Origin of the sequence: Streptomyces sp. NPDC058683 (assembly GCF_042716195.1) — a bacterium.
In the GTDB taxonomy this organism is placed as follows: Bacteria; Actinomycetota; Actinomycetes; order Streptomycetales; family Streptomycetaceae; genus Streptomyces.
The window spans coordinates 1-55,893 of sequence record NZ_JBHXSK010000061.1 but is presented as its reverse complement, the minus strand read 5'-3'; the positions used below and the strand labels follow the sequence as shown (position 1 = coordinate 55,893).

Annotated in this window: 51 protein-coding genes and 10 pseudogenes (1 of these 61 only partly in view); 30 read left to right on the top strand and 31 right to left on the bottom strand. The window is 66.0% G+C overall.

From position 1 onward, the window contains the following. The 8 genes and pseudogenes from ACFWXC_RS44780 to ACFWXC_RS44745 form a co-directional block, all read right to left on the bottom strand. A protein-coding gene (locus ACFWXC_RS44780; RefSeq protein WP_384488574.1) for a hypothetical protein crosses the window boundary here: on the bottom strand, positions 1-40 show its 5' portion. It extends 206 nt beyond the left edge of the window; only the first 40 of its 246 coding nucleotides appear in the window; its start codon is at positions 38-40; the stop codon falls past the left edge of the window. Continuing rightward, positions 37-696, bottom strand: a complete 660-nt coding sequence (locus ACFWXC_RS44775) for a VOC family protein (RefSeq protein ID WP_384488572.1) — start codon at positions 694-696, stop codon at positions 37-39. Before ACFWXC_RS44775 ends, ACFWXC_RS44780 begins: the two co-directional genes overlap by 4 nt. A 45-nt stretch (positions 697-741) precedes the next feature. Next, positions 742-1,497: an Asp/Glu racemase gene (locus tag ACFWXC_RS44770; protein ID WP_384488570.1), complete on the bottom strand. Its 756-nt coding sequence runs from the start codon at positions 1,495-1,497 to the stop codon at positions 742-744. A gap of 286 nt (positions 1,498-1,783) precedes the next feature. After that, positions 1,784-1,984 (bottom strand): hypothetical protein, encoded by a 201-nt coding sequence (locus tag ACFWXC_RS44765; protein ID WP_384488568.1) that lies wholly within the window; start codon positions 1,982-1,984, stop codon positions 1,784-1,786. A gap of 85 nt (positions 1,985-2,069) precedes the next feature. Next, a pseudogene (locus tag ACFWXC_RS44760) lies at positions 2,070-3,197 on the bottom strand (transposase); the annotation flags it as partial. A gap of 9 nt (positions 3,198-3,206) precedes the next feature. Beyond that, positions 3,207-3,479, bottom strand: a complete 273-nt coding sequence (locus ACFWXC_RS44755) for a transposase (protein ID WP_384488566.1) — start codon at positions 3,477-3,479, stop codon at positions 3,207-3,209. Between the two features lie 161 nt (positions 3,480-3,640). After that, positions 3,641-4,411, bottom strand: a pseudogene (locus ACFWXC_RS44750) (transposase family protein). A 319-nt stretch (positions 4,412-4,730) separates the two neighbouring features. Beyond that, positions 4,731-5,021 (bottom strand): annotated as a pseudogene (locus ACFWXC_RS44745) (transposase family protein); the annotation flags it as partial. Between the two features lie 291 nt (positions 5,022-5,312). On the opposite strand from ACFWXC_RS44745, the gene ACFWXC_RS44740 reads away from it, so the two are divergent. The 3 genes and pseudogenes from ACFWXC_RS44740 to ACFWXC_RS44730 form a co-directional block, all read left to right on the top strand. Beyond that, positions 5,313-5,624: a hypothetical protein gene (locus tag ACFWXC_RS44740; RefSeq protein ID WP_384488564.1), complete on the top strand. Its 312-nt coding sequence runs from the start codon at positions 5,313-5,315 to the stop codon at positions 5,622-5,624. 213 nt (positions 5,625-5,837) lie between these two features. After that, complete coding sequence (locus tag ACFWXC_RS44735) at positions 5,838-6,587, top strand: transposase family protein (protein ID WP_384488562.1); 750 nt, start codon at positions 5,838-5,840, stop codon at positions 6,585-6,587. After that, a pseudogene (locus tag ACFWXC_RS44730) lies at positions 6,518-7,712 on the top strand (IS3 family transposase); the annotation flags it as partial. The gene ACFWXC_RS44735 and the pseudogene ACFWXC_RS44730, both read left to right, overlap by 70 nt. Positions 7,713-7,896: 184 nt before the next feature. Here ACFWXC_RS44730 and ACFWXC_RS44725 read toward each other — a convergent pair. The 4 genes from ACFWXC_RS44725 to ACFWXC_RS44710 form a co-directional block, all read right to left on the bottom strand. Then, positions 7,897-8,484 carry a hypothetical protein gene (locus tag ACFWXC_RS44725; RefSeq protein ID WP_384488560.1) on the bottom strand — a complete coding sequence of 196 codons (588 nt, stop codon included), beginning with the start codon at positions 8,482-8,484 and terminating at the stop codon, positions 7,897-7,899. Continuing rightward, the gene (locus ACFWXC_RS44720; RefSeq protein ID WP_384488558.1) at positions 8,484-8,735 is read right to left on the bottom strand and encodes a hypothetical protein; all 252 of its coding nucleotides are present in this window, start codon (positions 8,733-8,735) and stop codon (positions 8,484-8,486) included. Before ACFWXC_RS44720 ends, ACFWXC_RS44725 begins: the two co-directional genes overlap by 1 nt. A gap of 406 nt (positions 8,736-9,141) precedes the next feature. Further along, positions 9,142-10,491, bottom strand: coding sequence for a carotenoid oxygenase family protein (locus ACFWXC_RS44715; RefSeq protein WP_384488556.1), 1,350 nt, complete (start codon positions 10,489-10,491; stop codon positions 9,142-9,144). 23 nt (positions 10,492-10,514) lie between these two features. Beyond that, entirely contained in the window at positions 10,515-11,087 is a 573-nt protein-coding gene (locus ACFWXC_RS44710; RefSeq protein WP_384488554.1) for a hypothetical protein, read from the bottom strand. Between the two features lie 497 nt (positions 11,088-11,584). Here ACFWXC_RS44710 and ACFWXC_RS44705 point away from each other — a divergent pair, with 497 nt between their 5' ends. From ACFWXC_RS44705 to ACFWXC_RS44690, 4 genes and pseudogenes are all read left to right on the top strand, one after another. Beyond that, positions 11,585-11,857 carry a hypothetical protein gene (locus ACFWXC_RS44705; RefSeq protein WP_384488552.1) on the top strand — a complete coding sequence of 91 codons (273 nt, stop codon included), beginning with the start codon at positions 11,585-11,587 and terminating at the stop codon, positions 11,855-11,857. A gap of 256 nt (positions 11,858-12,113) precedes the next feature. Continuing rightward, positions 12,114-12,656, top strand: a complete 543-nt coding sequence (locus tag ACFWXC_RS44700; protein ID WP_384488550.1) for a PadR family transcriptional regulator — start codon at positions 12,114-12,116, stop codon at positions 12,654-12,656. A gap of 75 nt (positions 12,657-12,731) precedes the next feature. After that, positions 12,732-12,872: pseudogene (locus ACFWXC_RS44695) on the top strand (isoprenyl transferase); the annotation flags it as partial. A 191-nt stretch (positions 12,873-13,063) separates the two neighbouring features. Beyond that, positions 13,064-13,279: a hypothetical protein gene (locus ACFWXC_RS44690; protein WP_384488548.1), complete on the top strand. Its 216-nt coding sequence runs from the start codon at positions 13,064-13,066 to the stop codon at positions 13,277-13,279. An 18-nt stretch (positions 13,280-13,297) separates the two neighbouring features. Here the strand turns inward: ACFWXC_RS44690 and ACFWXC_RS44685 are convergent. From ACFWXC_RS44685 to ACFWXC_RS44660, 6 genes and pseudogenes are all read right to left on the bottom strand, one after another. Continuing rightward, positions 13,298-14,106: pseudogene (locus ACFWXC_RS44685) on the bottom strand (IS5 family transposase). 103 nt (positions 14,107-14,209) lie between these two features. Continuing rightward, positions 14,210-14,428: pseudogene (locus ACFWXC_RS44680) on the bottom strand (transposase); the annotation flags it as partial. Positions 14,429-14,628: 200 nt separating this feature from the next. After that, on the bottom strand, positions 14,629-15,222 hold the full coding sequence (locus tag ACFWXC_RS44675) for an FMN reductase (RefSeq protein ID WP_384488546.1): 594 nt from the start codon (positions 15,220-15,222) through the stop codon (positions 14,629-14,631). After that, positions 15,219-16,328 carry an LLM class flavin-dependent oxidoreductase gene (locus tag ACFWXC_RS44670; protein WP_384488544.1) on the bottom strand — a complete coding sequence of 370 codons (1,110 nt, stop codon included), beginning with the start codon at positions 16,326-16,328 and terminating at the stop codon, positions 15,219-15,221. The genes ACFWXC_RS44675 and ACFWXC_RS44670 overlap by 4 nt, the downstream gene beginning before the upstream one ends. A 320-nt stretch (positions 16,329-16,648) precedes the next feature. Next, the gene (locus ACFWXC_RS44665) at positions 16,649-17,089 is read right to left on the bottom strand and encodes a nuclear transport factor 2 family protein (RefSeq protein WP_384488542.1); all 441 of its coding nucleotides are present in this window, start codon (positions 17,087-17,089) and stop codon (positions 16,649-16,651) included. A 194-nt stretch (positions 17,090-17,283) separates the two neighbouring features. After that, entirely contained in the window at positions 17,284-18,087 is an 804-nt protein-coding gene (locus tag ACFWXC_RS44660) for an SDR family oxidoreductase (RefSeq protein WP_384488540.1), read from the bottom strand. 332 nt (positions 18,088-18,419) lie between these two features. On the opposite strand from ACFWXC_RS44660, the gene ACFWXC_RS44655 reads away from it, so the two are divergent. Beyond that, positions 18,420-18,707 carry a hypothetical protein gene (locus ACFWXC_RS44655; protein ID WP_384488538.1) on the top strand — a complete coding sequence of 96 codons (288 nt, stop codon included), beginning with the start codon at positions 18,420-18,422 and terminating at the stop codon, positions 18,705-18,707. A gap of 249 nt (positions 18,708-18,956) precedes the next feature. On the opposite strand, the pseudogene ACFWXC_RS44650 reads toward ACFWXC_RS44655, so the two are convergent. The 3 genes and pseudogenes from ACFWXC_RS44650 to ACFWXC_RS44640 all read right to left on the bottom strand — a co-directional run. Further along, positions 18,957-20,213: pseudogene (locus ACFWXC_RS44650) on the bottom strand (IS1380 family transposase); the annotation flags it as partial. Positions 20,214-20,500: 287 nt separating this feature from the next. After that, complete coding sequence (locus ACFWXC_RS44645; protein WP_384488536.1) at positions 20,501-20,995, bottom strand: MarR family winged helix-turn-helix transcriptional regulator; 495 nt, start codon at positions 20,993-20,995, stop codon at positions 20,501-20,503. 841 nt (positions 20,996-21,836) lie between these two features. Next, positions 21,837-23,294 (bottom strand): MFS transporter, encoded by a 1,458-nt coding sequence (locus ACFWXC_RS44640; protein WP_384488534.1) that lies wholly within the window; start codon positions 23,292-23,294, stop codon positions 21,837-21,839. Positions 23,295-23,695: 401 nt separating this feature from the next. Between ACFWXC_RS44640 and ACFWXC_RS44635 the strand changes: the two are divergent. After that, positions 23,696-23,944: pseudogene (locus tag ACFWXC_RS44635) on the top strand (DDE-type integrase/transposase/recombinase); the annotation flags it as partial. A gap of 88 nt (positions 23,945-24,032) precedes the next feature. Here ACFWXC_RS44635 and ACFWXC_RS44630 read toward each other — a convergent pair. The 5 genes from ACFWXC_RS44630 to ACFWXC_RS44610 all read right to left on the bottom strand — a co-directional run bounded on the left by ACFWXC_RS44630 (position 24,033) and on the right by ACFWXC_RS44610 (position 27,244). Beyond that, a complete protein-coding gene (locus tag ACFWXC_RS44630; RefSeq protein ID WP_384488532.1) occupies positions 24,033-24,449 on the bottom strand; it encodes a transposase in 417 nt (138 codons plus the stop codon). Positions 24,450-24,526: 77 nt separating this feature from the next. Next, complete coding sequence (locus ACFWXC_RS44625; RefSeq protein WP_384488530.1) at positions 24,527-24,844, bottom strand: hypothetical protein; 318 nt, start codon at positions 24,842-24,844, stop codon at positions 24,527-24,529. Beyond that, positions 24,841-25,095, bottom strand: a complete 255-nt coding sequence (locus ACFWXC_RS44620; protein WP_384488528.1) for a hypothetical protein — start codon at positions 25,093-25,095, stop codon at positions 24,841-24,843. The genes ACFWXC_RS44625 and ACFWXC_RS44620 overlap by 4 nt, the downstream gene beginning before the upstream one ends. Before the next feature lie 133 nt (positions 25,096-25,228). Continuing rightward, on the bottom strand, positions 25,229-25,546 hold the full coding sequence (locus ACFWXC_RS44615) for a transposase (protein ID WP_384488526.1): 318 nt from the start codon (positions 25,544-25,546) through the stop codon (positions 25,229-25,231). Between the two features lie 474 nt (positions 25,547-26,020). After that, a complete protein-coding gene (locus ACFWXC_RS44610) occupies positions 26,021-27,244 on the bottom strand; it encodes a Cmx/CmrA family chloramphenicol efflux MFS transporter (RefSeq protein WP_384488524.1) in 1,224 nt (407 codons plus the stop codon). 241 nt (positions 27,245-27,485) lie between these two features. Here ACFWXC_RS44610 and ACFWXC_RS44605 point away from each other — a divergent pair, with 241 nt between their 5' ends. Beyond that, the gene (locus ACFWXC_RS44605) at positions 27,486-28,391 is read left to right on the top strand and encodes a helix-turn-helix transcriptional regulator (RefSeq protein ID WP_384488522.1); all 906 of its coding nucleotides are present in this window, start codon (positions 27,486-27,488) and stop codon (positions 28,389-28,391) included. Between the two features lie 796 nt (positions 28,392-29,187). Here the strand turns inward: ACFWXC_RS44605 and ACFWXC_RS44600 are convergent. Next, positions 29,188-29,511: pseudogene (locus tag ACFWXC_RS44600) on the bottom strand (transposase); the annotation flags it as partial. Positions 29,512-29,727: 216 nt separating this feature from the next. On the opposite strand from ACFWXC_RS44600, the gene ACFWXC_RS44595 reads away from it, so the two are divergent. Next, a protein-coding gene (locus ACFWXC_RS44595; protein WP_384488520.1) for an IS5 family transposase occupies positions 29,728-30,536 on the top strand; the annotation gives its coding sequence in 2 pieces (ribosomal slippage) (positions 29,728-30,045 and positions 30,048-30,536; 807 coding nt in all). A gap of 3 nt (positions 30,537-30,539) precedes the next feature. On the opposite strand, the gene ACFWXC_RS44590 is transcribed toward ACFWXC_RS44595, so the two are convergent. Continuing rightward, positions 30,540-30,875 (bottom strand): cupin domain-containing protein, encoded by a 336-nt coding sequence (locus tag ACFWXC_RS44590; RefSeq protein WP_384488518.1) that lies wholly within the window; start codon positions 30,873-30,875, stop codon positions 30,540-30,542. A gap of 357 nt (positions 30,876-31,232) precedes the next feature. Here ACFWXC_RS44590 and ACFWXC_RS44585 point away from each other — a divergent pair, with 357 nt between their 5' ends. The 10 genes from ACFWXC_RS44585 to ACFWXC_RS44540 all read left to right on the top strand — a co-directional run bounded on the left by ACFWXC_RS44585 (position 31,233) and on the right by ACFWXC_RS44540 (position 40,276). After that, positions 31,233-32,702, top strand: coding sequence for a benzaldehyde dehydrogenase (locus ACFWXC_RS44585; protein WP_384488516.1), 1,470 nt, complete (start codon positions 31,233-31,235; stop codon positions 32,700-32,702). A gap of 315 nt (positions 32,703-33,017) precedes the next feature. Continuing rightward, positions 33,018-34,715 (top strand): FAD-dependent oxidoreductase, encoded by a 1,698-nt coding sequence (locus tag ACFWXC_RS44580; protein WP_384488514.1) that lies wholly within the window; start codon positions 33,018-33,020, stop codon positions 34,713-34,715. 146 nt (positions 34,716-34,861) lie between these two features. Next, positions 34,862-35,602: an SDR family NAD(P)-dependent oxidoreductase gene (locus ACFWXC_RS44575; protein WP_384488512.1), complete on the top strand. Its 741-nt coding sequence runs from the start codon at positions 34,862-34,864 to the stop codon at positions 35,600-35,602. Between the two features lie 336 nt (positions 35,603-35,938). After that, complete coding sequence (locus ACFWXC_RS44570) at positions 35,939-36,415, top strand: nuclear transport factor 2 family protein (protein ID WP_384488510.1); 477 nt, start codon at positions 35,939-35,941, stop codon at positions 36,413-36,415. Positions 36,416-36,577: 162 nt separating this feature from the next. Beyond that, complete coding sequence (locus ACFWXC_RS44565) at positions 36,578-37,102, top strand: gamma carbonic anhydrase family protein (protein ID WP_384488508.1); 525 nt, start codon at positions 36,578-36,580, stop codon at positions 37,100-37,102. Between the two features lie 295 nt (positions 37,103-37,397). Beyond that, positions 37,398-37,979 carry a response regulator gene (locus tag ACFWXC_RS44560; protein ID WP_384488506.1) on the top strand — a complete coding sequence of 194 codons (582 nt, stop codon included), beginning with the start codon at positions 37,398-37,400 and terminating at the stop codon, positions 37,977-37,979. 102 nt (positions 37,980-38,081) lie between these two features. Beyond that, the gene (locus ACFWXC_RS44555) at positions 38,082-38,723 is read left to right on the top strand and encodes a hypothetical protein (protein WP_384488504.1); all 642 of its coding nucleotides are present in this window, start codon (positions 38,082-38,084) and stop codon (positions 38,721-38,723) included. 124 nt (positions 38,724-38,847) lie between these two features. After that, positions 38,848-39,390: an AMP-binding protein gene (locus ACFWXC_RS44550; protein ID WP_384488502.1), complete on the top strand. Its 543-nt coding sequence runs from the start codon at positions 38,848-38,850 to the stop codon at positions 39,388-39,390. 52 nt (positions 39,391-39,442) lie between these two features. Further along, positions 39,443-39,631 (top strand): AMP-binding protein, encoded by a 189-nt coding sequence (locus ACFWXC_RS44545; RefSeq protein ID WP_384488500.1) that lies wholly within the window; start codon positions 39,443-39,445, stop codon positions 39,629-39,631. A 171-nt stretch (positions 39,632-39,802) separates the two neighbouring features. Continuing rightward, positions 39,803-40,276: a hypothetical protein gene (locus tag ACFWXC_RS44540; RefSeq protein ID WP_384488498.1), complete on the top strand. Its 474-nt coding sequence runs from the start codon at positions 39,803-39,805 to the stop codon at positions 40,274-40,276. 249 nt (positions 40,277-40,525) lie between these two features. Here ACFWXC_RS44540 and ACFWXC_RS44535 read toward each other — a convergent pair whose 3' ends face one another. Beyond that, a complete protein-coding gene (locus ACFWXC_RS44535) occupies positions 40,526-40,972 on the bottom strand; it encodes a nitroreductase family deazaflavin-dependent oxidoreductase (protein ID WP_384488497.1) in 447 nt (148 codons plus the stop codon). Positions 40,973-41,139: 167 nt separating this feature from the next. Between ACFWXC_RS44535 and ACFWXC_RS44530 the strand changes: the two genes are divergently transcribed. Beyond that, positions 41,140-41,628 carry an NAD(P)-binding protein gene (locus ACFWXC_RS44530; protein ID WP_384488495.1) on the top strand — a complete coding sequence of 163 codons (489 nt, stop codon included), beginning with the start codon at positions 41,140-41,142 and terminating at the stop codon, positions 41,626-41,628. Continuing rightward, entirely contained in the window at positions 41,561-41,986 is a 426-nt protein-coding gene (locus ACFWXC_RS44525; protein WP_384488594.1) for a hypothetical protein, read from the top strand. Before ACFWXC_RS44530 ends, ACFWXC_RS44525 begins: the two co-directional genes overlap by 68 nt. A gap of 151 nt (positions 41,987-42,137) precedes the next feature. Here the strand turns inward: ACFWXC_RS44525 and ACFWXC_RS44520 are convergent, their stop codons facing one another. Continuing rightward, positions 42,138-43,847: a (2,3-dihydroxybenzoyl)adenylate synthase gene (locus ACFWXC_RS44520; protein ID WP_384488493.1), complete on the bottom strand. Its 1,710-nt coding sequence runs from the start codon at positions 43,845-43,847 to the stop codon at positions 42,138-42,140. Between the two features lie 248 nt (positions 43,848-44,095). On the opposite strand from ACFWXC_RS44520, the gene ACFWXC_RS44515 reads away from it, so the two are divergent. From ACFWXC_RS44515 to ACFWXC_RS44500, 4 genes are all read left to right on the top strand, one after another. After that, positions 44,096-45,565, top strand: coding sequence for a benzaldehyde dehydrogenase (locus ACFWXC_RS44515; protein WP_384488492.1), 1,470 nt, complete (start codon positions 44,096-44,098; stop codon positions 45,563-45,565). Positions 45,566-45,926: 361 nt separating this feature from the next. Beyond that, positions 45,927-46,667: an SDR family NAD(P)-dependent oxidoreductase gene (locus tag ACFWXC_RS44510; RefSeq protein ID WP_384488490.1), complete on the top strand. Its 741-nt coding sequence runs from the start codon at positions 45,927-45,929 to the stop codon at positions 46,665-46,667. Positions 46,668-46,757: 90 nt separating this feature from the next. After that, positions 46,758-48,677: an FUSC family protein gene (locus tag ACFWXC_RS44505; RefSeq protein ID WP_384488488.1), complete on the top strand. Its 1,920-nt coding sequence runs from the start codon at positions 46,758-46,760 to the stop codon at positions 48,675-48,677. A 576-nt stretch (positions 48,678-49,253) separates the two neighbouring features. Next, on the top strand, positions 49,254-51,314 hold the full coding sequence (locus ACFWXC_RS44500) for a SpoIIE family protein phosphatase (RefSeq protein ID WP_384488486.1): 2,061 nt from the start codon (positions 49,254-49,256) through the stop codon (positions 51,312-51,314). A 452-nt stretch (positions 51,315-51,766) separates the two neighbouring features. On the opposite strand, the gene ACFWXC_RS44495 is transcribed toward ACFWXC_RS44500, so the two are convergent. Beyond that, positions 51,767-52,249, bottom strand: coding sequence for a MarR family winged helix-turn-helix transcriptional regulator (locus ACFWXC_RS44495; RefSeq protein WP_384488484.1), 483 nt, complete (start codon positions 52,247-52,249; stop codon positions 51,767-51,769). 70 nt (positions 52,250-52,319) lie between these two features. Here ACFWXC_RS44495 and ACFWXC_RS44490 point away from each other — a divergent pair, with 70 nt between their 5' ends. From ACFWXC_RS44490 to ACFWXC_RS44480, 3 genes are all read left to right on the top strand, one after another. Then, positions 52,320-53,264 (top strand): amidohydrolase family protein, encoded by a 945-nt coding sequence (locus tag ACFWXC_RS44490; RefSeq protein WP_384488482.1) that lies wholly within the window; start codon positions 52,320-52,322, stop codon positions 53,262-53,264. A 244-nt stretch (positions 53,265-53,508) separates the two neighbouring features. Then, positions 53,509-54,729 (top strand): MFS transporter, encoded by a 1,221-nt coding sequence (locus ACFWXC_RS44485; RefSeq protein ID WP_384488480.1) that lies wholly within the window; start codon positions 53,509-53,511, stop codon positions 54,727-54,729. A gap of 141 nt (positions 54,730-54,870) precedes the next feature. Beyond that, positions 54,871-55,695, top strand: coding sequence for an aldo/keto reductase (locus ACFWXC_RS44480; protein WP_384488478.1), 825 nt, complete (start codon positions 54,871-54,873; stop codon positions 55,693-55,695). Positions 55,696-55,893: the final 198 nt, after the last annotated feature.

Below are 55,893 nucleotides of genomic sequence, written 5' to 3'. Positions count from 1 at the left end.
TCGTGTTCTCCGGAACATCAAGAACGTAGAAAGTACTCATCGCCGGGTCAGCTCCTCCTCGGAACCTGCGCCCGCGCGGTTCTCCTCCCAGTGCGCAGCACGCTCCACGATCAGCTCCGCCTTGCGGGTGAGGAGCTTGTCCATGGTCGGCTCGGGCCCGGACGCAACATCGATCAACGCATCGACAGTGAGCTCGGCGTCGAGATCTTCCTGGACGGTGACAGGCCTCAGCGCGCGGGTGATCTCCACCATGTAGCCGTTGGGGTCGTGGGTATAGATCGACTCGATCGTCTCGTGCATGACCTGCATCTCCACCGGCCACTGCGAGTCATCGAGACGGCGCCGGTATTCGAGCAAGTCCTCCTCGTTCTCGACGTGAATGGCCAGATGGCGGGAGTTGATGAAGAACTGGGGAACATCGTCGGCGAACTTGGCGTAGACGTCTCCGGCGTCTCCGGCGCCCGCCGGGGGCTCGAACCCGAAGTAGTAGAAGAAGGCGATGCGGTCGTCGTTACCGATGTCGAAGAAGAAGTGAATGAAGTCCGGGTGGCGCTCCGGGCCCCAGCCGGCCGCACAGATCGAATGAACGACGGGGAACTTCAGCACATCACGGTAGAATCGGACGGTACCCACGGGATCGAACGTGGGAAATGCGGCGTGGTCGACGCCCATCACCCGGTGCTCGCGCCGTTCCATGTCAGGCCTCCTCATACAGTGACTGATCGGTCTCTCGGCAAGGGCTCATCCGGCAGCCTGTACAACTGCCTGGAGCAGGCTGCCCGCATCGGGGAGGTCGACGGGCAGGCTGAGCTTCCGCAGGAGCATGTAGGCCCCGGCGGTAGCAGCGGAAACCACGGGAATGCCGAACTCGTCCTCGGCAGGCTGCACAAGATCGAGGGAAGGCATCTGGACACACGCCGAGATCACAAGGGCATCGACGCCGGTCAGGTCAAGATCCCGGGCTGCGTCCATCACGCGCTCCGGCGCGATTCGACCGACCTGCTCGTTGTCCTCGACCTCAAGGGCTCGCCAGTCGGCGACTTCGAAGCCCTCCGATTCCATGTAGGCCACGACCTGCTTGGCCAAAGGAAGCGCATATGGGGTGACCAGAGCGATCCGGCGCGCTTCCAGAGCCCTGAGCGCCTCCGGCAGTGCACCAGCGCTGGACAACACCGCGGCGCTGGCGCCTCCGGTGGACAACTGCTCGGTGATGGCGGACTCGACGCGCTCGTGCTCGCCCGGTCCGCCGACCATAACGGCGACAAGACAGGCGTAGAGGAGGGCGTCGACACCGGCATCACCCAGTTCGAGAATGCAGCGTTCACGCTGGGCGTTCATGGCCCGGAGTTGCTCGGGCGACACCGTGTGCATGCGCATGCGGCTGGAGTGGAACGAGAAGCGCGCACTGGGGTGCCGGCCGAGCAGCCGCGGCATCTCCGTCTCTACCGTCACGTTCGAACTGGGGACGACGAGGCCGATCCGGGTTGGTCCAGACATGGGCTGCTCCTTAAATTGACTTCAATGACCATTTTTCGACGCGCACGTCAGATTGTCAAGAGTGCGACCACCGCTGACTTCCGCCGCACCGCAGGGAGCCGAAGATCTGGCAGCACCGGCAAGAGTCGGCCAAGGTCGACTTACATCGACGGGCATCGACTGGCGTCGTCCACTCGTCACTGCCGCCACTGCTGCACGGGATTTCGCCAGCCTGCGCGTGAGTGCCTTCCATGGCGAAGGGCGGTCGACTAGCTCGACTCTGTCGGGGATCTTGGAGTGATCGAGGTCAACTGCCCGGTATTCGCCAGGACTTCGACCGGGGGATGCCGTGCTGATCCAGGAAGGTCTGGAAGGCGGTGGGTGGCCGCGGTGAGGGGGTTTCCTCAGTCGGCGGCAGGCTGCTGAGGCGTTCGATGTTCACGGCGATGGCTGTGAGTATGTGTTGCAGATGGGTCTTCGGCTGTCCTTGGTAGCGGCAGTGGCGCATGTCGTGTCCGTGGGCGAACTCGTTTGATGGTGCCCTCGACTCCGGAGCGGACCGCGTAGCGGGCCTTCCAGCCGGGGGTCTGCTGCTCGGCGCGGACGCGGGCTTGCAGGTCGCGGAGTTCCCGTGGGGGAAATCCCACGGTCCGGGCGCTGTCGGCGGTGGTGGTGCACCGAGTGCGGACCGGGCAGGGGCGGCACTGGCTCTTGGTGAACCGGGCCACGATCAGGGGTGCTGCGGTGGGTGAGGAGGTCGGGTAAGGGCCGTGCCATCCCTTGCTGATCTGGCCCTGGGGGCAGGTGACCTGTCGGCGGTCGAAGTCGATGTGGAAGTCGTCCCGGTAGAAGCCTTCGTTCCTGCGGTGCTGGCGGGTGGGGTTGCCCGGCAGTGGGCCGCTGATGGTGACCTGGTGTTTGCTGGCGGCTCGTTCCAGGTGGACGAGGGAGGTGTAGCCGCCGTCGACCAGGTGCTCGGCTGGCAGCAGTCCGCGACGCGCCAGTCGGTGGATGCCGGGCAGGGCCTGGCCGTCGTTCGTGGCGGCCGAGGTGGTGGCCACGTCCGTGATCACGTTGACGCTGCCGGAGGCGCATGTCTCGGTGACATGCGCGGCGAACCCCTTCCAGCGGATGATGTGCCCGTGGCGGACATAGCGCGCCGTGGTGTCGTAAGGGGAGACGATCGCCGAGGAGGAGGGCGGTAGACGGCCGTCGTCGGCGGTGCGCCAGCGCAGGCGACCTGCCGCGTCGCGGTAGTAGTTCTGCACGACGATCTGCCGCAGGGCCTCGGCCTGCGGGCCCAGCCGGTAGCTCTGATCGTACCGGTGGAGGCGCTCGAGTAACCGGCAGGCGTCGTTGCCCGCGGCCAGGATTCTGGTCTTGGGCCGGGTGGGGTTCTTGCCCAGACGGACCGGACGGCCGTAACGGCGCCCCCGCTCCTCGTCAACCAGGCCGACCAGCAGATGCCCGGCCGTGCGGGCGGCTTCTTCGAGCGCGGCACGGATCGCCTCGGTGACCAGTTCCAGCCGGGTCAGGTCGCGCACCGCGGCCAGGACGTGAGTGGAGTCGGTGCGCTGCCTGGTGCGCTCGCGCACCAGTCCGGCCTCCTTCAGTCGGGCGAGTGCAATGTCGAGAAGGCGGTCGGCGCGGTCGTCCTGGGCGACGCGTTCGCGGAAGTCGGCCAGCACACTGTGGTGGAAGCCGGGATCGTCCAGCTCCATGGCCAGCGCTTATTTGAGATCGATGCGACAGCGGACCGCTTCCGCCGCCTGGCGGTCCGACAGACCGAGCAGGAACTGCAGCACGCACACGGTGGCCAACTGGGGGGGCGAAAGACCGGGACGGCCGTCGCGCGGGTACCAGCCGGAGAAGTCCTCGTCGTGCCACAGCCCGTCCAACTGGTCCCGCACCCATATCGCCGTCGTACCGTGCGGGTTGCTCGCCCGCGCGATCTGCGCGGTCAGAGGCGGGACTTGCTCACCGGAACGCGGACGGAGCGACAACGAACACCTCGACAACTGCATCGGCCTGCGGAACAGCCCCGAGCATGCCCGGTGATCACGCCGACGCACCGAGAAAATCCAAGATCCCCGACAGAGTCAAGCTAAGGGTGTTGCAGAAAGGCGTGTTTTTGCAGGCCAGAGGGCGATCATGGCTGTTCTGATCACGTGGCCAGGGCGAGGTTGTGCATGTGGGCGACAGCTTGGACTGCGTGGTGGAGGCCGTCGCCGTGCTGTCGGCAATCGCGGAGGATCTTGTAGTTCTTCAGCCGGCCGATCGCATGCTCGACCCGCGCACGGACCCGGCGATGCTCCGCGTTGTCGGCTTCCTCGCCGGCCAGGAGGGCCCGGCCGGGTCGTTTGCGGTGCGGGACGAGCAGGCCGGTGTTGATGTAGGCGCCGTCGCCGAGCACGGTGACGCCCTGGCACTGCTGCGGCAGACCGGAGTCGCGCCATACATGGGCGTCGGCCCTGTTGCCCGGAGCCGGGCGGGCGGTGGCTACGACCAGGCGAGTGTCCGCATCGATGATGACCTGCACGTTCGCGGAGAACCGGTAGTTGCGGCTCGAGGCGCCGACCTTGCGGTCACGGACCGGGACCAGCGTGCCGTCCACGATTCACAGCCGGTCCGCGGCATCGACGGGCCGTGTGGCCGACTCGAGTGCCAGGAGGGGCCGCAGCCGCTGGATGACCCTGCACACCGTGGCAGGCGAGACCCCGAAGAGCGGCGCGAGCTGCCGCATGGTGAGGTTCGTGCGGTAGTAGATAGCCACCAGCAGCACCCGGTCGGCAAGCGGCAGACACCACGGCCTCCCGATGCGCGGCCCGCCGCCACCTCGCTCCCGCACCACCTTCAACAACCGCTCGAACTGCTTCATTCGCAGCCCCGTGAACGTCTCCACCCACAACGGATCAGCCGTCAACACCCCACGCATACAAGGGAAATGGCCTGCTCACGGCCTTCTGCTGCATGCTTTAGGGTGCGTTTCATAAGCGGCCGTCCGCTGATGTCCGCAGCATGATCGGCCAGTACAGTCGCCCTCATGGCAACACCGGTATTGCGGGCGATTGAGTGGGACGGGACGTCATGGGATGACCCGTCTCACGAACATGACGTGCCCCAGCTCTCAAGTTCCAGTTCTGGTTGCTAACTGACGGCCTTCACGAAAGGCTGCCGGACATGCCCCGCGCCTACCCCGCTGAGTTCCGTGCCCGTGCCGTCGCACTGAGCTCTTTCAGCACTGCCTCTCCAGGGTGAGACAACGCCGAAAGAGCTCTGTGCGTGCGGCCGGGCATCGTCGGCGAGATCCTCAGCAGCAGCCCGGCCGGGTCGGTCACCACCTGCACGTTCACCCGGTGCCGGCGGCGCTTATGGGAGAAGTCGGACCGGTTGTCGCCGACCCGGTCGCACTCCGCGAGAGTGCCCGTCGAGCAGGACGTAGTCCGGATCCGCCTGTGCAGGGTGCGCAGCAGGCCGGGTGCGCGGTCGGCGAGCAGGTCGACGACGGCTGCCGTGTGGGGGTGGCTGGTGCCGACGGAGATGCCCTGGTGCAGTGGTGACCCGCTCGACTAGAGCGGGAGGCAGACCGAGTGCGGCAGAACACGGAGCCAACACAGCTCCTGTGCCTGTGGGTTGTGACTTCGAATGCCTCCCCCAACGACACGGGAGCCTCGTGCGTTGCGAGCATCGATCATGCCTGCTCTGGTGTTGGCGTGTGGCATGCTCCAGGAGTGGACACACTGGGGTGGATTTTGGTCGGACTGGTCGTCTTTCCCATACCTTTTATCTTTTGGTTCGGCTTGGTCCCATTGTGGGTCGAGCGACAGCTGAGACACGTGGGTAAGGAAGTCGTCGGCCGCTGTAGAAACGTTTCGGTCTCCGAGGGCAGCTACTCGACCAGCTTTGAATTCGTGACGGATTCAGGCCGGCAGGTGATGTACATATCGCCGCTCCGCAGAAGGATTCTGGGCACGCCCGGCGAGGAAACCCTTCTCGTGTACGACCCTGCCTCGCCGTGGCGACGGGTCCGTACTCGGGAGGAACTCGATTCGCGTTCTGAAGCGTGGCATCCTCTGTGGTGGCTGCTGGCCGTGGAAGCGATGATCGTGCCACTTCTTCTGCTGTATGTGCTGACGTACGTGATGTGATCGCTTCGGTTCAACCGTCGAAGTTGAGCGGTAGTGCCTGTGGACCTGGTCATGTCCATCGAAGGTGGGGCAGGTTTGCAGCCCCGCCATCCTCGTTGAGCTGTTTCAGCGTGGACATCGGGTGGGTGACGCAGGCGGGATGCGCAACGCACGAGGCTCCCGTGCCGTTGAGGGAGGTGTTCGACGTCTCAACTCAGCAACACAGGAGCCCTGTTGGTTCCGTATCCTGCCGCACTCGACCTGCCTCACGCCCTGGTCGAGTGGGTCACGATGCTCATCGTCACCCGTGAGGGTGACCGACGGTGCAAACTCCCGCCGCATCAGCGTGCCCTCGTCGCACTCGTGTACTTGCACCGCCACGACACCCTCGTAAGGATCGCGGCCTCCTTCGGCATATCTGTCGGCACTGCCCACGCCTACGTCACCGCGGTGACCGACCTGCTCGCCGGCAGCGCCCCGGGCCTGCTGAAGACGTTGCGCGAGCACGACCCGGACTTCGTGCTCCTGGACGGCACCCTCGCCGAGTGCGACCGCGTCGGCGACAGCCGCGCTGACTACTCCGCGAAGCACCGCCGGCACGGCGTGAACGTCCAGATCGTCACCGACCCCACCGGCGACGTGCTGTGGATCTCACCCGCCCTGCCAGGCCGTACCCATGACCTGACCGCCGCCCGCAGCCACAAGATTCTCCGGGTCTGCGAGCGACAAGGTGTCCCGATCCTGGCCGACCGGGCCTACACGGGCACCGGCCCCTGGGTCACCACCGGCCTCAGACGACCACCCGGCGGAGAACTCACCCCCACCCAGCGCACCGTCAACCGCGCTCTCGCCCAGGCCCGGGCGCCTGTCGAACGCGGCATCGCACGACTGAAGTCCTGGCAGATCCTCCGCAGATCCCGCATCAGCCCCAACCGCATGACCGTCATCGCCAAAGCCGTCCTCACCCTGGAGAGGCAACGCTGAATGAGCTCACTGGTTCGGGCAGGGAAAGAACAGAAGCAGACCGCCGTTGAACTCGGCATCCATCCGGTCACGTTGTCGAAGTGGTTGCGCCAGAACGACATCGACAACGGCCGACGGCCTGGCAGGATCTCGGAGGAGTCCGCAGAGCTGCGTGCAGCGCGTCGACGGATCCGTGAGTTGGAAACCGAGCTTGAGATCGTCCGCAAGGCCGCCAAGTTCCTCAGCGAGGACAAGCCGGCCCCAAAAGGCTCTACCCGGTGATCGACCGTCTCGTCGATGCCGGGGCACCGGTCGATCGATGCTGCCGGATCCTCGGGGTCGCCCGGCAGAACTACTACAAGCACAAACGCACCCCCACCACGCCGCGGCAGCTGCGGCGGGAGTGGCTGACCGGGCTGATCCACGAGGTCCATGTCGCCTCACGGGGCACCTACGGCTACCGCCGCATACACGCCGAGCTCACCATGGGAATGGGAATCCGGGTGTGCTCGAGGACCGTGTCGGTGCTGACGACACAGGCCGGGATCTACGGACTGCCCGGACCGGTACGAGTGAAGCGCCTGCGTGGCGTCGTCACCGCCGGCGACCTGGTCAACCGCAAGTTCCATCGGCTGCGTCCCAACGAGCTGTGGGTCACTGACATCACGCAACACCGCACCAGGGAAGGGTGGGTGTACTGCGCGTCGGTCCTGGCCGCGTTCAGCCGCAAGATCGTGGGCTGGCCGATCGGACTCCAGGCAGGACTCGACCCTCGTGGTCAACGCGTTGGACATGGCCATTCGCAACCGCCGCCCCGAACCGGGCGGGATAGTTCACGCCGATCACGGTGCTCAGTTCACCTCCTGGGTCTTCGGGGAAAGGGTCCGCTCCGCCGGGCTCCTGCCATCGTTCGGCACCGTCGGGGACGGCCTGGACAACGCGATGATGGAGTTGTTCTGGTCCTCGATGCAGATCGAGCTGTTAAATCGCAGGCGGTGGAAGACCCAGGTCGAGTTTGACAACGCGATCTTCGAGTACATCGAGGTCTGTCACAACCGACAGCGGCGCCACTCAGCACTGGGCTACCGCACCCCGATCGAGTACGAACTACTCTTCGAGCAAGACACCATTCCCACCGCCAGTGAGCCACTGCGGCTGGAACCCAAACCGTGGGGCACGTCATGTCACCCGATCATGCATGAGACCCCTTTCACATTGCCGCCCCAGGGTCAGCCCTCCCCAAGTGAAACCGCGAGGCTAATAGCCGCCTTGCCGGTAGGAGCAGCGCTCACGCCGCCGTTCGCGCCGCATCTGGGCGCTACGGAGGGGGCTACCTGCGGCCTGGCGTCGGCGATCGGTGCGTAGTCGCCGCCGCCGTCATGGACGTCGCGCCGGCGTCGGCACGGGGTATGTCGGCCGGAACCCCTATGAAGGGCTGGCCGTCGTGTTCCGGAGCCAGCGGGACTCCCGACTTCAGCGCGCGAGGGGCCACGACGATCGCCTGCCCGAGCCGGTTGATCCCGAGGGTGAACAGGATCGGGGAGGTGGAACCAGCCACGTGCGCGTGCATGGCGACGGCGCCCCCCGTGACGGCGGCCCTGGAAGCGATCAGCACCAGCCAGAGCCAGAGGCTGCTCATCGGCGTACGCGCCCACAGCACACCACCGCGTGATTCCAGGACGGTGGACCTCCCCTGGAGCAGTCCGATCACTGCGGCCACAAGGGCACCAAAGCTGATGAACACCACGTCGGCGGCCGTCGGGTTCTTATCGTGCTTGGTCAGCAGGTAGGCGCCGAGAAGGATGAGGGCGACCGGTAGCACCATGAGCCGCCGCCCGCGCAGGGGCTCGCCCCGTACTTGTCGTGCGATGACGAGCGCAATGAGCAGGAGTGCCCCGGCGATTTGCAGAAAACTCATCAGACGTTCTCATCCTTCGGAAACTTTCGAAGCACAGCGGGGAAATCCCACCCATTGCCCGGTGCGGTAGCACTGTCGGCTGCATCGATCTTCCGATCGGGTGTGTCGGGCTTACGCAGCGTCGAGTTCTGCCTTCCCGACAGGACGTAGCTCGTTCCCCAGTAGGCGGCCAGTACCACTCGCGTGCCCGTGGCTGCCGCAGCGTCGGCGGCGCATGCAATCACTTTCCTGACCGTTCCCTGCAGTTTCATCTTGTATCCGCTCTCACTGTCCTGTCGGTTTGGGACCTGTGCGCTACCGTTTCGCAGATCTTCTGGACGAAGCTTTTATCGGCCGTGACGGTAAGAAGCGGGTCCGGACCGTTGGCTGGCCGAACCCGCTTCTTTCCCACTACGGTTGTTTCCTTTTTCGGTGCGCCCTGGGTCAGGAACCTCCGGCGGTCACCGGTGTCTTGGGTTGACCCGAGGCCACGGGATCGATGTCGCTGAGTCCCACCTGGGGGTAGATCGCGCGCAGCACCGGCGGTGGACCACGCGGAGCCGGTGGTCCTGATGGCCCACCGGTTCATGCGTGACGTGGGATCTCCTTCCGCCGCCTGTCCTGGGGGAGGAGATCAGAGTGTCGCGAGTCGACCCGGTTCGGGTGGGTCGGTCCAGTTCAGGCGTCCGGGAGCCAGCTGCCATGGAAGCCGACGGGCACCCTGCGGGGGAGGTGAACGACGGCGGTAGGCGGCTTGGCGAGGTTTTCGGCGTCGAGGATGACGAGGTCACTGCGATCCGTAGCGGCGTCGTAGACGAAGGTCATGAGCCACCCAGGCCCGCCGGGGCGATCGTCGGCGGGGGCGAAGGCTGCCTCTCCCGGAAAACGGCCGGGAGCGAAGAGGTGGCTGGAGACCGTGCCGTCACGCAGGTCGTAGCGGTGCACCGCGCCCGTGAACTGGGAGGTTTCGGGGTTGGGCGTCTCGGAGACGTGCCCGTAACGGGCGGCGAGCCCGGCCAGACGATCGTCGAGACGGGGGAACTCCACAACGCGGTTGTCCAGCTGTTCCTCCCGCACCGATCCGCTGACGAGATCCACGGTCCAGCGGCACAGATAGGAGGGCTCGGCCAGGCCCACACCATCGGTCAACTTGGCGTAGCGGACGCCGTGCAGGACGAGACGCTGCCCGTCGGCTTCCTCGTGAGCGTTGACGGTGTGGAAGACATAGCACGGGTCGATCTCGAACCAGCGCACGGCACCGTAAGGGTCGTCCCGGCGCAGCACACCGAGCCGGGCACCGTACTCCGGCTGCCACTTGTAGGGCATGACGTCGTCATTCGCGGCCATCTCCAGGTTCAGGACGGCGGGGAGGTCCATGAAGACGACATGCTGTTCAGTGAGGTAGAAGTCGTGCATCATCGTCGGCTTCGGGCCTTCGATCGGCCGACTGATCACCAGCTCACCGTCGGCATTCGCACGGTGGTAGTTGAGGAAGGTGTCGGACGGCGCGCCGGCACCGAAGAAGTGCAGTTCGCCAGTGATGGGGCAGGTCTTCGGGTGGGCCGTCATCGCGGTTCGCAGACGTCCGTCGAAGTCGTACGGGCCGACGGTGTCGAGTTCGTGACCGGGCGCAGAGCTCAGCTCGTAGGGGAACGAGGTCTCCACCAGCGCGAGCGTGCGCCCGGCGTGCCGTACGACGTGGGTGTTGGCGAGCCCTGCGGTGAAATCGAAGTTCCCCCGCTCGTCGACGCGCCGCGCACTGTGGGTGAACGTCGAGGTCCGGACCCAACGGTTGCGGTACGACGTGGCCTTGCCGCCTGCGAGACGGATGCCGTGGACCATGCCGTCACCGAGAAACCAGTGCCCGGTGTTGGCTTCGTGGGGGTTGGGTCCGTTGCGCAGATACCAACCGGTGAGCTCTGGCGGTATCGCGCCGGTGACCGTGAGCTCGTGCGTGGTGAGCTCGTCCATCACGGGGGCGTAATTTCCCGTCAGATGAGGGACAGCAGTGGTTTTGACAGTATTCATGGTTCCTCCTGGACCCTGCCGGATCAGCCGTTGACGCTGGTGAGAGAGGCCTGAAGGCGGGCCTGGGCGCGCTTGGGGTACACGACGGTGACGACGATCGGCACGGCGAGACCGAGGACATGGATGGTGCCGTCGACCGCCGGAGAAGCGTCTACGACGAAGCAGACGGTCAGGGCGATGGCGAGGAACACGAAGGCGGCTGTCCAGACGGCGGCGATGTTGACACTCACCTTCGTGAACTCGGGCATGTGCCAGAACTCGCGCGGGGTCTGCAGCTTGGCGATGGGGAGGGTAAACGGCTGACCGACAACAAGGGACCCGCCTGCGGTGAGGGCGAGCCACCAGAAGGACAAGGGGCTCTGGTAGCCCTCGATCGGCGAGTTGCTGTCGAGGAATGCCACGGTGGCCAGGCCGAGGAAGTAGACGATCGAGCTGACCTCGAGGATCTGCGCGGCAGCGGGAGTCCCCCGTATGAGTTCGTACGTCAGCAGAACGATTCCGCACACCATGGCTGTGACGGCTCCCGCCCGCCAGCCGAGGAAGCCTGCTGCGAAGCCGTACACGAGGTAGGGGATGAACCCCTTGACCAATCCCATAAGTTGGGGCCCTTCTGAGCTCATGTCATTTTTGACAGGTCGAAAGCTAGATAGGGTGCTGATGACATGTCAAATGCGGCAGGTGAGGCTGGCCCCGGCGCGAACCCGCACGGCGCAGGGACGGGCCGAGCGGGCTCCGTGAGGCGCCAGGGGCATGATGGTGCCAATGCGTCATTCGCCCAGGTGACAGCCCTGATCACTCACCATGGACCAGAAGCTCGACGCAAGACCGGGACTCTGTGTGACCACGGCTGTTGGGCAAAGGCGGCCGACAGCGCACCGACGTCACACACGTGGGGTCGGCCAGTCCATGCCCCCGCAACATGGGGCCGGCTGCGGAAGATCTCCGCCGGGTGGGTGCTTCGGCGGCATGGGTTCAGCGGTGTTACCGCGACAACCAGGGAACTTCCTGGCGGAAAGCAAGGAGACCTACCGCCCGGATCCCTGGCGATCGGCAGCCCGTGCGACGTTGACGCCCACCAGCGATCAAGCGCGCCATGGGCCGGCGTGGCCACAAGGCCCGCTTCGTCGAGACCTGTGAAACGAACCGGCCGCACATCATCGTCCGTGCCGCTACCACCGCGGCCACTCTCGCCGACGTCGAGACGATACCCGCCGACCACGCTGACCTCGCCGAGGTCGACCTCCTCTCGGGCCAGGAACTCGTCGACGCGGTCCACACCAGCGTGGACGGCATCATCAACGACGCCGCCGAGCAGGACATCGACCTCGTCGGCCCGCTTCCGTCGGACCCGGACCGCACGGCCTGACCGCAGCCGCCCTCAACGTCGTCCGGGTTGATGCGTGGCTCACCGGAGCCCCGCTCGGCGGCAGTCGGAGCTCATGCCTTACGCCACTCCGCAAGTCACTCGCGATACCCACGTGAATGGATCAGTGGGGTCGTGATTACGCGTGCGGCCTCCGTGAGCGGAGGGACGGACCAGGAGGATCCCACCCCGCTTGAAATCTCCTGAATGCCACTTTGGATACTGGCTACCCCACGAATCCCACATGTAAGGTGTGAACATGTCCCTGAGGATGGCCTTGCTAGGACTGTTGGCCGCCGAACCCGCCAGCGGGTACGAACTCACCAAGGAGTTCGAGCAGGACCTGGGGCGTTACGCCTGGCGAGCGGGCCATACCGGTATCTATCCGGAGTTGAACCGGATGGCGGAAGACGGGCTTGTTGAAGTCACCCACGAAGGGGCCCGCAACAGCCGGACATACGCGTTGACCCCGGAGGGTCGCGAAGAACTGCGCAGCTGGCTAATGGAACCAGCAGGCCAGGGGAAAGTGCGAAATGAAGCGGTCTTGCGGATGTTTCTTCTCGACGCCCTGGAGCCAGCCGACGCGTTGATCGTGCTGAATCGAATGGTCGATGATTCCATGCAAAAAATTACTGAATTGCGCGGAATTCGCCAGAAACACGAAGACTCTCCGCCTACGGGTCGCGATGCTTTGGGTGAACTTGCCGCGGAGTATGGCCTGCGCCAGTACGAGGCCACGCACAGCTGGACTGTGTGGGCCATCGAGCGTCTCTCGCGACGCTACGGAGTCCATGGTGAGTGAGCTGGGCGGGCTCGCTATTTCGCTCGGGGCACGTCCGACTCTTGGACGGAAAACGAAGGTTACCCTTTGGTGCGTGTGCTGTGGCCGGACTTCGACCGGCGCGAACTATGGCGCGCCTGCCTCGAGTACGCGAAACGAGACCGACGGTTTGACGGCTCCCTGCCCAACGAGGTGAAGGTGACTGAAGAGTACTTCGGGGACCGACCTGGCGAGTGAGCGAGTGACGCAGACGGATCCCGGGCACTTCTGCGTCGCCCCCGGATGACGTCAGATGGCCATTTCACTCCACTGACGTGAGTGACGACCTGCGGCATGCTCCAGGCGGAGAGCATTTCGCTGAAAGAACGTCTTGGGCTGTTTGGCAAGGCGGCGGTTCGATGGGGCACGGTCGCTCTCGAGTGCGGGCCGTGGGGTTCAATGCGGGTACGGGGAATGCTCTGTGGGACCGGCTCTCGATCGAGGTGCAGGCGGAGGTGGACAGCCTCGTCTCGGCCGGGCGGAACGTGCAGGCCATTGCTGTAATGCGTGAGCGTGTCGGTCTGCCGACGCCGGGTCTGCATGAGTGTGTTGATCTGGTGGATCAGCGATTCAAGGTGTTGCGGCAGGGGCCGGCGAACTCGTGATGACGCCGTGCCCGGTGGTCATGCGTCGCGCCGGTTCGGGGTCGATTCGCGGGTGAGTCGACGGCTTATGAGGTCGACCATCGCCACCTTGATCATGGCTTCGGAGCCGTGGGGGCGGGTCTCGTAGTCGCGGGCGAGGCGACGGTGGCGCATGAGCCAGCCGAATGTCCGCTCGACGATCCAGCGCGGCGGAATCACCATGGAGCCTTTCTGGGAAGGGTCGCGGCGGGAAACTTCGACGCTGATGCCGAGGGTGGCACCGTGGTCGATGGCCTTGGTGCGGTATCCGCTGTCGGCCCATGCTTTGGTGATGCGGGGGTGGGCGGCGGCGATGCTCGAGAGCACATGGATGCCGCCGGCGTTGTCGGAGACGCTGGCGGCGGTGACCAGCACGGCTAGGAGAAGGCCGAGTGTGTCGACGCCGATGTGGCGTTTGCGGCCCGCGATCTTCTTGCCCGCGTCGATGCCCTGGCCGGTGGCCGGGACGTTCGCGGAGGTCTTGATGCTCTGGGCGTCCAGGATGCAGGCGCTCGGCTCGGCGTCGCGGCCTTCGCCTCACGGACCAGGCGCCGCAGGAGACCGTTGAGCTGGTCAAAAACCTCGTCCTTCTGCCAGCCGTCGAAGTACCCGTAGACCGTTTCCCATGGGGCGAAGTCGTGCGGCAGGTACCGCCAGGGGACCCCGGTCCGGTCGACGTAGAGGATGGCGTCCATGATCCGGCGCAGGTCGTGCTCGGGGGGCCGGCCGATGTCCGGGCCCTTCCCGCTCCGTTCGGCCCGCCATGCGGTCAGAGTCGGCTCCAGCAGTTCCCAGTGGGCATCGGACAGGTCACTTGGATACGGACGCTCTCGGCGAGGCGTGTTTCCGTAGTACCGATGCTCGCCGTCCCGCCGTAACGGGTGTGATCGGGTGCGTGTTGGGTTCAAGCTGGAGTAAAGGGGCCGAAACGGACTCTCGAAGACCGTCACGCACCCCACCTGCCACAGCAGACGTAGCGGTCTGACAGGACCCGAGCTCCTCGGGCAGGTCCCGCCAGGGCGAGCAGGTGCTGTACTTCCACGCGATGGCCTCAAGGGTCCGGCGGTCGTCAGCCCACCGTCGTCCACGGACCGGATCGGCCGGCATTAACGGCCCGATCCGGTCCCGCATCGCATCACTGATCGCTAACTGGACAGACGTATCTGATCAACCGACCAACCTGTCAAAGAGACATGCTCCAGCCGCGCCTGCCTTGGGCTCGGGGACGGCTCGCCGCGCTGTGCGTCACCTGCTGAAGTCACCTTGCCCGCGACCACCCGATGCACCACCTTCCCGTGGTGGTCGGACCGTGGTTGCGTTCTTCACCGCCGCTACTCCGCATCTCGAAGAGCGGCGAGTTGCTTCTCGAACGGGAGGACGTCAGAGAAGGTCTCCGGCGCGGGCGGCTGCGTGGGCTCTTCTGCCGTCAGCGAAGAGAGCTCCTCAGCCGCTCGTTCGATCCGCTGGGCGAGCCCTTTGGCGCCCCAGTCCTCGGAGGCGGCGTAGACCGCGGTGGGGACGACGACGGCCCGCAGGTAGGCGAAGAGTGGACGCAGCGCATGTTCCAGTACCAGCGAGTGGCGGGCGCTGCCCCCGGTCGCGGCGATCAGCACCGGCTTCCCGGTGAGCGCGTCCTTGTCCAGTACGTCGAAGAACGACTTGAACAGGCCGCTGTAGGAGGCGGAGAAGACCGGGGTGACGACGATCAGTCCGTCGGCAGCCGTCACCGTGGCAAGCGCCGCGGCCAGGGCGGGGGCGGGGAAACCATGGGTGAAGTTGTGGGCGATGTCCTCGGCCAGGTCGCGCAGTTCGATCACCTCGACCTCGGCCGAGGTGTCCTTCACGGTCGCGGCGGCCAGCCGGTCGGCCAGCAGCCGGGTGGACGAGGGGACACTGAGTCCTGCGGAGACGACGACGTACTTCATGCGGTTCGGTCCTTCCGGGAACGGTTGGTGGAGAAGGCGCCGCCGGCCACCCGGGCCGTGTGGGTCGGGGCCTCAGGCACGTCGGCCGGGCGCCCCTTGGCGAATTCCTCCCGCAGGACGGGCACGACCTCTTCGCCCAGCAGGTCGATCTGCTCAAGGACCGTCTTCAGCGGCAGGCCCGCGTGGTCCATGACGAACAGCTGGCGTTGGTAGTCGCCGGCGTACTTGCGGAAGGTCAGTGTCCTCTCGATCACCTGCTGCGGGGAGCCGACGGTCAGCGGGGTCTGCTGGGTGAAGTCCTCCAGGGAAGGGCCGTGCCCGTAGACCGGCGCGTTGTCGAAGTACGGGCGGAACTCCCGCACCGCGTCCTGTGAGTTGCGCCGCATGAACACCTGGCCGCCGAGGCCGACGATGGCCTGTTCGGGGGTGCCGTGCCCGTAGTGGGCGTACCGCTGCCGGTAGAGATTCACCATCTTCTTGGTGTGCTCGATGGGCCAGAAGATGTTGTTGTGGAAGAAGCCGTCCCCGTAGTAGGCGGCCTGCTCGGCGATCTCCGGGGAGCGGATGGAGCCGTGCCAGACGAACGGCGGGACGCCGTCCAGCGGGCGCGGGGTCGCGGTGAAGGACTGCAGTGGCGTACGGAACTTGCCCTCCCAGTCGACGACGTCCTCGCGCCACAGCCGGTGAAGCAGGGCGTAGTTCTCAATGGCGAGCGGGATGCCCTGGCGGATGTCCTGGCCGAACCAGGGGTAGACCGGGCCGGTGTTGCCGCGGCCCATCATCAGGTCCATACGCCCGTCGGTCAGGTGCTGGAGCATCGCGAAGTCCTCCGCGATCTTCACCGGGTCGTTGGTGGTGATCAGCGTGGTGGACGTGGACAGTACGAGCTTTTCGGTGCGGGCGGCGATGTAGCCGAGCATCGTCGTCGGGGACGAGGGCACGAACGGCGGGTTGTGGTGCTCACCGGTCGCGAAGACGTCCAGTCCGGCCTCCTCCGCCTTCTGTGCGATGGCGACCATCGCCTTGATGCGCTCGTGCTCGCTCGGCGTCCGGCCGGTGGTCGGGTCCTCGGTCACGTCGCCGACGCTGAAGATTCCGAATTGCATTGATTTCTCGAATCTTTAAGAGGGAATACGCTGGTTTGTGCCAGGCCGGCGGGAGGAATGGCATGGATTCTTATATACGTGGCCAGTCCTGCCTCTTGATGAGTAAGTATGCCTTTGGGGGATCGCGGATTTTATGCTGGAGCAGGCACTGCGAGTCCTAGGTTGGGGGGTTCCTGCCGTGACCGTCCGAGGCATCTCGATGAGATATTTTACGGAGAGAGGCCGACCTATTTTCGGAACACGCAAAAGGGCGGCTTGTTCGCAGGTAATTCTGCGAACATGCCGCCCGGGTGCGTGGTGCAGCGTCGGGGCAGGGCCTGTTACTGCCCTTGGAGCCATGGGTAGCGCTGGGTGTCCGCGCCCGCGTAGTCGGGGTCGAGATAGGTGCTGAGTCGGTGGATCTTGAAGTCGCGGATCTCGAAGACATCGCACCATGCGCCGGCGTGGGTCCGGTATGCCCACCATTCGGTCCCGTCGGCGGTGACACCGTTGCTGGTTCCCTCGATCACCACCAGGTCGTCCTTGGTGACGACGTTGAGGTAGATCGAATCGTGGCTGATCTGGCCGAGCATGGAACCGAGCTGCTCGAAGAAGGTTGCGATCTCTTTCTTTCCGCGCATCAGACCGCGCTTGGGAAAATAGTAGAGAGCGTCTTCGTCGAACAGTTCCAGGACGTCCCTTCCAGTGTCTATACGAAGGAGGAATTCCTTGGCCACCGAGATCCGTTGCTCGGGAGTCATCGTCCCTGTGGTGATCGTCATTTCCTTGCCTCGCTCCTGACTCAGTGAAATCTAGGCGGATGCTGCACGGCACTCAGTCGCACGATTCGTGGGGAAGCGGTGCACCACAGGCGGGACGGCTGTGTGTCAAGCCGTACTGGGATGACAGGGGAGGGGGTGACCGCGGTGTCAACTACAGTGTCGAAAGTTCAGCACCTAAGTTGATTGCTGGCTGTCTACCAGGCGGAGTCCCCGCGCAGAACCGTGTCCGCGCCGCCGTCGAGGAAGATGGTCTGGCCGGTCATGTGCCCGTTGGCCTCACTCGCCAGCCACGCCAGCAGTTCGGCCGCCACCTCCGGCTCGTACGGGCCGCCGAGCGGCATGGGGCTGCCCGCTTCGATGCGTGCCTGAGTCGTGGGGTCTTCGAAGAGCCGCTTGAGCAGTTCGGTGCGGACGAGGCCGGGTGCGACGGCGTTGAGGGGGATGCCGGCGGCTGCCCAGTCGGGCCCCGGGGCCTGCCTGCGAATCCACCGGGACAGTGCGCGCTTGGTCGTCGCATAGACCTGGGGAGCGACTGCGGAGCGGGTCAGGGCGTCTTCCTCGCTCCCGTCCAGCAGGGTGTCGAGCAGTTCTTGGTCGATGGGGTGGACCGACGTGATCGAGGACACGGCGACCACGCGCGGCGCGGGCGAGTTGAGGAGCAGGGGGCGCAGGCCCTCCATGGTGGCGATCGCACCGTAGTAGTTGACGGCCGTGGTGGCGGGCCCGGCGATGTCGACGCCGGCCACCGCCAGGACGGCGTCGATCTGCCCTCCGCTGAGCTGCGTCACTCCGTCGACGAGGGCGGCGCGACCCTGCTGGGTCGAGAGATCGGCGATCACGTCGGCGTTGTGGAGGTCTGCTCCGATGACCTGGTGGCCCCGGGACTCCAGGAGCTGCTTGGTCGCCAGACCGATGCCGGAAGAGGAACCGGTGACGACGTAGATCCTCGGGGTGTCCGAGTGGTCGCGAGGGGTGCTGTCGGCTTTCTTGTTCGTCATGTGTGTAAAAGTATCGACATTGACGTCGAACGTCAAAGGTTGCCTTTCAGAGGCGTGCCATCGGGCGGTGGGCACATGGGGTCCCTGGCTCCGCCGTGTTCACCGAACCGGAGACTCCGCAGCGGGGGAACTTCAGTCGCTCGCCACCACCGGGGTGGACGACGTCTACGCGCCGGCGCCGCGGCGCAGGGCCGACGGCACCCGCACGCCGAATTCCCCCGCCACTGCTTCGCCCGGTAGCGAAGTGCCGCGGGGCGGGTGGCTCGGCCGGTCGGGGGTGCGCATGCGACTGCCGAGGGCCACACCCGGATGGAAGCCGGTCCAGCGAGAGCGTGCCGGCCCTGCGCCTCGCCCGACGTCGACACCACCGCCATGGTGTCGACGACGCAGGTCATCAGCGCGTTGCCGAGCGCCAGGTACCGGACCGCACCGGGCTGGTACAGAACCCGGCCCAGCGCGGTGAAGAGCATCACCTGGGCGAGCATCCTGCCGAGCCAGCCGAACAACCGGTCGCTCGGTGCCCGGTGGGCAGATATCTGATGGTCGACACGCTTTCCGTTCCGCTCGAACTCGCCCAAGCCGCCCTGGAACGCTACCCCGAGGCCGTCCTGCCCGCCTGACACGCGAAAACCCGGCGGCTCGCGCAGACCGGGGAACCTCTGAATTCGCTCGCGGCAACCGTGACCGAGCGGAACTCTCCCCGGAGCCCTGAGGCGCTAACCTCGCCGTTTCGGTTGAGGCGATGAGGCGTGGCTGATGGTCAACTGTCGAGTGGCCAAGGTGATTTCGGCGTTCGGCCATGGTGGAGTCCCGGCGCAGTGGTCGGGTTCTCTAGGGTGCTTTGGGTCGTGGCGGGCAGGGTTTGACGGTCAGCCGGCGGGACGCGGCAGTGCGGCGCGGCGATGGAAGGCTGCGGCTAGTTCGTGTCTCCAGCGTCAGGTCGCCGATATCCGCAAGGGCGGGCGGCGGTTGCCGCAGGTGAGGCGGGCGGCGACGTGCAGCACCCGGTAGCTGAGCTTCTTCGGCTCGGCAGCGGCGAGTTCGCCGTCCAGCAGCAGGACGCGCATCCTTGCCTGCAGATCGATCGCTGTGAGACTGAGTTCGAGCCAGACGGCGTTGACGCCGAAGTCGCGGGAGGGGAAGCGGCCGAATCCGGAGGTCTTGCCGCACCGGATGTGGTCCTCAACGCATGCATGCCCGCGGTGGCGGACCTCCAGGAACTGCGCGGAGCCGCCACCGGAGCGCGGGGTGTCGATGAGGAACACTTGATGCCGCAGGCCCTCGTCCTGATCGAACAGGGACAGCTGGGCTCCGGGATGCGGGCGTTCGCGGCGCACGATGATGCGGGTGCCGGCCGGATAGCCGTCCAGATCGACCAGTCCGGTCAGCTCGGCCACCTCGGCGCCATCACGCAGTGTCCTGTCCTGGTCCAGGGCGGGATGCCAGAGGTGGTCGGGCATGGCCCGGACAGCGGGGCGGAGCGGCTCGGTGATGGCGTATCCGACCGAGAAGAAGGTACGGATTTCTTGTTTCCGCAGGTCTCGGATGTGGGCTAGGACGACTTTCGCGGATCCGGCACTGTCAGTACGGATGAGGATGTCGGTGCCGTGCCGGTGGGCGTCGGGGATCTGCGCGAGCGCCTGGTCGAGCACCGTGATGTAGTCGCTCGCGGTGTTGGCGCCGGCGTTTCCGGACCGTAGCCGGCCGGACAGCGCCTCGCCGGTGTTGGCGAGGAAGCACAGCAGCGGGTGGAAGCCGAAGCCGCCCTTATACGTGGGTGCCGCCTGCGCTTTCTCGTAGTGGCAGCTGATTAGTGTGGCGTCGAGGCCAGGACCGGACCGGGCAGCATATGTCCCGCGGCCCGGACTGCGGGTATGCCCTCACCGTGTTCGGCGGCCTGCAGCCAGGCGGTTTCCCGGGCCTCGGCACGGGCCGAGCGCAAAGAAGCCAGTGTCCTGTCGTCGGTGTCGGCGAGCAGCCGCCAGGCCGTTGGTGTCGAGGCGGCATGGCCGAAGAGCGCTGTCTGGTCCCGCCAGTACGGCCAGGTCCGCGATGGCCTCGCGGCCGTCGGCGAGCATCACCGTCAGGTCGGTGGCGATCCGGCCTGGATCATGTCCGGTCCGCCGATCACCCTCGGCATCATGTGATCAACCAGGACACATCACGTGAACGACGCTGCCCTGGTTCTTCGGTGTGTCTGAATTCGTGGCCGAGCAGTCGGGTCATGGGCTGGTGGTCAAATGTCACGTGATGGCCAACGTCTGCTGCCCCCATCCCGTACAGCCGGGACATGCCGCTCGTGCTCCAGGTGGACGGCAAGGGTGTGGTCATGCGGCCCGAAGCATTGCGGCGCGAGCCACTCTCGGGGCGATCGGGTCTGGCGAGAGCGATGGCCGTGGCAGGCGGACCATTCTTACTCGACCGCGCTTGCGGTGACCTTTGGCGCTATCTCGGCAACGCGGTCGAGGAGCTCCACGAGCTGCCAGTAGTCCTCCTCGGACATCGCCTCACGGAGGCCGTACTCGATGCGTTCGTGGAAGCTGCTCGCGGCGGCGGCCCGCTCCACACCAGCCGGCGTAAGGGAGACCAGCACGACGCGCCCATGATCTGGCGAGATGTGCCGTTCGATCAGCCCCTTGGCCTCCAAATTCTTGACGATACCGGTCATGGTCTGCGAGGTGACGAGGCCCTCCCGGGCAAGCTGCGTGCACGACTTGGCGGCACCGTGTGCAAGGTAGCCCAGAACCTTGCACTGCGACTCAGTCAGGTCCAAGTCACGCACCCCGTGGGCCTTACGGGCCACGATGGCGTGCTCAGCACGCTTGAGATGGAAGGTGAGCAAGCTTGCCGGGGAAACGGGCGGGGTCTGTATGTCAGCCGTCTCCTGCACGCTGGTCGTGTCTGCCATCGCTATTTTGGCCTGCCTCTCTACATTCTCCCGACCATACAGCGTAACACTTCACGAATGTAGGATCCTGATTGGAATCAGGTTGGTGAACGCCTGCAGAGCCCATCCGTTTACGTGTGTGCTGCGCACGTCCCACTGTCGTCCTCGTCACGTTGCGGCTGTACCTGGTGTGCGCCCCGGCCCGGGATGCCGATCCTGTGGGCGCCGGCCGTCCCAGGCACGGCGAGGGTGAGATCTTGGCCGCGATGCTTGAGGTGGACGTCGCTTGGTGCGCGAGCGGCGGGCTTGCTGCTGAGTGGCTGGTCTGGCCGGCGCCGTCGCGGGGGTCGAAGATCGTGCGGGAGAGATGAGTGCGGCGTCCTGCGCCTTGTCACCGCGGCTTGCCGACGCGTCCGGTCGTTGTTCAGTGCGACGTTGGAAGGCCGACGGTGTTGGGTGCAGTGTTCGACACCCGGTCTCAGTAGTCGGGGTGCCGTGTCGTGGCCACGACACGGCGGCTCCCAGGACTGCTTCGGCCAGCCCGTCGTGGGGACAGCGGACGGTGACGTAGATGAGTGAGAAGGCCATCACGGCCGTCGGCGTCCATCGGCCGAGCCAAACGACCGGTTGATGACCATCAGGGGTCATGTGCGGGGGATGGCTCCGACGGTAAGGACGTATGGGCTGTTGCGACACGGGCGCCGTTCGACGGCGGCCTCCTCACCGGAGCAGCCCGGCCGTGCGGCCGGAAGTCTGCTCCGGATGCGCGGATGGACGGATGCACGCTTGTTGCCTGGGCGGCGCCGCCAACGTCCAACGTCGGGGGCGCCGCATGCCAGTTGTCAATGCGAGCTCTCCAGGCTCACGCGACCTCGGCCAACGCTTCTTCCGCCTCAGTTTCGGTGGGCACCTCAGTGTCCTTGTGAGGCAGCGCGCGCAGCAGAACCGGGACGGTGATCAAAGCCGTGGCGGCGCCAATCCAGATGACCACGTGCATGGCGCTGGTGAAGGAGTTGGCGGCGGCGAGAGACGAGGTGTGCACGCCGGCGTTGAGATCTTCGGTGACCGCTTCCGGGTCGGCGACCTTGCCGTTCAGAGAGGCGGAGGTGACGCTGACGAGAAGGGAGCCTCCGATAGCGGCGGCTGCGGTGTCGGCGCTCAGCCGCAAGGAGTTGAACATGCCGGAGGCCATGCCTGCACGACCGAGTTCGACGCTGGAGACGGCGGCGCCGTCGATGACGGCGAGAGTCATGCCGTAGCCGACACCGGAGACGAGGAAGGGGCCGGCCAGGACGGCAATGCTGACGCCAGGGCCAAGAACCGTGAGCCACGCCATGCCGACGCCCACCAGCAGCATCGAAAGCGACAGCTGGGCGCGCAGGGACAGGACCCGCGCCAGCGGGCCGGCCAGCAGCGGGACGACGAGGGTGGGGGCGGTGAAGAGGATCAGGATGAGGCCGATGTGGAGGGCGCTGTAGCCGTCGACGGCGCTGAAGTAGGTGGGCAGCAGGATCAGCAGCGGCAGCAGGGTGAAGGGCAGCATGCTCGCAGTCATGTTGATCGCCATGAAACGCGGATAGCGCAGCAGGGCGAGGTCGAACATGGGGGCCTTCTGGTGCTTTTCGGCGAAGTAGAAGGCGACGAACAGCAGGACCGACGCGGCCAGCGAGCCAAGGACGAGGCCGGAGAACAAGCCGAAGGCAGGTGCCTCCACCAGGGCGAAGATGAGCAGGAAGAGCGACATGGTGAAGGTGACGGTGCCGAGCTTGTCCAGCGGACGTGCATCGGGGTTGCGCGACTCATTGAGCATCGGGATGAAGGCTGCCGCGATGAGGCCGATGACCGCGGGCAGGGCGAAGACGCCGCGCCAGCCCATGGCGGAGAGCATCACGCCGGAGATGAGCGGGCCGAAGGCCAGACCGGCACCGATGGCGGTGCCGAACAGCCCGAAGGCGCGAACGCGTGCGGGACCGTCGAAGCGCGCGGCTATCACGGTGGATCCTGCGGTCAACGTGGCGCCGGCACCGATGCCGCCCACAGCCCGAGCGATGTCCAGCAGCACGATCGAGTTCGCCAGGGTGCAGACGAGAGCTGAGGCACCGAACAGCGTCACGCCGATCGCGAAGATCCGGCGGCGGCCGACGCGGTCGGCGAGGGTGCCGAGGGTCAGCATCAGCGAGGCGAACGTGAGGTTGTAGCCGCTGATGACCCACTGCAAAGCCTGGGAGCTGGGGTGGAGATCGCTGGCTATGTCCGGAAGCGCAACGCCGGCACCGGACAGCGCGACCGGAAGGATGAAGACCGAGACGCTGACCACCACGAGGGTGATCCAGCCGGGTCGCGAGGGGGAGGAGAAATCGTTTGATGGTGCTTGGGTCATATAAGGACCCTACAGCAGGTCAGTTTACGAATTTAACGCAGGGGGTTATGGTGACGAAGGTTGCGAGGATAGCCGGGTCGGGGTGCCCGTCCTCCGACGCCGACCAGGGAAAGCAGGCTGTCTCATGGGTTCGCCGACGGCCTTTGCCGGACCGGCAGCCCTGTCTGGCAGCGTGGCCACAAGGCTTCCGGTGGGCGCGGCCCGCTGCGATGAGCGGATAGCGAATGCTTCTGACGCCGTCAGGGTGAGTGTCTGGGGCCGACGTCACCTCGGGCCCAGAGTCCCGGGTGCTGAGGGTCGCTGACGCAGGCAGACCAGGGCGCCAGGGCGTGGGCGGCTTCTCGCGCCGCGTGGCTGGGTGGTCGATCGCCGAGCATATGCGCACCGAGTTGGTCACAGGCGCACTGAAGGCCGCCGCGGCAACCCGCGGCAGCCTCACCGGCGCCGTCTTCCGCACCGACCACGGCGCGCAGTACCCCAGCGGTGAATTCACCGCCCTGTGTTACGAGTTGGGTGTGACCCAGCCAAGGGGGCAGTCGGCACGAGCCCGGGAGACGCTGCCGCCGAGTCGTTCAACGCCGCCCTGAAAGACTCTGTTGGCCGTTTCCGTCAGGCTGCAAGCGTGAGGCTGACTTTGGTGAAGTGGCTGGTGTGAGTGGCGCCGAGTGGTGTGCCGGTTCACCAGGTGTCGAAGTGAACGAGGTTGAGTGCAGTCGCGGTGAGGACGTGTCCCAAGTGTGTCCTGGCCAGTCCGATGTAGGGGGTGGTGCGGAGCCTGGATCTGCGTACGGCCTGGGAGATGGTGCCTTCCACCCTGGTCCGGATGGCATACCGGGCCTCGAACTCATCGGTCTGCTCATCCCGCCGGCGTGCGTCCTGAGCCTCTTGGAAAGGCCGCGCCAGGATCTGGAGGCCGCGGCCGTAACGAGGGTTGGTCGTGCGGGTGCATACCTCGCGCAGGGGGCACACATCGCAGTCCTCACGCCGGAAGAAGACCTGAGCGATGGGGACACCACGGATGTTGCGCCGCCACGCGGACCACACCGCGCTGGTATGTCCTTGCGGGCAGGTCACCCGGTGAGAGTCCCAGTCCATGCTGAATGCCTCCTGGGCCACTTCGAGTGTCCGGCGCTTCTGCAAGGAGGTGTCCGTGTGGAAGGGGCCAAGGAGATTCACGTGGCATTCGTCCCGGGCCTGGACCAGCAAAGATGCCGCGGTGTGCCGTAGTCCACCAGGTGCTCGGCAGGGAGCAACTCACGTCCGTGCAGGGCTTGGTGGACCTGGTCGGTCATCTCAGTATCCTGCAATGTCGCGTCGGTCGTGGCGACGTTGGTGATCACATGCGGAGTGTCGGGCTCGCAGATCTCGGAGACATGGACCTTATCGCCGACCCAGCCGGCGCCGCGTTTGACGCTGTAGCGGGCCTGCACATCATGGGGATTCACCACACCATCCGCAGGACCTGCACCGCCGGAGTCTCCCTCAATCACCCGGGTGTGGTCGGAGCGTGCACTGCCTCCAGCAGCGCGAACCCGTCCTCACCGACCGTCCGTGTCCACTCCTCGCGGGCACTGTCACCCTTGGGTATCCGGTAGGAGTCGCAGCGGGCCGCGTCACGCTTCGCCCAGGTCGGATGCTGACGCGCGATCTCCGCGAGCCAGTCCGGAACGGCGGCAGCCACCGCCTCCAGGGCGGTCCGTATCGTCTCCCCGACGAACTCCGTCCGGTTCACAGCGCGCACAGCCGCCAGGACGTGGGTAGCGTTGGTGCGCTGTCGCCCGCCAGTCCGCAGCAGCCCCAGCCCGGAAAGCCGCTCCAACACGGTGTCCAGTACCCGTTCCTCCAGGCCATGGGTAATGAGCCGGTCACGGAACTCACTGAGCACCGAGAAGTCGAAGCCCGGATCGTCCAGCTAGACAGTATTTGAAGTCGATCCGTGCGCGTACCGCGTCCGCGGCTTGTCTGTCGGTGAGCCCCTCGGCGAACTGGAGCACCGAGACCATCGCCAACTGCCCCGGCGAGAGCGCCGGACCACCCCTCCGCGGGAACGCGGAGGCGAACTGCTCGTCGCAAATCAGCGAACCGAGCTCGTCACGTACCTGCATGGCCAGACAGCCCTTGCGGAACACAGCACGGGCCACTCGCATTGTGGCCTCGGGAACCGGCGGAACAGGAATCGGACGCAGCGACATCGCCAAGTCCTCCTGGCCTCCGCGCGAGTTGGAGCTGAGCCTCACCAGACTCGCCTACGACCCAAGATCTAGAATCGCGATTCGCCGAATCGGCCAACAGAGTCCTGAAACGGGAGACGCTGCAAGGTGCCCGCCGCTACGACGGCGCCGACTGCCGTCGCCGGGGCTGACGTCCCGCCGTCGGGACCGCTGGCGCCGGGACCCTGCGCCTCTCGACAGGCGGCCTTCCGCTGGGGTACCAGATACAACACCACACGGCGACACTCGGCGGCCGCATAAATGTCCCCTATCAACCACGAACACGCATCATCCACCATCACACTTGCCGCACAACGACACGAACAGGTGCCCATTTTCGCGGGGGAAGGCCCAAGGCCGGGTAGTTACGTCAACTGCCCGGCCTTGGGGAAGGCCCGTTCGGTGATGAGATGTGGCGGGCGAGGGCGGTCGGGGTTTTCGGCGGTCGCGGTCGGTTCACCGGGAGGCGGTGGTTGCCTCGGGCGTGGTGGCGGAGGCGGCGGACGGGGCGGGGGAGTGCCTATCGGACTGGTGGCGGTGGGTGAGATGCCGGTCAAGGAGTGTGGTTGCGAGCGCTGCCAGGCCGAAGGCCGCGCCGACCCAGCCGGTGGCCGCCAGACCGAATCCGGCGTCGATGACCAGGCCGGCGGCCCAGGGGGCGATGGCGACGCCGACGTTGAAGGCGGCGATGTTCATGGCGCCGCCCAGAGTCCTGGTCTCCCCCAGGATCGTGAACACGCGGGCATTGACGGCGGGATTGGTGAGGAAGCCGCCCGCGCCCAGCAGCAGGGTGAGCGGGATCATCGCCCACAGGCTGCCCGCCGCCAGCGCCATGGCGACGGCTACCGCGGTCACCGTGCCCATGCCGGTCAGCAGTAGCCCGAACGGCGCCCGGTCGGCCAGGCGCCCGCCCACGGTCAGCCCGATCAGCGCACCTACCCCGTACACGCACAGCACGATCGGGACCTGACCGGTGGTGATGCCGGTGACCTCTTCGAGGAGGGCCCCAAGGTAGGCGAAGATCGCGAAGACGGCGGCGACGGTCAACCCGGTGGTGGCGTAAGCGACCCACAGTCGCGGCACGGCCAGCGACCGCAGTTCGGTGTTCAGCCGGGGCCGGGGTGCCGCGGTGTCGTGCCCGCCGGGCAGGGCGATCAGCAGAGTGACGGTGGAGAGCGCGGTCATCACGGCCACGGCCCAGAACGCGGCCTGCCATCCCGTGTGCTGGGCCAGCAGCGTGCCGGCCGGTACGCCGAGGATCATGGCAACGCTCAGCCCGGACACGACCACCGACATCGCCCGCCCGCGTCGGCCGGCGTCCACCGAGGAGACCGCCACAACCGAGGCGAGTGCCCAGAAACCGGCGTAGGCCATGGCGGTCACCACACGGGTGATCAGCAGGAAGCCGAAGTGCGGGATGAGCGCGGCGGCCACGTGCCCGGCGATGAAGATCACCTGGAAGCCGATCAGCGCGGCACGGTGGGGCAGCCTGAGCGTGGCCAGGGTCAGCAGGGGCGCCCCCAGGACGATACCGACGGCGAAGGCGGAGACCAGCAGGCCCGCCTGGGACAGCGAGACGTTCAGATCGTCGGCGAGGGAGGGCAGCAGCCCAGAGAGCATGAACTCAGACGTGCCTTGGGCGAAGGCGCCGAAGGCGATGACGTAAATGACGAAAGGCATGGTGACGTGCAGCTCCGTTGGGTATTGCCCGGCGGACCGGGCAGCGGCGCCGGTGAGGCGGGGACTCGGGCGGACAGGTACGGAAACACCAGACGCCGCTGTCTGGCCCTTCCCCCGGCCTGTCCCCAGCTTCGCGTCGCAGGAAGACCAGACAGCCCGCAAAACGGGCACGGCTGAACCTGGGTCCAGCTGGGCCACCCTGGGCCAGGCGACCGGCCCGTCTCAGGCGAATACTGGGGAAATGGAGCACAACCCTGAACTGGGAGCCTTCCTGCGCTCCCGCCGGGCCCACCTGACCCCGACTGAGGCAGGCGTGACCTCGGGCGGCGGCGTCCGCCGAGTCCCGGGCCTGCGCCGCGAGGAGGTCGCACACCTCGCCGGCGTGAGCACGGACTACTACACCCGCCTCGAACAGGGCAGACACCCGAATGTGTCCGACGCCGTCCTGGACGCAGTCGCCCGTGCCCTGCGCCTGGACGACGACGAACGCGGCCACCTCTTCAACCTGGCTCGCCCCCGCAGCGCCCTCACGCGGCGCCGAAGGCCGCCGCGTGTGCAGCGGGCACGGCCCGAGGTCCACCAGATGCTGGACATCCTCAACGGTGTCGCACCGGCCTTCGTCGCCAACCACCGCCAGGACGTCCTGGCTGCCAACCAGCTGGCCCGCGCCCTGATCACCGACTTCGACGCCCTGCCGCACCGGCAGCGCAACTTCGCCCGCTATTTTCTCCTGGATCCCGCAGCCCGCGAGCTGTATACGAACTGGTGCGAGGTCGCGGAGGTCGTCGTGGCCAACATGCGCTTGGAAGCCGGCCGACACCCCGATGACGCCCTGCTGAATGAACTGATCGGCGAGGCATGCGTCAAGGTGCCGGAGTTCAGTTCCTGGTGGGCCAACCACCGAGTGGCACAGTGCGCCCACAGTACGCAGCGCTTCCACCACCCGGTGGTCGGCGAGCTCACCCTGCACCACGAGACGCTGACCTTCCCGGCCGACCCTGACCAGACCGTGCGCGTGTACACCGCCGAGCCCGGTACCGCCTCCGCACAGGCCCTCGCCCTCCTCGCCAGCTGGAGCGCGCCCCAGACCACGTCCGGCCACACTCCTTCCGGGGCCTCCTATCCAGGCACGACACACCAGGAGTGACCGGCGGCGCTCGGGCGGTGGTCGGTGGTCAACGTGTCCTCCATCGGCGGGCTCGCCGGGATCCTGGACGTGGGCGTCTACTGCGCCTCCAAGGCCGCAGTCATCTCCACAGGGCAGGGTGACCACCCAATCGTCGCACCTGTGGTTTTGTACGTGGGAGCAGGCAACGTTCGTCATCGAGTTCGGGCAGCAGTTGGCTAAAAGACGAGTTCGGGCAGCAGTCGTTCAGGGTGTCGCGGCTCTGCACACGCGCCACGGCTGGACCTGCCAGGTTCCGGCCCTCCGGACCGTCGAGCGCAACAAGGCGGCGGTGTCCGGCTGGGTGAGGGAGACCTGGTCGCACGTGGAATGACCACGACGGCGCTCGACGCCTGGCTCGTGTTCGAGGACGAGGCCGGGTTCTCGACGGGTTCAGCCAAGATTTTCGTGAAGCGGTAACGGAGCGTCATGCGCCGCCGATGTGCTTGGCCTGTGCTGCGCTGCGCCGACGACGCGCCAGTCGGGGCAGCAGGACGCTGCGATCGTGTGAAGCGATGTTGCAGCAGCTCTTTCCGTACCTGGCCGCGATGCTGGTGGAGCAGGTGCGGGTGGAGGACGGAAAGGTACTGGTTGTTGCCCGGACCCGGGATGGCACGGTTGTGCCCTGCCCCGACTGCGGTACTCCGGCTCGGCGGGTGCACAGCCGCTGCCGGCGGCGCGAGGCCGATGCCGGCCTCGGCAGGCGCCCGGTGGTCATCGACCTGTGTGCCCGGCGCTTGTTCTGCGACACCGCACGCTGCGCCCGCCGGACCTTCGCCGAGCAGGTAGCAGAGCTGACCGTCACGTACGGCCGCCTCCCCGCCGTCCGGGGAAGTGGCAATCCTGCCAGCGCCCTGCGCAACCGAGACACATCAAGATGCCCGTGGTTCAATCCGCCGTACAACGCCCCATGTCCACGTCGATGCTCAGGCGCCGGGCACAGCTCGACCAAGGTCTTCACCGGGCCGTCCGCACACAGCAAGGCGTCACTCAGCTCGAACAAGGCATCGGACCGCTGGGTCAGGCAGGCATAGAACTCCGACCGGAAGCGTGACAGTTCGGCAAATGCATCTGGCGGGACATCCCGCTGCAGCAGACTCATTGCTACGGCCTTCGTACTGGTCAAGTGCCGTCTGCGACGGAGCACAGGATCAGACGAAGGCCGCTCTCACGTCAGGCACTCAGCCGAAAACGACATCAAGTTCGAGGCTGTGTTCGACCATGGACGATAAACGTCAAGCTAAGAGCTCGTAACGCGATCTTGTTGAGGTGTCCCGGTCGGGCGGGACCGATGCGATGATCCGGCCGTTCGTGTCGTGTGACGACTCGGCCGTGGGTTGTGGACGACGACTTGTGGGCATGGATCGAACCGCTGCTTCCGCCCTGGCCCTATCGGTCACCGGGGCGGAAGCCGGTGGACGACCGGCTGTGGCTGCAGTGCATCCTCCAGGTCCTGCACCAGGACATCTCCTGGCAACCCCTGCCTCTGGAGCTGGGGTTCGGCTCTGGACAGACGTGCTGGCGGCGCCTGGATCGCCGGCAGAAGGCCGGGGTCTTCGGGCAACTGCACTGCCTGCTGCTCGCCGAGATGCATGCGGTCGGCGAACTCGACTGGAGTCGCGCGAGCGTGGACGGCTCCCACGTCCGCGCCAAAAGGGGGGTGCCGCGACCGGTCCGTCGCCGGTCGACCGGCGGAAAACGGGCAGCAAAAACCATCTGATCCGCGACGGCAGGGGAACCCCGCTGCACGTCATCACGACCGCCGCCAACGTCAACGACGTCACCCGGTCCCTCCACCTGGTGGACGGCATCCAGCCCGTCGCCGGGCGGCCCGGCCGGCCAAGGCGTCGGCCCGAGTCCGTCCTGGGTGACAAGGCGTACGACTCGAAGGCCGTGCGGAGTGAGCTGCGGCGCCGCCGGATCATGCCGGTGATCTCTCGCAAGGGCGCTCAGCACATCCAGGGCCTGGGCGAGCTCCGCTACGTCGTCGAGCAGACCTTCGCCCTGCTCCACCAGTTCAAACGCCTCGCCGTGCGTTGGGAACGACGCATCGAACTCCACGATGCCTCCTTGTCGTTGGCCTGCATCCTGATCGGCTGGCGGCGTCCGAAGGGAGCCACCTCCTGATCGTCAGGACTTGGGCGAGCGCGAGCCGTACGCAGGTCCGAACACCACGAGTAGCACCAGGTCTTCGGCCACCTCTGTGAATCGGTGCTCTTCACCGGCCGGCACGAAGATCACCGTCCCTGGACTCACCTCGTCCGTCCGGCCTGGTGTTTCGATCTTGGCGCGTCCGGCTGTGACGACATAGATCTCATCCTCGGTGTGCGGGCTCTGGGCATCTCGCCCGCCGACCGGGATGCAGTACGTCCCCACCGACAGATCCGATGTCCGTAGCTGTTCGACCCAGTCATTGCCCGCTTCGCCGGGGTGCGTCCAGACGCCTGCACCCTTGATGATCTCCATGACGGGACTCTATTGCTGGGCCCGGGGAGTGCAACACCCTTGAACCTCTACCCCAAAGGCCCTACCCGCAGTACACATCACAGGCCGGCGAAGCCCCAGCACGGGCACTGTCCGTCGAGGCCGTGGCCCCTGAACTGGGGCTGCTCGGTGACCCTGCCGGCAGGGTCGGACCAACGTTGCGGGATTGCTGGGCCGGGAATCACGGCGGCAAATAATTTCACTCCGATGTCAAAAGATCGACACACGTGCTTGACGTGGGTACAACGACCGGCGCATGATCCAGGTCAAACGAGACGCGGAGGTCTTGGTCGACATAGCGGCTGCGACTCTCCCAAGAAGGACAGGGAGGACAGCGAGATGGCCGAGGCAAGGCTCGCGCCTGAAGAGATGTGGAGCGGAAAGATCTTCAGCCACGGCTGGCAGCAGCCGGGGCAGGGGACGGTGACCGTAACCGAGAAAGCGACGGGCGAAAGTCTCGGCGAGGTCGGCGTTGCCTCAGCCTTCGACGTCGCGTCCGCGGCAGCCGCCGCACGTCAGGCGCAAGCGGCATGGGCGGACCTGCCAGGCCCGGCGCGCGGTGACATAATTCGCAACTTCTCTCGTCTCGTGCTGGAGCACGCGGACGAGATCGCCGAGCAGATCGTCCGCGAGACGGGCTCCATAGGTCCCAAGGGCCAATGGGAAGTTCACATGACAGCCCGCGAGGCTCTGGAGGCCGCCCATCTGGGCAGTGCGCCCGTCGGCGTCATGGCCGCGAGTGCGGAGCCCGGCCGCCGGAGCTACGCGCGGCGCGTCCCGATCGGTGTGGTGGGCATCATCACCCCCTGGAACTCACCGTTCCTGCTGGGCACTCGTGCAATCGCCCCGGCGCTGGCGGCCGGTAACGCCGTGCTTCTCAAGCCGGACCCGCAGACGCCGATCTGCGGTGGCGTGATGTTCGCCCGACTCCTGGAAGAGGCCGGACTTCCCGCTGGTCTCTTTCATGTCCTGCCGGGAGGCATTCCCACCGGCGAGGCCGTTGTCAATGAGCCGGGCGTGGACATGGTGAGCTTCACCGGTTCGACCCGCGCCGGCCGTCTCATCGGGGCCGCGGCCGGCGGCATGCTCAAGCGCGTATCCCTCGAACTGGGCGGCAACAACCCCTACATCGTGCTACCCGGCGTGGACATCGACGCCGCCGCCAGCGCGGGTGCCTGGGGCTCCTTCTTTCACCAGGGGCAGATATGCCTCACCACCGGTCGTCACCTGGTGCACGAGAGCATCGTCGAGGAGTACACCGAAGCCCTGGTCCAGCACGCGTCCCAGCTCGTCGTGGGCGATCCGTACCGGAACGAGGTCCATCTCGGGCCGATCGTGAACGCGCGGCAGGCGCAGAACGTGGACCGCGTCGTGGCCGAGACCGTACAGCAAGGCGCGACGATCCAGGTGGGCGGCCAGCGGGACGGACTGTATTACAACCCCACCGTACTGACCGGCGTGACACCCGGTATGCCGGCCTTCGATGAGGAGATCTTCGGCCCCATCGCTCCGATCACCACCTTCGGCACGGACGAGGATGCGATCGCGCTGGCCAACCGGACGAGTTACGGTCTCGCCGCCGCGGTCGTCGGACCTGACCTGGCCCGCGCCCAGCGCATCGCCGATCGGCTCCACACTGGCATCGTCCACATCAATGACCAGCCGGTCCTGCACGAGGTCTACGGGCCCATCGGCGGCGTCGGAGTGTCCGGCAACGGTTACAACCACAGCACCCTGACCAACGCCGACCAGTTCAGCGAATGGCAATGGGTCACCGTCCGCGACGACATCGCCTCCTACCCCTTCTGATGTGCCATCGGGCACTCCGGTACAACGGGGTCGCCCCCTGCGCCTTCCTGAGGCATGTACCGCCACAGCGGTGCGCCAGGATCAACGCCCCGTAGCCTGCACGCCGGCTGGGCGCGAAACCGGGGCCAGATCCGGTAGTTGCCCGCACGGAACGGCTGACCGAGGCCACCTGCCTCGTCTGTCCGAAGCCGCCGCCACACAAGGCCGAACGAACCAGCTGACAGGGCCACAGCCACACAGTCGCAAGGACAGCCGTCCCCGGATGCTTACCGGCACCCGCGGGAGAATCCTCCTACACGCGAACGTGAGAATCCCATGACCTACCAGCTTTTCGGCCCCGAAATCGTTCGGGCATCCTCCATCCAGTTCCAGGCCACAGCCGATGTCGTCGTCGTCGGAACAGGCGCCGGTGGCTTCGCTGCCGCGGTGACCGCTGCGAAGCACGGCGCCTCGGTCATCCAACTCGAGAAGGGCGAGGACATTGGCGGCACGACGAAAAAGGCAGCGGCCGCGTACTGGGTGCCCAACAACCACTTGATGCGGGAGAAGGGATACACGGATCCGAGGGAAGACGCGCTGAAGCACATGGCGCGCCTGACCCGGCCGCAGCACTACGACCCTGAAAACCCCCACCTGGGCCTGACCGAGTGGGAATACACGATGACCACCGCGTTCTACGACCACGCAGGCATCGCGGTCGAGACACTTTCCGAGTGGGGCGCACTCGAGCCGGTGCCGTGGTTCGTGCAGCCCGATTACTACGCTCAGATGGAGGAGAACAAGGCGCCCTACGGCCGCATCATCTACCCGCACCTGTTCGGTGGGGCGCCCGGTGAGGTCGGTGACGGCACCGACATGATCAGGGTTTTCGCCCGGGCCGCGGAATCGGAAGGTGTGGAACTGCGTCTGGGGCACGCGGTCGTCAAGGCAGTGGTGGACGAGACCGACTCGGTCGTCGGAGTGATCGCCCGTACAGACGACGGCGAGGTAGCGATCGGAGCGCGCAAGGCGGTCATCTTCGCCTCGGGCGGTTTCACCCACAACCGCGACCTCCGCACCGCATCGCTCCCGGGCCCCATCTTCAGCGGCTGCGCGGCTAGCACCAATACAGGTGATCTTCTCCCTGTTGCTCAGGCGCTGGGAGCGGACCTCGTGAACATGAATGGTGCTTGGCTGGCACCCATGGTGCTGGACCGGGCCATAGCCAACCGGCCCGATCAGGTCTGTTCCTTCAGCATTCCCGGGGACAGCATGGTGTGGGTCAACAAGTACGGCCGTCGCGTGGTCAACGAGAAGGCTCCGTACCAGGACGTCGTGCCGACCTTCTGGGCCTGGGAATCGCAGAAGGCCGAGTATCCGAACCTCATTCTCGTCATGATCTGGGATGCGGAATCGAAGAAGTACCACTCGGGTGACAAGTACGGGAATCCGATGATCCCCGACGGTGGCGACCAGTCCCACATCGTCTCGGGCGAGACCCTTCAGGACCTGGCAAACGCTGTCCGGGAAAGGCTGGACAGTTTTTCCGCCACTACCGGCGGCTGGAATCTCGACGAGTCCTTCGTGGACAACCTGACCGAGACCATCGAACGCTACAACGTATGGGCCGAGACGGGCGTCGACGAGGATTTCCACCGCGGTGAAGCCCCGATCGAGCTCTACTTCAACATGGGCGGACGTCCGGGCAACAACAAGAACGAGACCATGTGGCCCATCTCCGGCTCAGGTCCCTACTACGCGACGCTGCTCGCGCCGGCCACGCTCGACACCAAGGGAGGGCCCCGTACCAACGTGGACGGCCAGGTCCTGACGCGCTCCGGCGAACCGATCCCCGGCCTGTATGCGGTGGGCAACTGCGCGGGAGCGTACTCCGGCGGCAGTTACTGGGCAGGCGGAGCCACCCTCGGCCCGATCATCACCATGGCCTACCTCGCAGGCCTGCACGCTGCCGCGGAGCCTGCGCGCGGCACGGGACCGGCGCGAGCCGTGGACAGTTTGCCGACAGCGGGCTGAGCCGCGCTCGGCCCGCCTGGGGCGCGGCGATGGTGGTACGGCGCCGTCGACGGCGCCGACGGTGTCGCGGGCATCCCGTGGACCGGCACTCGCCCCCATCCATCTTTTCAAGGAAGCGGATCCATTCGGCCAAGAGAAGGGCTCACATGTCTGGAACACGCAAAGTCGCCGTCGTCACCGGCGCCGCACAGGGATTCGGTCGCGCAATCAGCCTCGGTCTCGCCCAATCCGGCGTCGATGTCGTCGCGGTGGATCTGGCAGAGGCGAAGGAGACGACAGCCGCGGTGGAGAGGTTCGGCGTCCGTGGCGCAAGCCTGGTCGCCGATGTCTCGGATCCCGCGTCCACCGACGCCCTCGCCCAGTTGCTGCGTGACCAGTTCGGCCGCTGCGACATCCTCGTCAACAATGCGGGCATCTATCCGAACAGGCCCATCGACGATGTGGATTTCGAGCTGTGGCGCCGCGTCCACGCGATCAACTTGGACTCCCAGTTTCTGATGGTCAAGGCCGTACTTCCCTTGATGAAACAGGGACGCTGGGGCAGGATCGTCAATATCACGTCCAACTCGCTGGGACTGGTGGTCCCAGGACTTGCGCACTACATGGCGAGCAAGGCCGGTGTCATCGGCTTCACCCGAGGGCTGGCGAACGACGTTGCCGAGTACGGCATCACGGTCAACGCCGTCGGCCCGACCGCGTCCAAGACGCCTGGGGGCCTGACCAACATTGAGCAGGACGTGATCGAGAAACTCGCTCAGTCCCAAGCCATCAAGCGCGCCGGCACCGCAGAAGACATCGTGGGCACGGTGATCTTCCTGGCAAGCGAGAGCAGTGCCTGGGTCACCGGTCAGACGATCATGGCCGACGGCGGACTCGTCCGTCTGTGACCTCCCCTCCACCCCTCTTCATCTTGAAGCCGTCAGCCCGTTCGAGCGGCCACCGATCACGAAGTCGGCCCCGCTCGCGCCCCGCGTCCCGACGCGGCTCTGCCCGGCAACAAGGTCACCCCCTGTGCCTGGCCGGTCGGCATACGAACATGTCCAACGGCGCACCGGGCCTCACCCGGTGGGAGATGTCCTTTCCGTCTCGGCCGATCACGCCATCCGCGATTCCTGCCGTGAGCCGGACCCACCTCTCCCGCACTCTGCTCCTTCGGGCCTCCGGAGGACTGTCACTCTTCGCGGCCACCACACACAGATCACCAGAAAGGCGAAGAACCAGTCATGACCACAATTGAAGCGCGCCTCGACAAGATCGAAAGCCGGATCGAGATCGAGGAACTGGTGTCGAAGTACGCTCAGTCATTCGATCGACACGACCGGGACATGCTGCGAGGCTTGTGGTTCGAGGATTCAGTCCTCAACCTCGGGTCCAACTTCGGAGAGCCTTTCAAGGGTATCGACAACATCATGGCCGCTGCGGAGACGCTGTGGGCCAAGACACCCAAGATGCACCACTGGATGGCAAACTCCATCGTCGTCATCGATGGTGAAACGGCCAGGGCGGAGACAGCGTTGGACTGCTTCGTCATCGACTCGGAAGACGGCCCGACGCAGGTCGGCGGGCTGTACACCGACCACTTTGAGCGGCGTGAGGGCGTCTGGAAGATCAAGCTCCGCGAGTTCGACCTGCACTACTGGGCCCCGGTCAGCGGCTGGTCGGCTGCGGCTGGAGCCGACGCGGAGCCGGCCAAGGCCTGACGGTTATCAGCGCCGGCGTCATACTCCGACGCGGAGGGACGGGCGGTTCCACTGGCTCAGCCACGTGGAACCGCCCGGTACTTTTTCCCTTTCCGCGGTTGTCACCACGGAAGCTCCCGACATTCCACCCGTCCTCCCAACACCCCTACGACGAGAGCCATCATGCCCATCTACGCGCTCGGATCCGATGAGCCGTCCATTGCCCCCAACGCTTATGTCCACCCGGACGCCGTCGTGATCGGCAACGTCACCATTGCCGAAGAGGCCACCATCTGGCCCGGTGCCGTACTACGAGGAGACCACGGTGGGCACATCGTGGTCGGAGCACGCACATCCATCCAGGACGGCACCGTGCTCCACACCACTTCTCGCTGGCCCACCATCATCGCGGACGAGTGCGTGGTGGGGCACAACGCACACTTGGAAGGTTGCAGCGTGGAACGCCGCTGCCTCATCGGCTCCGGTTCCGTCACGCTCAACCGGGCTGTGATCCGGGAGGGCGCCGTGGTCGGTGCGGGCGCGCTGGTACCCGAGGACTTCGAGGTCCCTTCGCACACCATGGCGCTCGGCGTCCCGGCCCGCCTGCGCAGCGCCCGGATCGACCCTGACTGGATGGACAAGGCCGTACGCGGATACGTTGCCGCAGGTGTCTACTACCGGCAGGCTCTGCGCCATATCGATGGCTGACGGTGGGACTCAGGTTCTCAGGGGGCCTGCCAGGCGTTCCGGGTGAACGCGGCTCGTGCGGCACGCTCCCTGCTCGTCGCGGGACAGCCGATCCCGCGCACACTTGCTGCGACAACCAGCGGAGAAGCGTGGGCCATGGCAGCGAGGTTTCCGGCGTGACGGGCCTCAGCGACCATGATCAGCCGGGCTCGTCGGTGGGTCCGCAGCAGCGTGATCACGCGGCAGCAGGCGCCGCGTCCCCCTGCGGATCGTTGTCGCCGATGATCAGGCCGGCGTGCGCGAAGGGCTGGTCCTCATGCTCGGCCTGCTTCCCGACATCGACGTAGTCGGCTCGGCCGCCAATGGGGAAGAGGCCCTGCAGCAGGTGTCCGAGCAGCGTCCTGACGCCATCCTGCTCGACCTGCACATGCCGGTGCTGGACGGCATCGAAACGACGCAGCGCCTGACGGCTGAGTATCCCGAGGTAGTCATCGTGCTGCTCACCACCTACGCCGACGACCAATCCATCCTGGAGACTCTGCGTGCGGGGGCGCGCGGTTATTTGACGAAGGACGCCGATAGGCTCCACATCGCCCGGACCCTGCACAGTGCGGCCGCGGGTCTTTCGGTGCTGGACGCCCGGGTTCAGGCGAAGGTTCTCGCGGCCGCCAGCGCACCACCTGCGCCGGGGCCGTGTGAACTTCCTGATGGCCTCACCCGCCGGGAGGCGGGGATTCTCTCTCTTCTGGCCCGTGGCCTCACTAATCCTGAGATTGCCTCAACGCTCTTTCTCAGTCACAACACAGTCAAGACGCACATCAGCCGCATCGTCGCCAAGACGGGCTCCCGGGATCGGGTTGCGGCGACACGGTATGCGAGCCGCCACGGGATCGCCTGACGACGCCTTCGCGGAATATCTGCCTCCGGATGTTTTTCTCCTTCTCTTGCCAGTCGCCTCCGGCGTCAATATTGTGACGTCAATGTCGAGCTAGGAGGCCTCATGGCAGGCGGCGTCACATCCGAAACGGCAAGAGCGGTCACCGGAGGTTTTTCGCGTGAGCGGGACACTCGGGCGGCCCGCGATCAGGTCGTCCATGTCTGGCGGGACTGGTCCACGCAGCACCGCCTGCTTGCTGCCATGCTGGGTGGCATCGTGGCCGTGCACATCTCCAGCCTCGTCGGCTTCTGGATGGGAGGCTTCGGCCTCACGCGCCTCGACTACAACACGGCCAACGGCATGGTGCTCCTCCCGGGCGGCAGCCCCACGCAACAGTTCGTCGTTGGTGGCCTGAGCCACTACGCAGACGGCGTTTTCTTCGCAGTCCTGTTCGCCCTCGCCCTGTCCCCGATCATGCCGCTCCAGGCCACTCGCCTGGGAAACATCGCAAAGTCGCTGATCCTTGGCACAGTGCTTGCCTTGTTGGCGATCTTTGTGACCGCACCCTTCGTTTTCGGCCCGGCGCGGGGCGTGCATGACTCCCTGGCCGGAGTGCACGCCGGGTGGAACTACATGCTCAGCGTCTTCATTTTCCACTGGCTCTACGGGCTGCACGTCGGACTCATTTACAACCCGTACGACCGCGTGGGCGAGCCCGGTGGACCTGACGCAGCCCACGCGCACCGGGGCGGTTCGGGGGCGTAAGAGCTCCCGCTATGTAGCCGGAAGCCCCTGCTCGCGGGGCTTCTTGTGTGTTGTGCACATACTCCGGCAAGGGTCTCCCGCGTACGGTGAGTGGTCTGTTCATCGCTGAGTGACGGAGGAGCCCATGGTGCTCCGCAGCCCTTTTCCCGACGCCGAGACTCCGGATGCCAGCGTCTACGAGTTCTTGTTCGACGACATTGACGAGCGGGACCTCGAGCGGACTGCGTTCACCGCCGCATCCTCCGGTTCGTCGATCAGCTACCGGGAGCTGTTGCGGCGGATCGATGAGATTGCCAGCTCACTCACCGCGCGGGGGATCGGCGCCGGCGACGTAGTCGGTGTGCTGTGCCCCAACACTCCCGCGTTCGGAGCGGAGTTCCACGGGATTCTGCGTGCCGGGGCGACGGCGACCACCATCAACGTCCTGTCCACCGCGAGTGAAATCGTCAAGCAGTTGGCGGACGCGGGAGCGAAGCTTCTGTACACCTTCGGGCCACTCGCGGAGCGGGCCGAGGAAGCTGGTGTGGAGGCCGGACTTGTCGACGAAGCGATCCTGCTGGGCGACGGGGACGGTGGCTCTGCGGCGAACCGGATCCTGGCCCAGCCGGGACGCAAGCCTCAGGTATCGGTCGAGCCGGCCACCCACCTGGAGGCGTTGCCCCTGTAGCTCCGGCACCACGGGCCGTCCGAAAGGCGTGATGCTCACCCAGCGTAATCTGATGGCCCATGTCGCCCGGCTTCGGCTGTTGAGCGAGACGGGCCCCGAGGATGTGGTGCTCGCAGTTCTGCCGTTCTTTCACATCTACGGCATGACCACGTTCCTGAATCTCGCACTGCACAGCCGCAGTCAGGTGGTCGCCGTGGCGCGCTTCGACCTCCAAGAGTTCCTGGAGTGCATCCAGAGGTAGCTTCACCCATCTCTTCGTCGTTCCGCCCATGGCGCTGGCGCTGGCCAAGCACCCTTTGGCCGAAGCCCACGACCTGTCGTCGCTGCATACGATCGTGAGTGATCGATCCCGAATCCGGTGCTGAGATACCCGTGCCGCTTGAAGGGCACAGCGCGCCGGGGGGAGGTGTGGGTGCGAGGGCCCAACGTGATGGCCGGATACTTCGGCAACCCCGAAGCCACTGCGGACATCCTGGACGCCGACGGGTTCCTGCACACCGGCGACCTCGCCCGGGTTGACCCGACCGGGTGCTTGTACATCGTTGACCGGCTCAAGGAACTGATCAAGTACAAGGGCTACCAGGTGCCGCCGGCGGAATGGGAGGCCCTGCTGCTGACACACCCCGTCATCGCCGATGCCTCCGTGATCGGGGTACCCGACGCGGAAGGTGAGGAGATCCCCAAGGCGTTTGTTGTCGTCCAGCCGGGCGAGCCGCTCAACGCCGACGAGGTGATGGAGTTCGTGACCGCCCAAGTCGCCCCCTCCAAGCGCGTCCGCCAGGTCGAGTTCATCGCCGCGATCCCGAAGTCACTCACCGGAAAGATCCTCCGCAAGGAACTCCGGGGAGTGAGTGGCCGGGCCACTCACTCGGCCGGGCACCATTGAGGCCCTGGCCCGTGGCAACAGACTGCGTAAGCGGGCGTGGGCCAGAACGGCCCACGCCACGCTCACGTCACGTTGGATACCCGGCCTCGTTGGCGGCGGGACATCCGTCGGCATGGACGTGGGCAAGCGATGCCCCGTCTCCCCGTTACGAGCAGGAAGGGCCCACTCCACGACTGGGCCCTTCTGCATGCACACAGTCATGCCGAGACCGCGTGGAGCGCGGCTCAGTCGGCATGATCCGGTTCCGGATCAGTGTCCGTCGGGCTCCAGGACGAAGAGCGGAATCTCCCTCGACGTCTTCTCCTGGTACTCGGCATACGGGGGATACGCGGCGACGGCGCGAACCCACCACTCGGCCTTCTCCGCACCGGTGATCTCACGGGCCGTCATGTCCTGCTTGACGGGACCGTCCTGGAGCTCCACTCGGGCATCAGCCTTGACGTTGAAGTACCAGACCGGATGCTTGGGCGCGCCGCCCTGCGAGGCCACCACGGCGTACCGCCCGTCGTGCTCCACACGCATCAATGGCGTCTTGCGGATCTTCCCGCTCTTCGCACCCAGGGTGGTGAGCACGATGACGGGGTACCCCGTGTCTCCCAGGGTGGTGCCCTCGGTACCGCCGGAACTCTCGTACAGATCCACCTGGTCACTCACCCACTGGGTCGCGCTGGGCTCGTACTCACCTACAAGAGGCATTCTTTGTCCCTTAGTTCATACGTCACTGCTTGCTACCTGCATTCCACACCGACGCCCTCGTGTTTCATCCCGCCCGGGTGGGCCGCCCTCATTCGGAGATCGGGTGGCCAGGGTGTCGATCCGGTTGCCGGGTCGGCCAGTGTCAGGATACTTCATATTCGACGCGCATGTTGAATGTTCGACACTTGAGCCATGCCGTGAAGTCACGGAGAGGCGCGTCATCGGACGTGACGCAAACAGGGAGTGAGGGCACAGTGAGTGACAAGAACTTCGACGTGATCGTCGTGGGGGGTGGTTCAGCGGGTGCTGTCCTCGCGAACCGACTGAGTGAGGACCCCTCGCGCAAGGTGCTCCTGCTGGAGGCCGGCCGGGCATACAGCCCTGACGACTATCCGGACGTGATCCGCAACAGTGCTCACGTCGGCGGGGCCGAAGTTCACGACTGGGGCTACACCGCGTCCACGGGGCAGAACGCGAATGTCATCGCCGCCCCCCCGCGGCAAGGTGCTCGGCGGCAGCTCCGGAGTCAACGCGGGCGTCGCCCTCCGAGCCCGATCCGCCGACTTCGCCGACTGACGAACTCACGGTCTGTCGGGATGGACGGACGCAGAGGTTCTGGAGGCCTACAAGAAGCTGGAGACGACCTCCGCCGGTGAGGACGAGCTGCGAGGACGCTTGGGACCTCTCCCCGTGCACCAACTGGGATACGAGGAACTGACCCCGTCGCTCCAGGCCTTCATCGACGCGGCAGCAGATGGGGGGTTCAGGCGGCTGAAGGATGTCAACGGCACTGAGCAGAACGGTGTGACGGCCTACCAGCTCAACGTTCTGGCCGGGGTGCGGCAGAACACGGGGATGGACTATCTGACCGACGAGGTCCGCAGCCGCCCCAATCTGACCATTTACGGCCAACGCTGCCAAACACGCTCCCAGGCAGCCGGTATCCCTTCGACTGGAGTTCGGCAACGACGTGGTGATCCTGGAGCCGAACGCCGGCTGAAGGCGCTTGAATAGCGATGGTTGATCCGCAATATGCCTTTGTGTCAATCCTGTGCAGACGAGCAGAACATATCGATGTCGTTCAGCAACACGGGCGCTCTTTCGGATGTTGTAAACAGCCATGGGTCGGATGCCGTGCGCGCCACTGGATGCGGCGCAGGCCGGACTACCCGGGTGTGCCGCTCTCCTGACCGAGCTTGCCCTCGATGTCCTCGCGCAGCGACTTCTTGGAGATCTTTCCCACATTGGACAGGGGGAGCGCAGGCAGCACCTCCACCCGCTCCGGCAGTTTGTACTTGGCGAGCCCTTGGGACAGCAGGAAATCACCGAGTGACTGCACCGTGGGCGGCGTGGCCCCGGGTTCGAGTACGAGGTAGGCACATGCCTTCTCGCCGAGCACCTTGTCGGGCATGGCCACCAAGGCCGCGTTGGAAACATCCGGGTGGCGCATGATGAGTTCCTCTACCTCGTCTGCGTGGATCTTCTCGACACCCCGGTTGATCACATCCTTGATCCGGCCATCGATCGAGTAGTAGGTCGAGCCGTCAAAGGTGTGACGGCGGGCCAGGTCGCCGGTGCGGTAGAAGCCGTCGGCAGTGAAGGCGTGCACGTTGTGCTGCTCGGCACGGTAGTAGCCGCGGATCGTGTACGGTCCGCGCACACACAGTTCGCCGACCTCTCCGGGAGCTACTTCGGTGTCCTCGCCGGGGTTCAGGATCCGGATTTCGTCAGCAGGGGAAAGAGGCTCGCCCACGGTGTGATGTCGCACCTCTTCGCTGGCGTGTGCCGGTGTCATGAGGAACATGCCCTCTGCCATGCCGAACTTCTGACGCACCTCGATTCCGAGCTCGTCTCGCAGCCGTACTGTCACCTCCTCCGCCAGTTTCTGGCCGCCGATGATGAAGTCCTTCACCGAGGACAGATCGGCTGACTTGCTGCGCGGGTGCTCCAGCAGGCGGATTGCCAGGGCAGGGGGCACGAGAGGAATGACCTCGGGGTGGGTGGACTCGATCAGGTCGATCAGGGTAGTGATGTCGGCAGAAGGGGCCAGCACCAGTGTGGCACCGCTGAGCAGGGTGGGCTGGAGCCCCAGGGATACTCCCGCGTTGTGCATGATCGGCAGGGGATACAGGACCACGGTTCCGGGCTTCCAGCCAAGCTTGTCCGCCCAGGCTCGGGAGTTATAGGAGTACTCCTCGTGCAGTCGCGGGGCGATCTTCGGCAGGCCGGTAGTACCCCCGGAGAGCTGGAACACGACGATCTCGCGGGGATCACATGTGAGGTAAGGCAGCGTGTCGGCAGACGTCTCCGCTCCTGCGGCGAGCAGTGCCTCGTAGCTCACGCCGAGTCCGGCCGCGGAGCCACGGGCGACGACGACATCCTGGATGACACCGTCGGCTTTCAGGGTGCGCGCGTGGTCGGGTAGCTGACCGCGTCCGAAATCGGCCTGGAGAATCAGACCGCGGGCCCCGACGTGCTGGGCCAGGACACTGATCTCCCGGACGCCATGCTGGGGAAGTGTGCATACGGGCCGGATGCCTGCCAGGAGACATCCCAGGTAGGAGACAACGGTCTCGGCGACGTTGCCCATCTGGAACATCACGGCATCGCCGGGCCACAGGTTCGTCGACTCCAGAAGTCCTGCGGCGAACTGCTGGGCCGCGGTGAACAGGTCGTGGTAAGTCCACGTGCCGTCCGCAGTGATCAGCGCCGTGCGGTCCGCATGGGCGGCCGCTGCGGACAGCAGCTCCGCCGGCAGCGTGTGCCCGGTCCAATAGCCGGCCTCGCGGTACTGGTGTTCCACGCCCTTCGGATACCGGACCAGGCCGTGGTTGGCGTCGTCCCTGAGGTCCCTGCGCGCCGTTGTCTTTGCCATGTTTCGCAATCTAACGACAGTCGCCCGAAAGGTCCACCCCTTGTGTCGAATCTTTGACAGCCGTGTCACATCCAGGGTGTCGGAGGGGGGCACCCACGGCTCGCGCGGCCAAGAATTGACTTGATCGTCGATATTTCGACATTGAAGTTGACAGTGGGGTTGGGCGGGTCCATCGTGGGGGACGAGTCGCCCCACGCAGCCGGAGAACCCGACGCGTCGTGGGGCACAGGACCAGCGAGGAGACGTTCATGTCCAGCAACCTCTTCGCGCCTTCCGGCGCGTGGAACGGCAAGATCTACAGCAACGGCTGGGTAGATCCGGGGCTTGGCACGGAGCCGGTTATCGAAAAGGCCACGGGCGCCGTCGTGGGCCACACCGGGATCGCATCGGCAGCCGATGTTGCTGCGGCTGCTGCTGCCGCCCACGAGGCGCAGCGAGCCTGGGCACAGGTGCCCGCGCCGCAGCGGGGTGATGTGCTGCGGAGGTTCTCGGAACTTCTTCTGGAGCACGCGGACGAGATCGCTGATCAGCTGATACGGGAGACCGGTGCGAACAGGTTCAAGGGCGAGTGGGAGGCCCGGATGACCGCTCGCGAGATTCTTGAGGCTGCCGCGCTCGGAAGTCAGCCCCAGGGCATTCTCGCCGCCAGCGCCGAGGTGGGGCGGCAGAGCGTTGCCCGCCGGATTCCGGTCGGCGTCGTCGGCATCATCACGCCGTGGAACTCTCCTCTCCTGCTTGCCGCCCGTGCCGTCGGCCCGGCGCTGGTCATGGGTAACGCCGTACTTCTCAAGCCCGATGTCCAGTCGCCGACGTCCGGCGGTGTCGTCTTTGCTCAGTTGCTGGAGGAAGCCGGCCTGCCCGCAGGCCTCCTGCATGTGCTGCCCGGCGCCGTCGAAACGGGGCAGGCTCTTGTCAAGGACCCTGCTGTGGACATGATCAGCTTCACTGGGTCCACCCGTGCGGGGCGCGAGATCGGTTCCGTGGCGGGCGGCCTGCTCAAGCGCGTCTCGCTCGAACTGGGCGGCAACAACCCGTACATCGTCCTTGACGACGCCGACATCGATGCCGCCACCAGCGCGGGCGCCTGGGGGTCGTTCTTCCACCAGGGCCAGATCTGCCTCACTTCCGGCCGCCACCTGGTCCACGAGAGCGTCGCGGAGGCCTACACCGAAGCCCTCGTCAAGAAGGCCAAGGCGCTGGTGATGGGTGACCCGCTGGCTGACGGCGTCACCCTGGGCCCGGTCGTCAACGAGCGCCAGGCGGCGCGCGTGGAGCAGATCGTGAGCGACTCGATCGCTCAGGGAGCCCGTGCCCTCACCGGTGGTTCCCGTGACGGGCTCTTCTTCGAGCCCACTGTTCTCACGGACGTTGTCCCGGGTATGCCGGTCTTCGACGAGGAGATCTTCGGCCCGGTCGCGCCGATCACCACCTTCAGCACGGATGAGGAGGCGGTCGCTCTGGCCAATCAGACGAGCTTCGGCCTCGTCGCGGCGGTCGTCTCCGCCGACCAGTCCCGTGCCCAGCGGATCGCCGACAAGCTCCACGTCGGTGTGGTCCACATCAATGACCAGACCGTGCTCCACGAGGTGTATGGCCCGATCGGCGGCATCGGTGTCTCCGGCAACGGCTTCAACCACAGCACGATCACCAACGCGGACCAGTTCAGCGAGTGGCAGTGGGTCACGAGCCGCGCCGAGGTTCCCGAGTACCCCTTCTAACGGGTGCCGGGTTGCCGTTTCGACCGTCGGACCGCGAGGACACCGCGAGCGGCGGATCCCTCGGAGGCGGGCCTGCTGACAACTCGAAGGGCACGTCGCGTCCGGGGCTGCCCCGGAGTGCGGGAGACCCGAACGCGGCAACGACCGCGCACACCGGCTGCCGGCCGTTCCGCAGAACGCAGGTGAGACATCGTCGCCCACGGGAGTAGGAGGCAGCTCACCGCCACCTACGCCGCACACTTCACCCACGCGCCAGGGCCTTCGCGGCACGCGCACAGCGCACGCTGGACGGAACAGCTCCGGCCGGCGTGCGCACAGACTTTCCGCCGATGGGGTTGGGAAGCAGAGAAAGGGAAGCATCATGAGTACACAACGCAGGGTCGCCGTCGTCACCGGGGCGGCGCAGGGCTTCGGACGGGCGATCAGCGTCGGGCTTGCGGCTCGGGGGATCGACATTGTCGCTGTCGACCTGTCGGACTCCGAGGAGACGCTCAAAGAGGTTGAAGCCGCGGGTGTGCGCGGCGTCAGCCTGAAGGCCGACGTGTCGGCACCGGAGACCACGGAGCGCCTGGCTGCCCTGCTCGAAGCAGAGTTCGGGCGCTGCGACATCCTCGTCAACAACGCGGGAATCTATCCCAACGTTCCTTTCTCCGACGTCGACTACGCGTTGTGGCAGCGCGTGCACCGCATCAATCTCGACTCGCAGTTCCTCATGTCCAAGGCGGTTGTTCCGCTGATGGCGCGAGGTAAGTGGGGGCGCATCGTCAACATCACCTCCAACTCCGTCGCGTTGCCCGCTCCCGGACTCAGCCACTACATGGCCAGCAAGATGGGCGTGATCGGCTTCACCCGCGGGCTGGCCAATGATGTCGGTGACGACGGCATCACGGTCAACGCCGTCGGCCCCACCGCATCCCTGACGCCCGGCGGACAGGCCCACATCGACCCGGAGGTCATCGCGTCGCTCTCGACGACCCAGGCCATCAAGCGGCCCGGCGGAGCCCAGGACATCGTAGGAACCGTGCTCTTCCTCGCCAGTGAGGACAGCGCCTGGGTCACCGGCCAGACGATCATGGCCGACGGCGGACTCACCCGCCTCTGAGGCATCGAGTCTCCTTCCGTGCGGGGCTCCATCCGAAGACTTCTACAGGGCGCTTTGCCTTGGCGGACCGCCCCACCACCGGGAGATCGCATGTCCGCCGTGGAACCGGCGTTGGCCGAGCCACCCCAACCTCGACTCGTCAAACCCCTGTTCACATTCAAACCGGTATGGCTGCCCGGCCAAGCGGCGGTGGCCGCCGCAGCGGTCACCATCACGCTCGCCGGGGTATGGAGCGTGTACAACGCCGGCTCGGCTGTCATGTCGTTGGCCGGTGCCATCACCGTCCTGTTCGCACGCGGAGAGCCGTACGTGCACCGCGCGCGAACAGTGATCGGGTTCGCCCTGCTGATCATGATCATGTCCGCCGGGGCACTGTGGGTGGCCGACTCGCGATGGATGTTGCTCGCTCTGTTGACGGTGACGGCAGGGCTGGCTGCCGCGGCCACCGAGATCATGCGCACCCCTGTGCCCGGACCGGCGCTGCTGCTCGTGCCCACCACGATCGTGGTGGGCGTTCCACTGGCGCACCCGGGGCAACTGTGGCATCGCATCGTCATGATGGGGGTGGGCGCCGCGGTGGCCCTCGTGGTGACCCTCGCACCGTGGCTGTTGTCCCGGCAGGGACCGGAGCACCGGGCCGTGCTCGCGGCATATCGAGCCATCGCCGAAGCCATTCGGAGCGCCGGATCGACGCAGTTCGGTGCGGCACGCTCTACCGCCTGGGCCGCCGTGGAGCGCGCCCAGAACGCCCTGGCGATGGCACATCGGGTACCGGGTCGCAACACCGAGAAAGTCCGTCGGCTGTGCGCTCTCAGCGACCACACGCCCAGGCTGCTGCACGCTGTCGAACTGACGGCCCTCCAGGAAGGAACCTTGCTCCCGGCCCAGCTCCTCGAATGTGCCCGGGCCCTGCCGACCGCGGCCGGGCGCATCGCCGCCGGCAAAGCCGTGGCCGCCCACCCATCGAAACCGGCGTCGGTCGACCCGGTGGTGCAGACGCTCGCACGAGAGATGGCGGCGGTGCTGGGCAGCGCGGCCTTCAAGGCCGTCGGGGAGCTGAGGCGGACCGACCCTGCCCGCCTCGTGAAGTCCCCTCCCTTCCGTTCGCTGCGCCGACGGGAGTGGGCCCTGGTCGCCCGGGTCACCTCTTTGACGCTGATCACCGGCGCCATCACGATTCTGATCGGTTTGGACCGCTGGTACTGGGCTCCGGTATGTGCGGTGGCCACACTGTGGGGATCGCACACATGGATGACGTGGTATCGGGCTGTACAACGTGGGCTCGCCACGGTGGTCGGGGGATTCGTCGGGATGGCGTTCCTCCAGCCGCATCTGGCCTTTCCTGTGGTGATCGTCATAGTGGGTGCGCTCTTCTTCCTCGCCGAACTCTCCTTCCCCCGCAACTATGGCTTGGCCATGCTCTTCGTCACTCCGATGGTGCTCCTGATGATCCACAGCGCCAGCCCTGTACCCCTGGACGCCGCAGCCTTGTCCTGGGACCGCATCGCCACCACGCTCGTTGGTTGTGCCTGCGGTGTCCTGGGAGTTCTTCTGCTGCTGTCCTCACCCAACACCCGCCTTCTCACCGAGCGCATCGGGCAGTCCCTCGGGCTCCAGCGGACTCTTCTGGCGGAGACGCTGGATCACCCTGGCCGGCACACGCGGTTGTGCGCGCAGGTCCGCTCCGACCTCACGGAGTTGCACATGCTCGCCGTCGACGCACTGGGCGAAGCCCGCAGCAACCAGCAGGCGCGGGCTCTGTGGCCGGTCGCCCAGTCCGTGGGCCGGATGGGATACGTGCTACTCGCCCTCTCCGTGTTCACACCCGAGCGCTGGTCGCGGTCCGGCGACGTCGGCTGGGGCCATGAGGTCGAAGAGACAGCGGGTGCCATTGCGCGGGAGTTGTCGTCGCCGAGCCCGGAGCTGCTGCCGATTCTGGACCGGGAGCTGCAACTGCTTCGTTCAGTTGTCGCAGCTTCCGGACCAGCGGACCAGGGGCGCCAGAGCTAGGCTTCTTATGCAGACTGCAAGCGGGGATCGGTGCGCCACCATGGAATTGTTCTGCGAGAGTGCCCGGGCGACGACCCACAGTGGGCATTCGTCACGGACCGACGATCCGAAGTCAGCGAGGTCGGGCGGAAAATGCGGGAGAGGCGTCGGGATCACTGTTCTATCCGCGGTGACACACACGAGGGAACGGATCGGGTGCGGACCCACCAGTACCGGGACGGTGCTGTGGATTTCAGCCGTATGGCGTTCGCATCCGTATCTCCTCCTGGCCCATCTCCTTTTGCCCCCTCTCCTCCTGCCCAGGACACGCTGGTCATGGCAGGAGGGCGGCCCCACGGGCCGGGGGAGTGGCCGACCCGCGCGCGACAAACCGATTCGGCGATCAACCGTCCATCGGCCGGGTCCGCAGCGAATCGCCAACCCTGCTGCGCAGGAGAACCGCCGACGATAAAATGGATCATCCATTGCCTATTATGGCGAGCGCGCACAATGAACAACGGTGAAGGCATGTGTTCAGGAGACTCTTCCGCACACGAGGAGAGCGTGCGGCGTGTCGCGATCATGCTCCGTCGGGCCGTGGGCGAACTGAGTGCCAGCAGCGTATCCCTCTTCGTCGCAGACGAGGCCGGAATGATGCTGACACCGCTTCTTGTGGTCGGCGGCCCCCTTTCGCTCTTCACTACCCCGGATCACATCGACGTATCGGACGGCCGCTACGTCGCAGCCGCCGCCATGCGGGAAGGACGGCACCTGGTGCGTCGGTTCCCGGAGGCGGACTCCGACAACGTCACCATGCCTTTTCCGTATCTCGTGGCAGCACATCCGATAGTTCGGAATGAGCACACCATCGGAGTACTCGCCATCATCTTTACGCAGTCGCAGGCGTTGCTCGAATCGACATCCGATATTGCCGACCGTTGCGCAGAGATCGCTGACGCAGTAGCTCAAGAAAAGGATCTCTTCGGCACACTCGGTAATCGCTCCAATCCGCTGTTCCTGCTGACATCGAACGTAAGTCACCTTGCGGAGATTTCACCCGTCTCTGGGACCTCCTTTCTTTACCAGACGTCCAAGTTGGAATCCTCTCTTACGCAGGCAACGGGTCTCAAGGATGTCGTCTGTGCAGTTATGCAGCGTATGACTAAGCCGATCGGTGCGGAAAAGATGGCTCTGGTTTCCTTCGAAGGGGACCGGATTCGAGTGGTTGGCCAATCGGGATATCCGCACACCATGTCACAGCCATTCGTCCACGCAGATGAGGCAGCAGTACATTCCCTGCTGTCGGGGAGGACTCTTTTCTGTGAAAACGAGGAGACGGTAAAGGCTTCGCGACTCGGCGGATTTGCCGGTGGTCTTAAGGCATGTGCGGTGCTTCCGCTGGTGAGCGGCGGACACGCTGTCGGTGCCCTGTTGCTCGGATTCACGAAGTCGCGCTCGTTCCTGGCTGAGGAACGAGCCTGGTTGGTCACCATGGCAGGAATGGTGACAGCGGCGATGGAACGGGCGCGCCTCTTCGACGCCGCGTACGCCACGGCCAAGGAACTCCAGCAGGGCCTGCTTCCCCACCATCTTCCGCAACCGGCAGAGCTGGACATCACCGCTCGCTACTTCTCGGCCTCAGGCGACGGCACGGGCGGCGACTGGTACGACGTCTTTGCCCTTCCTGACGGCAGGGTGGGCCTGTTCACAGGTGATGCCGAGGGTCACAGCGTCGCCAGCGCCGCGCTCATGGGGCAGGTCCGCACGGCAGTACAGGCCTACGCGGCCGAAGGACACGGACCAGCCGAAGTGCTCACGCGGGCCAATGCGCTGCTGTTCCAGCTGGGCGCGGAGCTGCTCGTGGCCTGCTGCTGTGTCTGGGTCGACTGTCTTGAAGGGGCAGCCGAGATCGCTTGTGCCGGACACCCGGGTCCCTTGGTCTGCGCGCCACACCAAGAAGTCGTGACCATTGCCGAGGATCTCATCGGGCCGCCACTCGTCGTGGACGCCGACACGGTGTACAGCGCCACGACCATGAATCTCCCTTCGGGAACTGCATTGGCCCTGTTCACCGATGGATTGGTGCGCTCGCACTCAATGGACTTCGCCGCAGGCATGGCAGCGATTTCCGGCATGTTGGCGGCGTCACCGGATTACCTGGAGGATGTTGCCGACCGGCTTGCCGCGCCTGCAGCCGACGCACAGCGCCGGGAGGATGATGCCGCCCTGCTTCTGGCTGTCTACCGAGGGGCGCAACAGGCTCCTGGACGACGCGTTGCTCATCTGGCCGTCCAGCGCCACGATCTCAAGGCGGTCGCAGCGGTGCGCCGCTTTGTCTGCGACCGCCTGGCAACCTGGGACTGGACGTCGAAAAACGACGAGGCGGAACTCCTCATCACCGAACTCGTGACGAATGCTCTCATCCACGCCGACAGCGAGGTGGACATCTGGGTACGCGAGCAACGAGACCGCATCCGTGTTGACGTGTGTGACTGGGACCCGAGGCCGCCTCTGCCGGCTCCGATTACGTTCACCGAGGAGTGTGATTCCGAGGCTGAACACGGCCGCGGTCTACTGATCGTCGACGCAGTGGCATCGGCCTGGGGCAAGACGCCTCGAGGGCGTGGCAAGTCCGTGTGGTTCGAACTGCAGCACTGACCAGCACCGACCTGGGCGGAGGAGCTCATACGCTGCCACGAACCCGAGGCCGATACCCAGGGTGACGGCGGTGCGGGAGGAGCTACCGACCGTGGAGAGTTCCGTCTGCGGATTGGCGTCATTTCCCCAGCTCAGGACGAGTTCTTTCCGCGCGCAGCGACTGAAGTGACTCAAAGTCTTAACACGCTGCACGCTCCCTATAGGCGTATGGGGAGCGTACGGTCGCGGCGAACTCCTGTCAGTCGCTCATCCCGCGTGAGACGCCGAGTCGCGCGGGGCGCGTTGGCCGCATCGGCCGCATCATCGCCACGGCGCTCAGCTCCTGGGCATGTGCTGGGACTCTTCCCCTGCCCTGTTTGCCAGTCTGTGCCCATCGCTCAAGTCGCCGTCGGCGAACCGGCAGGGCTTTGGCTGCGAGTCGGTGATGGGTTTCCCCCCGGCCGATGCGGGTGTCATTCCTCCGGCACCGCGGCGATGGCCGCGGCGAGCCGCTCCAGATATCGACTGAGTTGCGTGCGCTCCGCGGGCGTGAACGTGGCAAAGACCCTGGTCTGTCGGTCGCGCAGCCTTGCCTGCACCTGAGTAAGGGCACAGGCGCCTCGTTCAGTCAGCGTGATCAGCACCTGGCGTTCGTCAACGGCAGAGCGGTGGCGCCTTACCGCCCCCTTGGCCTCGAGCTGTTGCAGCATGCGGGTGGCGGTGGGCACGCTGACCGACGCGGCTGCGGCCAACTGGCGGACAGGTAGCTCCTCTTCGTCGCCGAGAGGGGCCAGCAGGGCCAGGTGCGATTCCGACAGGAGCGAGTCGTTCCTGGAGGACGTAGACGCGCGCGAACGGCGCATGGCGTAGAAGAGGGCATCCGCTGCCTGTGTCAGCTTCTTGACTTCGGCCTGGGTGAGATCGCCGGGGTCCGTGCTGTTCATCGCTTGCCGCATGGTGCTAGCCTAACAAGGTAATCGTTAGCTTGCTAGGTATTAGCTAGCTAGGCATCGTGGAGGTAATGACATGTCGGACACCGCGCGTATCGACGTCCATCAGCACATCGTTCCGCCGGTCTGGGCCCGGGCGCTGGAGGCGCGGGGCCTCGATTCCGGCGGGTGGGCCATCCCGTCGTGGACGGCGGCCGACGCCGTTGACATGATGGATCGTCAGGGAATTGCCACCGGCCTGCTCTCCGTAACGGCTCCTGGCGTGCACTTCGGTGACGACGCCGAGGCCGGTCACCTGGCGCGGGCGGTGAACGAGTACGGTGCGGAAGCGGCACAGAAGCATCCCGGCCGAATCGGCATGTTCGCCAGCTTGCCCCTGCCCGACGTGGATGCCGCCCTTGAGGAGGCGGCGTATGCGCTGGACACTCTCGGGGCCGACGGTGTGACCCTCATGTCCAACGTGCGCGGCCATTACCTGGGCGACCCCAGTTTCCAGCCGCTGTGGGAGGAACTCGACCGCCGTAGTGCCGTCGTGTTCGTTCACCCGGCACAGCCCCCCATGCCGCTGCTGGCCGGGACTCCCGCACCGCTTGCCGACTACGTCTTCGATACGACTCGGACGGCGCTCAACCTGGTCATGACCGGCGCCATGCGCAAGTACTCGAAGGTGAAGGTCATCCTCTCCCATGGCGGAGGCTTTCTGCCTTACGCCGCCTACCGCTTCGCCGGTCTGACCTCGACGGTGGTCGACAAGAGTCGTGACGCCGACGACGTCCTTGCCGATCTGAAGCGGTTCTATTTCGACACCGCCCTGTCGGCCAGCCCGAGCGCGCTGCCTGCCTTGCTGGCCTTCGCCGAGCCCGGGCACGTCCTCTACGGCAGTGACTGGCCGTTTGCTCCGGAGGAAGCGGGGACCTACTACAACCGTTTTCTGGAGGCGGATCCCAGTCTGACGCCTGAGGCTGCGGCTGCCATCAACCGTGTGAGTGCCGAGGCATTGTTTCCCCGTCTGGCGCTCTGAACCGGACAGGGAGCGCGGACCTGGGCGGGGGAGTTCAGTGCTGGGTCTGCGGCGGGAGTGCGCGGTTCCTTCGGCCGGTGCGGACTGAGCCGACGATCGCCGGGCAGTGGCGGGGCGCTCCCGCCCGGCGATCGCAGGGGAGAGGTGGGGTGCTCTCACTAATGTAGCGCGCTTGCCATTATCCTGCGCGTGCAATTAATGTGTCCGCATCTAAGATGTCTTCGCGAGATTGAGTGGACCTTTCATGCCTCTTGCGCTTCTGGCCCTCGCGATCGGGGCCTTCGGAATCGGAACGACCGAGTTCGTGATCATGGGCTTGCTGCCCGATGTCGCGAACGACTTCGGGGTCTCCATTCCCACCGGCGGTCTGCTGGTGACCGGCTACGCACTCGGGGTCATGTTCGGCGCTCCTCTGATGACCGTGCTCGGTACCAAGGTCCCCCGCAAGCGGATGCTGATGCTGCTGATGGGGCTGTTCGTCCTCGGCAACACGCTCTCCGCCGTCGCCCCGGTCTTCTCGGTCATGCTGATCGGCCGGGTAGTCGCCTCCTTCGCGCACGGAGCGTTCTTCGGCATCGGCTCCGTCGTCGCCGCGGACTTGGTCGCCCCGGACAAGAAGGCCGGCGCCATCGCGATGATGTTCACCGGCCTGACCATCGCCAACGTCGTCGGTGTCCCGCTCGGCACCCTGGTCGGACACTCCGCGGGCTGGCGCGTCACCTTCGCCATCGTCGCCGCACTGGGCGTCGTCGGCCTGGCCGGTATCGCCAAGCTGGTCCCCAACCTGCCCAAGCCGGAGGGCGTGCACCTGCGCCACGAACTGGCCGCGTTCAAGAACGCCCAAGTCCTGCTTGCCATGGCGATGACCGTGCTGGGCTTCGGCGGTGTCTTCGCGGCCGTCACATACATCGCGCCGATGATGACTCATGTCGCCGGCTTCTCCGACGGCTCCGTCACCTGGCTGTTGGTCCTCTTCGGCCTCGGCATGGTCGGCGGTAACCTCATCGGCGGCAAGTTCGCCGACCGCGCCCTGATGCCCATGCTGTACGTCACCCTGGGCTCCCTCGCCGTCGTCCTCGCGCTCTTCACGATTACGGCCCACAACAAGGTGGCGGCCGCCGTCACCATCGTCCTGATCGGCGCCCTGGGCTTCGCCACCGTGCCGTCGCTGCAAAAGCGCGTGCTCGACCACGCGCACGGCGCCCCGACGCTCGCCTCGGCCGTGAACATCGGCGCCTTCAACCTCGGCAACGCACTGGCCGCCTGGCTCGGCGGAGTCGTCATCGCGCACGGCCTCGGCTACACCGCTCCCAACTGGGTCGGCGCCGTCCTTGCCGCGGGCGCCCTGGTGTTCGCCTTCCTTTCGGCCGCCCTGGAGCGTCGGGACACCGCCCGCGGCACGGTCGTCGCCGGAGCCGCGCCGACTGAGCAGCGAACCGCAGCAGCCACTCGGTCACACGGCTGAGGACGAGCCGACCGCCGGGGGACAGAAGCACAGACCCCACAGCCCGTACGAGACACGCTTGCAGTGGCCCCGTTGAGGCATCCCGCTCGCCCCGCCCCCGCACAATCAACCGTTCTGTAATTAGTGCCAAGGAGTAGTTTCATGACGTCCGTGCCGAATATCGAGCTGAACAACGGCATCGAGATGCCGCAGCTGGGCCTCGGTGTCTTCCAAGTCCCCGATGGCGAAGCGGTGTCGGCCGTCTCGACTGCCCTGGAGGCGGGATACCGGAGCATCGACACCGCAGCCATCTACGGCAACGAGCGCGGGGTCGGCCGGGCCATAGCTGGTTCCGGCATCCCCCGTGAAGAGGTTTTCGTCACCACCAAACTCTGGAACGCTCACCACGGCTATGACCGGACGCTGGCTGCCTTCGACGCATCGCTGGACAGGCTCGGGCTCGATCAGGTCGACCTCTACCTGATCCACTGGCCCACCCCGGCCCGCGACCTCTACCTGGACAGCTGGCGGGCCTTTGAGGAGATCCTCGCAGGCGGCCGGGCTCGAGCTGTCGGCGTGTCGAACTTCGAGGTGGAGCATCTCCAGCGTCTGCTGGACCACACGGGCGTCGTGCCGGCCGTCAACCAGATCGAACTGCATCCGATGCTTCAGCAGAAGGAACTGCGGGACTTCCACGCGCGTCACGGCATCGCGACCGAGGCATGGAGCCCCCTGGCCCAGGGCCACCTCCTCAAGGAGGCCACCCTCACCTCTCTTGCCCAGCAGTACGGAGTGACCACGGCGCAGATCATCCTCCGCTGGCACATTCAGGTCGGCAATGTCGTCATCCCCAAGTCCGTGACGCCCGAGCGGATCCGCAAGAACTTCGACGTCTTCCGCTTCGAGCTCTCCGACACCGACCTCAAGGCCATCGCGGCCCTCGACCGCGGCGGGCGGGTCGGCCCGCACCCCAACAATCTCCAGTAGCCGTCGATCGGGTGGTGGAGACGGACAGTCGTCCACCATGGTTCCTAATAGGACTCCGTTAGGTCTGTCTCGATCTTGGCTTTGGGTGTGTCCCGCTGGGCAGGGGTTGGTGGCAGGTGGTGCAGACGCCGGTCCAGCACCTCAGGACGTCCTGGAGGGCGTCGAGGATCTGGTAGAGAGTGAGGGCGGTCCGGGCGC

What these genes read in the sequence shown, in the direction of transcription:
- ACFWXC_RS44725 (WP_384488560.1), bottom strand. Translation starts at nt 8,484, where the DNA reads ATGAGTTTTCTGCAAATCGCCGGGGCACTCCTGCTCATTGCGCTCGTC.
- ACFWXC_RS44570 (WP_384488510.1), top strand. Translation starts at nt 35,939, where the DNA reads ATGACCACAATTGAAGCGCGCCTCGACAAGATCGAAAGCCGGATCGAG.
- ACFWXC_RS44530 (WP_384488495.1), top strand. Translation starts at nt 41,140, where the DNA reads ATGTTGAATGTTCGACACTTGAGCCATGCCGTGAAGTCACGGAGAGGC.
- ACFWXC_RS44535 (WP_384488497.1), bottom strand. Translation starts at nt 40,972, where the DNA reads ATGCCTCTTGTAGGTGAGTACGAGCCCAGCGCGACCCAGTGGGTGAGT.
- ACFWXC_RS44520 (WP_384488493.1), bottom strand. Translation starts at nt 43,847, where the DNA reads ATGGCAAAGACAACGGCGCGCAGGGACCTCAGGGACGACGCCAACCAC.
- ACFWXC_RS44565 (WP_384488508.1), top strand. Translation starts at nt 36,578, where the DNA reads ATGCCCATCTACGCGCTCGGATCCGATGAGCCGTCCATTGCCCCCAAC.
- ACFWXC_RS44675 (WP_384488546.1), bottom strand. Translation starts at nt 15,222, where the DNA reads ATGAAGTACGTCGTCGTCTCCGCAGGACTCAGTGTCCCCTCGTCCACC.
- ACFWXC_RS44605 (WP_384488522.1), top strand. Translation starts at nt 27,486, where the DNA reads ATGGAGCACAACCCTGAACTGGGAGCCTTCCTGCGCTCCCGCCGGGCC.
- ACFWXC_RS44550 (WP_384488502.1), top strand. Translation starts at nt 38,848, where the DNA reads ATGGTGCTCCGCAGCCCTTTTCCCGACGCCGAGACTCCGGATGCCAGC.
- ACFWXC_RS44775 (WP_384488572.1), bottom strand. Translation starts at nt 696, where the DNA reads ATGGAACGGCGCGAGCACCGGGTGATGGGCGTCGACCACGCCGCATTT.
- ACFWXC_RS44705 (WP_384488552.1), top strand. Translation starts at nt 11,585, where the DNA reads ATGGGCCGGCGTGGCCACAAGGCCCGCTTCGTCGAGACCTGTGAAACG.
- ACFWXC_RS44575 (WP_384488512.1), top strand. Translation starts at nt 34,862, where the DNA reads ATGTCTGGAACACGCAAAGTCGCCGTCGTCACCGGCGCCGCACAGGGA.
- ACFWXC_RS44700 (WP_384488550.1), top strand. Translation starts at nt 12,114, where the DNA reads ATGTCCCTGAGGATGGCCTTGCTAGGACTGTTGGCCGCCGAACCCGCC.
- ACFWXC_RS44710 (WP_384488554.1), bottom strand. Translation starts at nt 11,087, where the DNA reads ATGGGATTGGTCAAGGGGTTCATCCCCTACCTCGTGTACGGCTTCGCA.
- ACFWXC_RS44645 (WP_384488536.1), bottom strand. Translation starts at nt 20,995, where the DNA reads ATGGCAGACACGACCAGCGTGCAGGAGACGGCTGACATACAGACCCCG.
- ACFWXC_RS44665 (WP_384488542.1), bottom strand. Translation starts at nt 17,089, where the DNA reads ATGACGATCACCACAGGGACGATGACTCCCGAGCAACGGATCTCGGTG.
- ACFWXC_RS44485 (WP_384488480.1), top strand. Translation starts at nt 53,509, where the DNA reads ATGCCTCTTGCGCTTCTGGCCCTCGCGATCGGGGCCTTCGGAATCGGA.
- ACFWXC_RS44490 (WP_384488482.1), top strand. Translation starts at nt 52,320, where the DNA reads ATGTCGGACACCGCGCGTATCGACGTCCATCAGCACATCGTTCCGCCG.
- ACFWXC_RS44580 (WP_384488514.1), top strand. Translation starts at nt 33,018, where the DNA reads ATGACCTACCAGCTTTTCGGCCCCGAAATCGTTCGGGCATCCTCCATC.
- ACFWXC_RS44715 (WP_384488556.1), bottom strand. Translation starts at nt 10,491, where the DNA reads ATGAATACTGTCAAAACCACTGCTGTCCCTCATCTGACGGGAAATTAC.
- ACFWXC_RS44555 (WP_384488504.1), top strand. Translation starts at nt 38,082, where the DNA reads ATGGCAGGCGGCGTCACATCCGAAACGGCAAGAGCGGTCACCGGAGGT.
- ACFWXC_RS44765 (WP_384488568.1), bottom strand. Translation starts at nt 1,984, where the DNA reads ATGCGCCACTGCCGCTACCAAGGACAGCCGAAGACCCATCTGCAACAC.
- ACFWXC_RS44560 (WP_384488506.1), top strand. Translation starts at nt 37,398, where the DNA reads ATGCTCGGCCTGCTTCCCGACATCGACGTAGTCGGCTCGGCCGCCAAT.
- ACFWXC_RS44515 (WP_384488492.1), top strand. Translation starts at nt 44,096, where the DNA reads ATGTCCAGCAACCTCTTCGCGCCTTCCGGCGCGTGGAACGGCAAGATC.
- ACFWXC_RS44670 (WP_384488544.1), bottom strand. Translation starts at nt 16,328, where the DNA reads ATGCAATTCGGAATCTTCAGCGTCGGCGACGTGACCGAGGACCCGACC.
- ACFWXC_RS44630 (WP_384488532.1), bottom strand. Translation starts at nt 24,449, where the DNA reads ATGGACTGGGACTCTCACCGGGTGACCTGCCCGCAAGGACATACCAGC.
- ACFWXC_RS44545 (WP_384488500.1), top strand. Translation starts at nt 39,443, where the DNA reads ATGGCCCATGTCGCCCGGCTTCGGCTGTTGAGCGAGACGGGCCCCGAG.
- ACFWXC_RS44615 (WP_384488526.1), bottom strand. Translation starts at nt 25,546, where the DNA reads ATGTCGCTGCGTCCGATTCCTGTTCCGCCGGTTCCCGAGGCCACAATG.
- ACFWXC_RS44610 (WP_384488524.1), bottom strand. Translation starts at nt 27,244, where the DNA reads ATGCCTTTCGTCATTTACGTCATCGCCTTCGGCGCCTTCGCCCAAGGC.
- ACFWXC_RS44590 (WP_384488518.1), bottom strand. Translation starts at nt 30,875, where the DNA reads ATGGAGATCATCAAGGGTGCAGGCGTCTGGACGCACCCCGGCGAAGCG.
- ACFWXC_RS44505 (WP_384488488.1), top strand. Translation starts at nt 46,758, where the DNA reads ATGTCCGCCGTGGAACCGGCGTTGGCCGAGCCACCCCAACCTCGACTC.
- ACFWXC_RS44495 (WP_384488484.1), bottom strand. Translation starts at nt 52,249, where the DNA reads ATGCGGCAAGCGATGAACAGCACGGACCCCGGCGATCTCACCCAGGCC.
- ACFWXC_RS44720 (WP_384488558.1), bottom strand. Translation starts at nt 8,735, where the DNA reads ATGAAACTGCAGGGAACGGTCAGGAAAGTGATTGCATGCGCCGCCGAC.
- ACFWXC_RS44585 (WP_384488516.1), top strand. Translation starts at nt 31,233, where the DNA reads ATGGCCGAGGCAAGGCTCGCGCCTGAAGAGATGTGGAGCGGAAAGATC.
- ACFWXC_RS44770 (WP_384488570.1), bottom strand. Translation starts at nt 1,497, where the DNA reads ATGTCTGGACCAACCCGGATCGGCCTCGTCGTCCCCAGTTCGAACGTG.
- ACFWXC_RS44510 (WP_384488490.1), top strand. Translation starts at nt 45,927, where the DNA reads ATGAGTACACAACGCAGGGTCGCCGTCGTCACCGGGGCGGCGCAGGGC.
- ACFWXC_RS44480 (WP_384488478.1), top strand. Translation starts at nt 54,871, where the DNA reads ATGACGTCCGTGCCGAATATCGAGCTGAACAACGGCATCGAGATGCCG.
- ACFWXC_RS44660 (WP_384488540.1), bottom strand. Translation starts at nt 18,087, where the DNA reads ATGACGAACAAGAAAGCCGACAGCACCCCTCGCGACCACTCGGACACC.